Origin of the sequence: Flavobacterium sp. LMO6 (genome assembly GCF_009495795.1) — a bacterium.
Classification (GTDB): domain Bacteria; phylum Bacteroidota; class Bacteroidia; order Flavobacteriales; family Flavobacteriaceae; genus Flavobacterium.
In genome coordinates this window covers 403,701-461,371 of record NZ_WIBH01000001.1, presented here as the reverse complement: position 1 = coordinate 461,371, position 57,671 = coordinate 403,701, and the positions used below count along the sequence as shown (strand labels likewise).

At 31.0% G+C, this 57,671-nt stretch carries 54 protein-coding genes and 1 tRNA gene (1 of these 55 only partly in view); 27 read left to right on the top strand and 28 right to left on the bottom strand.

Going from position 1 to position 57,671, the window contains the following annotated elements:
- Window positions 1-223, top strand: the 3' portion of a protein-coding gene (locus GFJ99_RS02085) for a saccharopine dehydrogenase family protein (protein WP_153207329.1). It extends 1,148 nt beyond the left edge of the window; only the last 223 of its 1,371 coding nucleotides appear in the window; its start codon lies off the left edge, out of view; its stop codon occupies window positions 221-223.
- 100 nt (window positions 224-323) lie between these two features.
- Window positions 324-794 carry an Lrp/AsnC family transcriptional regulator gene (locus GFJ99_RS02080; RefSeq protein WP_040470585.1) on the top strand — a complete coding sequence of 157 codons (471 nt, stop codon included), beginning with the start codon at window positions 324-326 and terminating at the stop codon, window positions 792-794.
- Window positions 795-880: 86 nt separating this feature from the next.
- Here the strand turns inward: GFJ99_RS02080 and GFJ99_RS02075 are convergent, their stop codons facing one another.
- Window positions 881-1,570, bottom strand: a complete 690-nt coding sequence (locus GFJ99_RS02075) for a zinc metallopeptidase (protein ID WP_153207328.1) — start codon at window positions 1,568-1,570, stop codon at window positions 881-883.
- 308 nt (window positions 1,571-1,878) lie between these two features.
- Window positions 1,879-4,866 carry a leucine--tRNA ligase gene (locus GFJ99_RS02070; RefSeq protein ID WP_153207327.1) on the bottom strand — a complete coding sequence of 996 codons (2,988 nt, stop codon included), beginning with the start codon at window positions 4,864-4,866 and terminating at the stop codon, window positions 1,879-1,881.
- A gap of 147 nt (window positions 4,867-5,013) precedes the next feature.
- Here GFJ99_RS02070 and GFJ99_RS02065 point away from each other — a divergent pair, with 147 nt between their 5' ends.
- The 6 genes from GFJ99_RS02065 (at window position 5,014) to GFJ99_RS02040 (ending at window position 8,969) form a co-directional block, all read left to right on the top strand.
- Window positions 5,014-5,889 (top strand): ABC transporter permease, encoded by an 876-nt coding sequence (locus GFJ99_RS02065; RefSeq protein ID WP_153207326.1) that lies wholly within the window; start codon window positions 5,014-5,016, stop codon window positions 5,887-5,889.
- A gap of 47 nt (window positions 5,890-5,936) precedes the next feature.
- Entirely contained in the window at window positions 5,937-6,173 is a 237-nt protein-coding gene (locus GFJ99_RS02060; protein ID WP_008255857.1) for a DUF3098 domain-containing protein, read from the top strand.
- 74 nt (window positions 6,174-6,247) lie between these two features.
- On the top strand, window positions 6,248-7,033 hold the full coding sequence (locus tag GFJ99_RS02055; RefSeq protein ID WP_008255852.1) for an undecaprenyl-diphosphate phosphatase: 786 nt from the start codon (window positions 6,248-6,250) through the stop codon (window positions 7,031-7,033).
- The gene (gene truB / locus GFJ99_RS02050) at window positions 7,033-7,731 is read left to right on the top strand and encodes a tRNA pseudouridine(55) synthase TruB (RefSeq protein ID WP_153207325.1); all 699 of its coding nucleotides are present in this window, start codon (window positions 7,033-7,035) and stop codon (window positions 7,729-7,731) included. Before GFJ99_RS02055 ends, truB begins: the two co-directional genes overlap by 1 nt.
- Window positions 7,721-8,350 (top strand): hypothetical protein, encoded by a 630-nt coding sequence (locus GFJ99_RS02045; protein ID WP_153207324.1) that lies wholly within the window; start codon window positions 7,721-7,723, stop codon window positions 8,348-8,350. Before truB ends, GFJ99_RS02045 begins: the two co-directional genes overlap by 11 nt.
- 1 nt (window position 8,351) lies before the next feature.
- Window positions 8,352-8,969, top strand: a complete 618-nt coding sequence (locus GFJ99_RS02040; protein ID WP_153207323.1) for a YiiX/YebB-like N1pC/P60 family cysteine hydrolase — start codon at window positions 8,352-8,354, stop codon at window positions 8,967-8,969.
- Window positions 8,970-9,046: 77 nt separating this feature from the next.
- Here GFJ99_RS02040 and GFJ99_RS02035 read toward each other — a convergent pair whose 3' ends face one another.
- The gene (locus GFJ99_RS02035) at window positions 9,047-9,652 is read right to left on the bottom strand and encodes a thioredoxin family protein (protein WP_008255843.1); all 606 of its coding nucleotides are present in this window, start codon (window positions 9,650-9,652) and stop codon (window positions 9,047-9,049) included.
- Between the two features lie 55 nt (window positions 9,653-9,707).
- On the opposite strand from GFJ99_RS02035, the gene GFJ99_RS02030 reads away from it, so the two are divergent.
- From GFJ99_RS02030 to GFJ99_RS01995, 8 genes are all read left to right on the top strand, one after another.
- Entirely contained in the window at window positions 9,708-10,496 is a 789-nt protein-coding gene (locus GFJ99_RS02030; RefSeq protein WP_153207322.1) for a patatin-like phospholipase family protein, read from the top strand.
- Between the two features lie 128 nt (window positions 10,497-10,624).
- A complete protein-coding gene (gene pyrH / locus GFJ99_RS02025; protein WP_008255838.1) occupies window positions 10,625-11,332 on the top strand; it encodes a UMP kinase in 708 nt (235 codons plus the stop codon).
- A 45-nt stretch (window positions 11,333-11,377) separates the two neighbouring features.
- Window positions 11,378-11,941, top strand: coding sequence for a ribosome recycling factor (gene frr, locus GFJ99_RS02020; protein WP_153207321.1), 564 nt, complete (start codon window positions 11,378-11,380; stop codon window positions 11,939-11,941).
- A 66-nt stretch (window positions 11,942-12,007) separates the two neighbouring features.
- Complete coding sequence (locus GFJ99_RS02015; RefSeq protein ID WP_153207320.1) at window positions 12,008-14,491, top strand: DUF5686 family protein; 2,484 nt, start codon at window positions 12,008-12,010, stop codon at window positions 14,489-14,491.
- A 75-nt stretch (window positions 14,492-14,566) separates the two neighbouring features.
- A complete protein-coding gene (locus tag GFJ99_RS02010; protein ID WP_203228765.1) occupies window positions 14,567-16,981 on the top strand; it encodes an RND family transporter in 2,415 nt (804 codons plus the stop codon).
- Between the two features lie 120 nt (window positions 16,982-17,101).
- The gene (gene asnS / locus GFJ99_RS02005; protein WP_153207319.1) at window positions 17,102-18,547 is read left to right on the top strand and encodes an asparagine--tRNA ligase; all 1,446 of its coding nucleotides are present in this window, start codon (window positions 17,102-17,104) and stop codon (window positions 18,545-18,547) included.
- Window positions 18,548-18,637: 90 nt separating this feature from the next.
- Window positions 18,638-20,107 carry an RNA polymerase factor sigma-54 gene (gene rpoN, locus GFJ99_RS02000; RefSeq protein ID WP_153207318.1) on the top strand — a complete coding sequence of 490 codons (1,470 nt, stop codon included), beginning with the start codon at window positions 18,638-18,640 and terminating at the stop codon, window positions 20,105-20,107.
- Between the two features lie 10 nt (window positions 20,108-20,117).
- Complete coding sequence (locus GFJ99_RS01995) at window positions 20,118-20,729, top strand: hypothetical protein (RefSeq protein WP_153207317.1); 612 nt, start codon at window positions 20,118-20,120, stop codon at window positions 20,727-20,729.
- A gap of 9 nt (window positions 20,730-20,738) precedes the next feature.
- Here GFJ99_RS01995 and GFJ99_RS01990 read toward each other — a convergent pair whose 3' ends face one another.
- The 10 genes from GFJ99_RS01990 to GFJ99_RS01945 all read right to left on the bottom strand — a co-directional run bounded on the left by GFJ99_RS01990 (window position 20,739) and on the right by GFJ99_RS01945 (window position 27,628).
- Entirely contained in the window at window positions 20,739-21,158 is a 420-nt protein-coding gene (locus GFJ99_RS01990) for a hypothetical protein (protein WP_162524024.1), read from the bottom strand.
- 130 nt (window positions 21,159-21,288) lie between these two features.
- On the bottom strand, window positions 21,289-21,948 hold the full coding sequence (locus GFJ99_RS01985) for a porin family protein (RefSeq protein ID WP_153207315.1): 660 nt from the start codon (window positions 21,946-21,948) through the stop codon (window positions 21,289-21,291).
- Between the two features lie 73 nt (window positions 21,949-22,021).
- A complete protein-coding gene (locus tag GFJ99_RS01980; protein WP_153207314.1) occupies window positions 22,022-22,495 on the bottom strand; it encodes a biopolymer transporter ExbD in 474 nt (157 codons plus the stop codon).
- A 21-nt stretch (window positions 22,496-22,516) separates the two neighbouring features.
- Window positions 22,517-23,131 (bottom strand): biopolymer transporter ExbD, encoded by a 615-nt coding sequence (locus GFJ99_RS01975; protein WP_153207313.1) that lies wholly within the window; start codon window positions 23,129-23,131, stop codon window positions 22,517-22,519.
- A 2-nt stretch (window positions 23,132-23,133) separates the two neighbouring features.
- Entirely contained in the window at window positions 23,134-23,562 is a 429-nt protein-coding gene (locus GFJ99_RS01970) for a hypothetical protein (RefSeq protein ID WP_008255825.1), read from the bottom strand.
- Between the two features lie 20 nt (window positions 23,563-23,582).
- Window positions 23,583-24,392 carry a MotA/TolQ/ExbB proton channel family protein gene (locus GFJ99_RS01965; protein WP_153207312.1) on the bottom strand — a complete coding sequence of 270 codons (810 nt, stop codon included), beginning with the start codon at window positions 24,390-24,392 and terminating at the stop codon, window positions 23,583-23,585.
- 83 nt (window positions 24,393-24,475) lie between these two features.
- Window positions 24,476-24,563: transfer RNA gene (locus tag GFJ99_RS01960), tRNA-Ser, on the bottom strand.
- A 75-nt stretch (window positions 24,564-24,638) separates the two neighbouring features.
- Window positions 24,639-25,670, bottom strand: coding sequence for an asparaginase (locus GFJ99_RS01955; protein WP_153207311.1), 1,032 nt, complete (start codon window positions 25,668-25,670; stop codon window positions 24,639-24,641).
- On the bottom strand, window positions 25,657-26,796 hold the full coding sequence (locus GFJ99_RS01950) for a 1-acyl-sn-glycerol-3-phosphate acyltransferase (protein WP_153207310.1): 1,140 nt from the start codon (window positions 26,794-26,796) through the stop codon (window positions 25,657-25,659). Before GFJ99_RS01950 ends, GFJ99_RS01955 begins: the two co-directional genes overlap by 14 nt.
- Before the next feature lie 61 nt (window positions 26,797-26,857).
- The gene (locus GFJ99_RS01945; RefSeq protein WP_153207309.1) at window positions 26,858-27,628 is read right to left on the bottom strand and encodes a TatD family hydrolase; all 771 of its coding nucleotides are present in this window, start codon (window positions 27,626-27,628) and stop codon (window positions 26,858-26,860) included.
- 99 nt (window positions 27,629-27,727) lie between these two features.
- Between GFJ99_RS01945 and GFJ99_RS01940 the strand changes: the two genes are divergently transcribed.
- Window positions 27,728-28,165, top strand: coding sequence for a retropepsin-like aspartic protease (locus GFJ99_RS01940; protein ID WP_008255817.1), 438 nt, complete (start codon window positions 27,728-27,730; stop codon window positions 28,163-28,165).
- A 187-nt stretch (window positions 28,166-28,352) separates the two neighbouring features.
- Here the strand turns inward: GFJ99_RS01940 and odhB are convergent, their stop codons facing one another.
- Both odhB and GFJ99_RS01925 read right to left on the bottom strand, forming a co-directional pair.
- Entirely contained in the window at window positions 28,353-29,579 is a 1,227-nt protein-coding gene (gene odhB, locus GFJ99_RS01930; RefSeq protein WP_153207308.1) for a 2-oxoglutarate dehydrogenase complex dihydrolipoyllysine-residue succinyltransferase, read from the bottom strand.
- An 84-nt stretch (window positions 29,580-29,663) separates the two neighbouring features.
- Entirely contained in the window at window positions 29,664-32,438 is a 2,775-nt protein-coding gene (locus tag GFJ99_RS01925) for a 2-oxoglutarate dehydrogenase E1 component (protein ID WP_153207307.1), read from the bottom strand.
- A gap of 116 nt (window positions 32,439-32,554) precedes the next feature.
- Here GFJ99_RS01925 and GFJ99_RS01920 point away from each other — a divergent pair, with 116 nt between their 5' ends.
- The 3 genes from GFJ99_RS01920 (at window position 32,555) to GFJ99_RS01910 (ending at window position 35,391) form a co-directional block, all read left to right on the top strand.
- On the top strand, window positions 32,555-33,100 hold the full coding sequence (locus GFJ99_RS01920; protein ID WP_153207306.1) for a hypothetical protein: 546 nt from the start codon (window positions 32,555-32,557) through the stop codon (window positions 33,098-33,100).
- A 79-nt stretch (window positions 33,101-33,179) separates the two neighbouring features.
- On the top strand, window positions 33,180-34,982 hold the full coding sequence (locus GFJ99_RS01915; RefSeq protein WP_153207305.1) for a PAS domain-containing sensor histidine kinase: 1,803 nt from the start codon (window positions 33,180-33,182) through the stop codon (window positions 34,980-34,982).
- 1 nt (window position 34,983) lies between these two features.
- Entirely contained in the window at window positions 34,984-35,391 is a 408-nt protein-coding gene (locus GFJ99_RS01910; RefSeq protein WP_153207304.1) for a response regulator, read from the top strand.
- A 5-nt stretch (window positions 35,392-35,396) separates the two neighbouring features.
- Here GFJ99_RS01910 and GFJ99_RS01905 read toward each other — a convergent pair whose 3' ends face one another.
- Complete coding sequence (locus GFJ99_RS01905; protein ID WP_153207303.1) at window positions 35,397-35,750, bottom strand: hypothetical protein; 354 nt, start codon at window positions 35,748-35,750, stop codon at window positions 35,397-35,399.
- A 48-nt stretch (window positions 35,751-35,798) separates the two neighbouring features.
- Entirely contained in the window at window positions 35,799-36,773 is a 975-nt protein-coding gene (locus GFJ99_RS01900) for a polyprenyl synthetase family protein (RefSeq protein ID WP_153207302.1), read from the bottom strand.
- A 170-nt stretch (window positions 36,774-36,943) separates the two neighbouring features.
- On the opposite strand from GFJ99_RS01900, the gene GFJ99_RS01895 reads away from it, so the two are divergent.
- From GFJ99_RS01895 to GFJ99_RS01880, 4 genes are read left to right on the top strand one after another with little or no spacing between them, the layout of a single operon-like run.
- Window positions 36,944-37,546, top strand: coding sequence for a TetR/AcrR family transcriptional regulator (locus GFJ99_RS01895; RefSeq protein ID WP_153207301.1), 603 nt, complete (start codon window positions 36,944-36,946; stop codon window positions 37,544-37,546).
- Between the two features lie 17 nt (window positions 37,547-37,563).
- Complete coding sequence (locus GFJ99_RS01890; protein WP_153207300.1) at window positions 37,564-38,913, top strand: TolC family protein; 1,350 nt, start codon at window positions 37,564-37,566, stop codon at window positions 38,911-38,913.
- 10 nt (window positions 38,914-38,923) lie between these two features.
- On the top strand, window positions 38,924-40,087 hold the full coding sequence (locus GFJ99_RS01885; RefSeq protein ID WP_153207299.1) for an efflux RND transporter periplasmic adaptor subunit: 1,164 nt from the start codon (window positions 38,924-38,926) through the stop codon (window positions 40,085-40,087).
- Between the two features lie 27 nt (window positions 40,088-40,114).
- Window positions 40,115-43,585, top strand: coding sequence for an efflux RND transporter permease subunit (locus GFJ99_RS01880; RefSeq protein WP_153207298.1), 3,471 nt, complete (start codon window positions 40,115-40,117; stop codon window positions 43,583-43,585).
- Window positions 43,586-43,636: 51 nt separating this feature from the next.
- Here the strand turns inward: GFJ99_RS01880 and GFJ99_RS01875 are convergent, their stop codons facing one another.
- On the bottom strand, window positions 43,637-43,981 hold the full coding sequence (locus GFJ99_RS01875; RefSeq protein WP_153207297.1) for a toxin-antitoxin system YwqK family antitoxin: 345 nt from the start codon (window positions 43,979-43,981) through the stop codon (window positions 43,637-43,639).
- Window positions 43,982-44,137: 156 nt separating this feature from the next.
- On the bottom strand, window positions 44,138-45,142 hold the full coding sequence (locus GFJ99_RS01870) for a TlpA disulfide reductase family protein (RefSeq protein WP_153207296.1): 1,005 nt from the start codon (window positions 45,140-45,142) through the stop codon (window positions 44,138-44,140).
- A gap of 140 nt (window positions 45,143-45,282) precedes the next feature.
- On the opposite strand from GFJ99_RS01870, the gene aspS reads away from it, so the two are divergent.
- The 3 genes from aspS (at window position 45,283) to GFJ99_RS01855 (ending at window position 47,591) form a co-directional block, all read left to right on the top strand.
- Window positions 45,283-47,028: an aspartate--tRNA ligase gene (gene aspS / locus GFJ99_RS01865; protein ID WP_153207295.1), complete on the top strand. Its 1,746-nt coding sequence runs from the start codon at window positions 45,283-45,285 to the stop codon at window positions 47,026-47,028.
- Between the two features lie 45 nt (window positions 47,029-47,073).
- A complete protein-coding gene (locus GFJ99_RS01860; protein WP_008255796.1) occupies window positions 47,074-47,307 on the top strand; it encodes a hypothetical protein in 234 nt (77 codons plus the stop codon).
- Window positions 47,308-47,390: 83 nt separating this feature from the next.
- Complete coding sequence (locus GFJ99_RS01855) at window positions 47,391-47,591, top strand: cold-shock protein (RefSeq protein ID WP_008255794.1); 201 nt, start codon at window positions 47,391-47,393, stop codon at window positions 47,589-47,591.
- 65 nt (window positions 47,592-47,656) lie between these two features.
- Here the strand turns inward: GFJ99_RS01855 and GFJ99_RS01850 are convergent, their stop codons facing one another.
- The 9 genes from GFJ99_RS01850 to glmS all read right to left on the bottom strand — a co-directional run bounded on the left by GFJ99_RS01850 (window position 47,657) and on the right by glmS (window position 57,668).
- The gene (locus tag GFJ99_RS01850; RefSeq protein ID WP_153207294.1) at window positions 47,657-48,139 is read right to left on the bottom strand and encodes a hypothetical protein; all 483 of its coding nucleotides are present in this window, start codon (window positions 48,137-48,139) and stop codon (window positions 47,657-47,659) included.
- 54 nt (window positions 48,140-48,193) lie between these two features.
- Complete coding sequence (gene bioB / locus GFJ99_RS01845) at window positions 48,194-49,279, bottom strand: biotin synthase BioB (RefSeq protein ID WP_153207293.1); 1,086 nt, start codon at window positions 49,277-49,279, stop codon at window positions 48,194-48,196.
- 63 nt (window positions 49,280-49,342) lie between these two features.
- Window positions 49,343-50,515 (bottom strand): beta-ketoacyl synthase N-terminal-like domain-containing protein, encoded by a 1,173-nt coding sequence (locus GFJ99_RS01840; protein ID WP_153207292.1) that lies wholly within the window; start codon window positions 50,513-50,515, stop codon window positions 49,343-49,345.
- 72 nt (window positions 50,516-50,587) lie between these two features.
- Window positions 50,588-51,859, bottom strand: coding sequence for an adenosylmethionine--8-amino-7-oxononanoate transaminase (gene bioA, locus GFJ99_RS01835; protein ID WP_153207291.1), 1,272 nt, complete (start codon window positions 51,857-51,859; stop codon window positions 50,588-50,590).
- 103 nt (window positions 51,860-51,962) lie between these two features.
- Window positions 51,963-52,580 (bottom strand): dethiobiotin synthase, encoded by a 618-nt coding sequence (gene bioD, locus GFJ99_RS01830; protein WP_153207290.1) that lies wholly within the window; start codon window positions 52,578-52,580, stop codon window positions 51,963-51,965.
- 2 nt (window positions 52,581-52,582) lie between these two features.
- Entirely contained in the window at window positions 52,583-53,737 is a 1,155-nt protein-coding gene (locus GFJ99_RS01825; RefSeq protein WP_153207289.1) for a pyridoxal phosphate-dependent aminotransferase family protein, read from the bottom strand.
- A gap of 59 nt (window positions 53,738-53,796) precedes the next feature.
- Window positions 53,797-54,078: a F0F1 ATP synthase subunit epsilon gene (locus GFJ99_RS01820; RefSeq protein WP_026725933.1), complete on the bottom strand. Its 282-nt coding sequence runs from the start codon at window positions 54,076-54,078 to the stop codon at window positions 53,797-53,799.
- Window positions 54,079-54,156: 78 nt separating this feature from the next.
- Window positions 54,157-55,668 carry a F0F1 ATP synthase subunit beta gene (atpD, locus tag GFJ99_RS01815; protein WP_153207288.1) on the bottom strand — a complete coding sequence of 504 codons (1,512 nt, stop codon included), beginning with the start codon at window positions 55,666-55,668 and terminating at the stop codon, window positions 54,157-54,159.
- A gap of 152 nt (window positions 55,669-55,820) precedes the next feature.
- Window positions 55,821-57,668: a glutamine--fructose-6-phosphate transaminase (isomerizing) gene (gene glmS / locus GFJ99_RS01810; RefSeq protein WP_153207287.1), complete on the bottom strand. Its 1,848-nt coding sequence runs from the start codon at window positions 57,666-57,668 to the stop codon at window positions 55,821-55,823.
- Window positions 57,669-57,671 lie beyond the last annotated feature (3 nt).

Sequence of the window (57,671 nt, the reverse complement as noted above, 5' to 3'; positions counted from 1 at the left end):
CGATGACCAAATTTATACTGCCATGGCTAAAACCGTAGGATTACCTGTTGCCATTGCAACCTTAAAAATCCTAAATAAAGAAATTACAACTCCGGGTGTTCAATTACCAATTAGTAAAGAAGTTTATACCCCTATTTTAAAAGAATTAGAAAGTTATGGTGTAATTTTTAAAGAAATGGAAGTTCCTTACTTAGGCTACAATCCTTTAAATGTTAAAAATTAATCTTAAACTATAAAGTTATTAATCCGAAATCGTAATAGGTTTCGGATTTTTTATGCTTTTTGAAATCGATTTTGTATTTTTACTTTCAAATAAATTGAAAATGAAGATAAATCACTTGCAAATTGAAATCGACGGAATCGACAAGGAAATACTTCGCGACTTAATGGAAGACGCTCGAAAACCTATTTTACAGATTGCCAATAAAATTGGGATTTCGGGTGCTGCAATTCATCAACGATTGCGTAAATTAGAACAAGCTGGTGTTATTTCGGGTTCAAAATTTGTAGTTGACACTAAAGTTTTGGGTTATAGCACAATGGCTTTTATTGGAATTTATTTGGAAAAAGCTTCTAGCAATCCAGAAGTCGTAAAAGAATTAAAAAAAATTCCAGAAGTTTTAGAATGTCATTATACAACAGGAAATTGGAGTATTTTAATCAAACTGATTTGTAGAGATAACGAACATTTAATGCAATTACTCAACAAAAAAATCCAACCGATAGATGGCGTTTCAAGAACGGAAACCTATATTTCATTGGAACAACAAATAGAAAGACAAATCCAATTGTAGGTACGAAGTACAAAGTTGGAAGTACAAAATAAAAAATCCGTCAAACCTTTAAATTTGACGGATTTTGTTTTATATAATTTTAGAAATTAATCTCTACTAGCACCTACATAACGCATTACGTAATACAATAAAGTAGCAATAGAACCAATTGCTGCAACTAAATATGTACGAGCTGCCCATTTTAATGAATCTTCGGCACCAGCATATTCTTGTTGGCTTACCATGTTTTTATTTTTTAACCAAGCCAATGCTCTGTTACTTGCATCATACTCAACCGGGAGTGTAACAATTGAAAACAAAGTGGTTACTGCAAATAAAATAATCCCAATTAACAATAAAGATGGAAAGATATTAATCATTAATATTCCACCTATTAACACCCACTGCACTAATGAAGATGAAATTTGCACCATAGGCACCATTTTAGAACGCATTGTTAACCAACTATACGCTTGGGCGTGTTGTACAGCATGGCCACATTCGTGAGCCGCTACTGCAGCTGCGGCTGCATTTCTTTGATTATAAACTGCTTCAGATAAATTTACCGTTTTATCTGCAGGATTGTAATGATCTGTTAATCTTCCTGGAGTAGAAATCACTTTTACATCACGAATACCGTGATCTGAAAGCATTTTTTCAGCAATTTCAGCTCCACTCATTCCATTTCTTAAATGCACTTTTGAATAATAATCAAATTTAGATTGTAAGCGATTTGAAACTAACCAACTTACCAACATCACAATTCCACCAATTATCATAGAACCTAAGTCAAACATATCTATAAATTTTAAAAATTAAATTTATTAAATTATATCAAAATATAAGCCAAATTTACAAAATGACAATTTGACATTTTAGTTTACCTATTATACGTAAAAAATTAAAAATGTTACAAAAAAGAGAATAAAAACCGCAGATTTGCTGATTATAAAAAACTCTTTTTAAAACATTTTGACACTACACGCTTCGGGCACCCCTCTAAAAGAGGAGAAATAATAAACCGCAGACTCATAGATTAAAATCTGCGAATCTGCGGTTATTCAATGATAGATTCTGAAACAAGTTCAGAATGACAAAAAAGTCCTTATCCTACCAAATTAATAATCTTACCAGGAACAATAATCACTTTATTTGGTGTTCTGCCTTGTAATTGATTTTGTGTTCTTTCATCCGCCATTACGATTTCTTCAATTTGGGCTGCCGTTAAATCTAATGGTAACTTAATCGTAAAACGCATTTTCCCATTGAACGAAACTGGGTATTCTTTTTCAGATTCTACCAAATATTTTTCTTCAAATTTTGGAAAAGCAACAGTTGCAACTGAACCTTCGTGACCTAAAGCGCTCCATAATTCCTCAGCAATATGTGGTGCATATGGTGAAACTAAAATAGCTAATGGTTCTAAAATCGCACGGTGATTACATTTTAATTGTTGCAATTCATTTACACAAATCATGAATTGCGAAACTGATGTATTGAAAGAGAAATTCTCAATATCTTCTGTTACTTTTTTGATGGTTTTGTGTAACGATTTGTACATTTCTGCTGTTGGCTCATCGTTTACAATTACTGAACCGTTATCATCAAAATACAAACGCCATAATTTTTTTAAGAAACCAGAAACTCCAGTAATTCCTGCTGTATTCCAAGGTTTAGATTGCTCTAATGGCCCTAAAAACATTTCGTATAAACGTAAGGTATCTGCTCCGTATTCTTCACAAATATCATCTGGCGAAACCACATTGTATTTCGATTTCGACATTTTTTCTACTTCGCGACCCACAATGTATTTTCCATCTTCTAAGATGAATTCAGCATCTTTATAATCAGTATATAAAGGATGTGATTTGAATTTTTCTATATCTAATTCATTTGTAATATCATTAATTACTGATAAATCAACGTGAATTTCCTGAATATTTATATTTTCAACATTTCCTGAATTAAAATCTGAAATGAAATTAGACCAATTCAATTCTGTTGGTTCAAAATAATTTTCATCTTGTAATGATAATTTAACATTGTGAACGATTTCATTTCTAACTTTTTTAGGAACTATAAAGATTTTTCCTTTTTCTCTAAGAACATAAACAAACGCACTCATCCCCAAAATCATTCCCTGATTGATCAGTTTTTTAAATGGTTCTTCTGTTGGTGCATAACCTCTGTCTTTTAAAAATTTATTCCAAAAACGAGAGTACAATAAATGTCCGGTTGCGTGCTCGCTTCCACCAATGTATAAATCGACACTTTCCCAATATTTAAGTGCTTCTTCATTCGCAAACTCTTCGGTGTTGTGTGCGTCCATATAACGCATCCAATACCAAGAAGAACCTGCCCAACCTGGCATGGTGTTCAATTCTAACGGAAAAACTTTCACGTTATCTATCAACTCACAACTCACAACTCCCGACTTTTCAACGTCCCATGCCCAAACCGTTGCATTTCCTAATGGTGGTTGTCCGTCTTCGGTTGGTAAATACTTTTCAACTTCTGGCAACACAATTGGCAAGTGTTTTTTGTCAATCATTTGTGGTAAACCATTCACGTAATAAACTGGAAAAGGTTCGCCCCAATATCTTTGGCGAGAGAAAACCGCATCACGTAAACGGTAATTTACTTTAGCATTTCCTGCGCCTATTTTTTCTAATGCTTCAATTGCTTTTTTCGTTCCCGATTTGTAATCTAATCCGTTTAAGAAATCAGAATTCACTAATTCGAAACCACCTTTTTCTCCGTAAGCGGCTTCTGAAATATCTTGGTTAAAAATGTTTTTAATTGCTGGCATTCCGTTAGTTCCTTTGAAGAAATTTGAGAAAGCATAATCACGCTCATCCCCACATGGAACCGCCATAACCGCACCCGTTCCGTAACCCGCTAACACGTAATCGCCAATCCAAACTGGAATTGGTTCTTTTGTAAAAGGATGTTCAGCATAAGCACCAGTGAAAACACCTGAAATGGTTTTTACATCTGCCATTCTTTCACGTTCTGAACGTTTTGCAGTCGCTTCAACATACGCTTCAACAGCAGCTTTTTGTTCTGGAGTGGTAATTTGAGCAACTAAATCGTGTTCTGGAGCTAAAGTCATGAAGGTAACTCCGAAAATAGTATCAGGTCGAGTAGTGAAAACTTCAATAGATTGCTTTGCTTCACTCGCAATGACTTTAAAAGAAACCATTGCTCCAACTGATTTTCCAATCCAATTTCTTTGCGATTCTTTAATCGATTCACTCCAATCGATTTCGTTTAAACCTTGCAATAAACGTTCCGCGTAAGCAGAAATTCGCATACTCCATTGTGTCATTTTCTTACGAACTACGGGATGTCCACCACGTTCTGAAACGCCGTTTACAATTTCGTCATTCGCTAAAACGGTTCCTAAAGCCGCGCACCAGTTTACTTCGGTTTCGGCCAAATAGGTTAATCTATATTGTAAAAGTATTTTTTGTTGTGCTGACGATGAAAATGATTTCCAATCTTCAGCTGAAAATGGAGCGATGTTATCATCACAAACCGCATTTACATTCGCATTTCCGTTTTTCTCAAATTCTTGCATTAACGTGCAAATGCTTTCTGCTTTATCGGCAGTTTTATTGTACCAAGATTCGAATAATTGAATGAAAATCCACTGTGTATGCTTATAATAATCTGGATTTGATGTACGCACTTCTCTACTCCAATCGAAAGAAAAACCAATTCTGTCTAACTGATTTCTATAGCCTTGAATCGTATTTCCTGATTTATCCACACCACCTTCTATATTCATACGCGTTGTATCTGCAGGATGTTGCCCTGTTTGAATAGCATATTGTTCGGCTGGCAAACCAAATGAATCGTACCCTTGCGGATGCAACACATTAAAACCTTGATGTCTTTTATATCTTGCAATTATATCAGAAGCAATGTAACCCAGCGGATGCCCAACGTGTAACCCAGCTCCAGAAGGATAAGGAAACATATCTAATACGTAGTATTTTGGCTTATCTGAAGTGTTACTTGCAGCAAAAGTTTGGTATTCTGCCCAATATTGTTGCCATTTGGCTTCGATTTTTTCGTGGTGGTATTTCATGATACGATTTATAATTTGTTATTTATTGTTCCAAACAATAAAAATCAGGTGCAAAAATACATTTTATAATACTAAAGTTAAAACTTTGTTGTTATATTCTATGTAAACAAAATTTCTTTACTATTTTTACAGCTTAAATAGAATTTTATGGCATCATCATTTGAAAATTACAACAAGCGACGATTAATTTCGTCTTACTTTTCAGTAGTTTTAAGTATTTTTTTAGTTTTATTCCTATTGGGAACTTTAGGTTTATTCGTTATAAATTCTAAAAAAATATCAAATGATTTTAAAGAAAATATTCCCATGACTGTTTTCTTTAAAAATGAAGCTAACGACAGCGTCTTAAATGCATTTGACGTGGAAATTAAAAATTCTATGTTTATAAAAAACTATGCATTTGTTCATAAAGATAGTGCTGCAAAAAACAATGTCGATATTGTGGGAAAAGACTTTATGGAGTTTTTAGGTTTTAATCCTCTTCAAAATTCTTTCGACATTCATTTAAAAGGAGATTATGTTGTTGCAGATAGTATAAAAAAAATAGAACGAACTATTCGTAAAAACGAAATGGTTTCTGAGATTATCTATGACAAACAATTGGTTGATTTAGTAAACAATAATGTAAAAGAAATTAGTTTTTGGATTTTGATTATTAGTGGCATTTTAACAATTGTTGCCATGCTTTTAATTAATAGTTCTTTACGTTTATCTGTTTATTCACATCGATTTACCATCAAAACCATGCAAATGGTAGGAGCTACTAAGTCTTTCATTAGAAAACCTTTTATTTGGACAAGCATTAAACTAGGATTAGTTGGTTCTGCCTTGGCTATTTTATCTTTGTTGGGATTGGTTTTTTATGTGGATAAAGAATTTCCAAGCTTAGGAATCGCAAAAGATTATGTCGCTATTGGAATTGTAGTTTCGGGCGTTTTTATAGTTGGAATTATAATCACTTCTATTAGTACGTATTTTGCAACACAACGTTTCTTAAATTTAAAAACAGACGATTTATATTAATTTTCAGTATACAATTTATAGTGTTCATTGAATTAAAAAAAATAAAAATGGAAAATAATAACAAGCCCGAATTTCTTTTTGATAAAGTAAATTATAAAATTCTTTTAGTTGGTTTAGCTGTAATTGCTACTGGATTCATTTTAATGAGTGGCGGAGGAAGCGAAGATCCTAATGTTTTTAATGAAGAAATTTTTAATTTTAGAAGAATTCGTTTAGCACCAACTGTTGTGTTAATTGGATTTGGAATTACAATTTATTCGATTTTAAAAAATCCTAAAAAATAGTGTTCGGTATTCAGTTATTAGTAAGCTGGTTTTGCTAATCACTAGTCACTATTTACTAATTACTAATTATTACAATGAATACACTTCAAGCTATTATTCTTGCTATAATTGAAGGAATAACCGAATTTTTACCCGTTTCTTCAACAGGACATATGATTATTGCTTCTTCCTTTTTTGGAATTGCAAGTGATGATTTTACAAAACTTTTTACCATCGTAATACAATTAGGAACCATTCTTTCAGTAATTGTTTTATATTTCAAACGCTTCTTTCAATCGCTTGATTTTTATTTCAAATTATTTGTAGCTTTTATTCCAGCGGTAATATTTGGATTATTACTTAATGATTTTATAGATAGTTTATTAGAAAATCCTATTACTGTTGCTATTTCATTAGTAATTGGGGGAATTTTACTTTTAAAAGTAGATGAATGGTTTGGAAACGAGGAAGGAACCGAAATTTCATACCTAACCGCATTTAAAATTGGATTATTTCAATGTTTAGCAATGATTCCTGGTGTTTCTAGAAGTGGTGCAAGTATTGTAGGCGGTATGTCGCAAAAAATATCCAGAACTACCGCTGCAGAGTTTTCTTTTTTCTTAGCAATACCTACTATGCTTGGCGCTACAGTTAAAAAAATATACGATTATAATAAAGAAGGATTTGTGCTTTCAGACGATCAAATTAATTTATTAATAATTGGTAATGTAGTTGGATTTATTGTTGCCTTAGTTGCTATAAAATCATTCATTGGATTTTTAACAAAATACGGTTTTAAAGTTTTTGGTTATTACCGAATAGTAGCCGGAATTGCGATTCTTCTAATTCATTTCTTTGTTCAAAAATTAACTATTATCTAATGACGACAGAAGAAATTTTAGAAGGCAAAGTTATTCTGATAGACAAACCATTAAAATGGAGTTCATTTCAAGCCGTGAATAAACTAAAGTATGCGCTGATAAATGAATTGAAACTTCCTAAAAAATTCAAAATTGGTCATGCCGGAACATTAGATCCATTAGCAACTGGTTTGTTAATTATTTGTACCGGAAAATTTACAAAAAGAATTACCGAAATTCAGGCACAAACCAAAGAATATACTGGAACAATTGTGCTTGGAGCTACAACTCCATCATATGATTTGGAAACAGAAATTGATGCTACCTTTCCAATAACTCATATTTCCGAAGCATTAATTTTAGAAAATACTAAACAATTTATTGGCGAAATCGACCAAAAACCTCCTGTTTTTTCTGCAATAAAAAAAGACGGAAAGCGATTATATGAATCGGCTCGTGCTGGAATTGAAGTGGAAATTTTAGCAAGAAAAACTACAATTTATGAATTTGAAATTACTAGAATAGAGTTGCCTGAAGTTGATTTTAGAGTTACTTGTAGCAAAGGAACTTATATTCGTTCTTTAGCATTTGATTTTGGTTTAGCATTACAATCTGGTGGGCATTTATCGGCACTTCGTCGTACAAAAATTGGCGATTATGATGTTGAAAATGCAATTTCTCCTGATGCTTTTGAAAAATCGCTTCAAAATGAAAAATAAAATTTTATTTCTATTTTTTGTTTTATTTCAACTTAGTTTTTCACAAACTAAAAAAGACACATTAATTGCTGTTCCAAATCATTTAGCTGCTTCTAATAAATCATTTTCTGAAAAAAAATTTTACGAATCTCCTGAAAGTGAATCTGCCGATGGTGGAAATTACATGCAATTTGATGTTACAATTCCTCTTCGAGGAAACAAAACCTATGGAGAAATTGATGCTAATGGAAACCGAAGTGATTATTGGTTTTTACCCGATGGAATTGGGGCCAAATTTGGATATGGAGTACACTATAATAAATGGTTTGGAATTGCTGTAACTTCTGGTATTGACTGGCTAGGATCAGACAAATTAGTTGCTGTTCCGTTATATGCAAACTTTAGATTAAGTCCTAAAGTTGGAGAAGAAACGCGGATTACTTTACAATATGGAATTGGAAAATCTTTTGCAATTGGTAGAGGTGATTTAATGGGAACCTATCAAAAAATTAGTTTGGGATTAGAAAACACTGATGGTATTAGTTTATTTGTTGAAATTAACAATCATGGTTACAAACTAAGAAATAATATAGACGAAGTATATAGTATAAGTATTGGAATTGCTTTAGTATCTTTTTAAAATGAAAAAAATTATTTTACTTTTAATTTGGTTTTCTTTTTATGGTTTTTCTCAAAATGTAAAACTAAAAACAGGTGATCTTTTATTTCAATCGATGAATTGTGGTCCTCTTTGCGAAGCTATTAACGAAGTTACCGAAGGTCATCAGGGAAAAGATTTTAGTCATATAGGAATGGTGTACATCAAAAACGACTCTATTCTTATTATAGAAGCTTCAGGAAAAAATGTAAAAATTACACCTTACGAAACCTTTAAAACCTACACAACAGAAGAAATGTTCGTTGGAAGATTAAAACGGAAATATCAAAAATATATTCCAGAAGCAATTGTGTTTTCGTTACAACAAGTTGGTGTTCCTTATGATGATGAATATCTATATAATAATGGTAAATATTACTGCTCGGAATTAATTTTTGATGCATTTTTGCATTCGTACAAAAAACCATTATTTGATTTGTATCCGATGACTTTCAAGTCACCAAAATCAAAAGAATATTTTAAAGTTTGGGCAGAGTATTATGAAAAATTAAAAATGGAAATTCCGGAAGGTCAATTAGGTTGTAACCCAGGCGGAATTTCCACTTCTGATAAATTGAATATTATTGGAACAATAAAATAAAATTTCAATATTAGGAACACAGATTGAAGAAATTTTAAAAATTACTTAAATTTCTATAATCTGTGTTCCAAAAAAAATCAACTTAAAACTTGCTCATGCATTTGTACAATTTCATTTTGAGTTGAAATTCCTTTATCGTGTAAATACCATTTTTGCAATTCTATTTTAGCTGTTTCATCAATTACGCCATGTTCTAATTTATAATCAGAAATTAATTGCTTTGCTCCTTTTGGTCTTGGACCCCAATCTGAAATTATTTCTAAATTTTCAGCATCTAACATAATCAATTTAGGAATTGCTTTTCCGCCATTCGTTAAAAAACGCTGCATTAAAGCATCATTATCGTCACGTAAAACAATTTTTAAGTCAATTTTTTCAGACACTTCACTCATTTTATTTATGATTGGTAAAATCTGAGCCGCATCGCCACACCAACCTTCTGCAATAACCAACCAAATATAATTTCTATCTAAATTCTCTAATTTAAATTTAACTTCGTCAATAATCGCAATTGTTTTTTCTAAACGATTCATTCGTGTTTCGTTTAATTCTGAAAAATGTAACAAATTTTCTGATTGAGTATGACCTGTAGATTGCCCAATTGCAATTAATTGAGCTACATGTTTTCTATAATTAGCATAAGAAAAACTATTTTCTAATGCATTTTGTATTGTATTTATCATCTTGTTAACTTTATTATGCAAATTTAGTTTTAATTTTGGCAATTAAATGTAAGCTATGTTACATATCGATTTAACTTCTAAATCAACTGGTTTAGCGCTTTCGGGTGGTGGATCAAAAGGAATTGCACATGCAGGCGCATTACAATTTTTAACAGAACAAGGCTTAAAACCATCTTGCATTGCTGGTTCGAGCGCTGGAGCAATTGTTGGTGCTATGTATTCATTTGGCAAAGAGCCTCAAGAAATTTTAGAATTTTTTAAATCCATTTACTTTTTTCATTGGAAACATTTTACTTTTAAAAAAGCCGGTATTGTAGATTCTGATTCATTTAAAGAATATTTTAGCGAAATATTTGGGGAAGTAAAATTAAACGAATTGAGAATTCCTACATATATTACAGCAACCGATATGATTAAAGGAAAATTAAAAATTTTTAATCAAGAAACCAAAGTGGTTGATGCCGTTTTAGCTTCAACAGCTGTTCCTGGAATGATTTCGCCATACGTAATAAATGGAAAATTATACAGCGATGGTGGAATTTTAAATCATTTTCCTGTAGATGTATTGCAAGGAAAATGCGAATCTATTATTGGGGTTTATGTAAGTCCTTTACAAAATATTGAAGCAAAAAATCTAAATTCTATTAAAGCTGTAACCTACAGAGCGCTTGAATTATTGACTGCATATTCAAATTTGCAAAAATTCAATCATTGCGACTGGATTATTGAACCTAAAAAATTAGCAGATTTTAGTACATTTGAAACCAATATATCTAAAATGGATTTGATATTTGAAATTGGCTATAATGAAGCAAAAAATAGTTTTAAAAATTTAGGCTCATAAATGTTAAAAACATATTTTTTAGAAAAAAGCTATTTAACTATATTTGCATCGGAATATTTTTAAAAAATAGTTCAAAAACAACTATAACAACATATATCTGAATAAAATCAGATTAAACAACACAAAAAATGAAGTACAAAAGAATTCTTCTAAAATTAAGTGGCGAAGCTTTAATGGGTGAAAGACAATATGGTATTGATCCGCAACGTTTAGCTGAGTATGCCTCTGAAATAAAACAAATTCATGATAAAGGTGTAGAAATTGCAATTGTAATTGGCGGTGGAAATATTTTTAGAGGTGTTGCAGGTGCTAGTAATGGTATGGACAGAGTGCAAGGAGATTATATGGGAATGCTTGCCACTATAATTAATGGAATGGCATTACAAGGCGCTTTAGAAGAAGCAGGAATGCAAACCCGTTTACAAACAGCGTTAAAAATTGAAGCAATAGCAGAACCTTATATCAAAAGAAAAGCTACTCGTCATTTAGAAAAAGGAAGAATTGTTATTTTTGGTGCAGGAACAGGAAATCCTTATTTTACAACCGATACTGCCGCTGTTTTAAGAGGTGTTGAAATTGGAGCTGATGTAATTTTAAAAGGAACTCGTGTTGATGGTGTTTATACTTCTGATCCTGAAAAAAATGCAGATGCAGTTAAATTTGATTTTATTTCATTTGAAGATGTACTAGCAAAAGGATTAAATGTTATGGACACAACAGCTTTTACCTTAAGTCAAGAAAATAAATTACCTATTATAGTTTTTGATATGAATAAAGATGGGAATTTATTAAAAGTGTGTAATGGCGAAACCATTGGAACAACGGTTACAATATAATTTAGAATTCAGATTTTAGAATTCGAAAAATAAAAAATTTATACAATGACAGAAGAAATTAACTTTATTTTAGACAGTGCAAAAGAAGCTATGATAGGTTCCGTTGCGCATTTAGAGAAAGAATTTTTAAATATTAGAGCAGGAAAAGCTTCACCTCAAATGTTAGGTGGTGTTTTTGTAGATTATTACGGATCTCAAACTCCGTTATCGCAAGTTGCTAATATTAATGCTGCCGATGCACGAACTTTAACAGTTACACCTTGGGAAAAAAATATGTTACATCCTATTGAAAAAGCAATAATGATTGCTAATTTAGGATTAAACCCAATGAACAATGGAGATAATATCATTATCAATATTCCTGCATTAACAGAAGAAAGAAGACGCGACTTGGTAAAACAAGCAAAATCAGAAGCTGAAGATGCAAAAATTGGAATTAGAAATCACCGAAAAGATGCTAATTCTGATATTAAAAAGGAAGAAAAAGAAGGAACTGCCGAAGATATTTGTAAAAAAGCAGAAGAAGACGTTCAAAAATTAACCGATTCTTTCATCAAGAAAATAGATGAACTTTTAGCCGTTAAAGAAGCTGAAATCATGAAAGTATAAATTTAAGTCCCGATTAACACTCGGGATTTTTTATTTTGAATATATTTGTACAAAATCAATCTCTTCATGAAATATTTTTGGCTTTTCTTGAGCTTAATTATTACCAACAGTTTTGTTGCGCAAACCAAAATTAAAGGACAAGTTATAGACTTTGATACAAAAGTTCCTATTGCATTTGCTTCCGTTACGTACAACAATACAAAATTCAATACCGATTGGGAAGGGAAATTTTTAGTAGAAGTCAACGATTTTAAACTACCTATAAAAGTTAACTTCAAAGGGTATTATGAAAAAATAACGTATCCACAACCAAAAAAATTCAATATTACAATTAAGTTAGTAAATGACTTAAACGAAAAAAAAGCTGAAATTTATACAGAAAACAATGTAAACAACATTGTAAAAAAAGTAATTGAAAACAGAAAATTAAACGATCCCGAAAAAGGATTATCGAGTTTTCAGTATAAAAACTATGAGTATCTTCAAGTAACAGCAAATCCAGATAGTATTGCATCAAAAATTGACACTATATATAAGAAAAGACTATTCAGAAAACCAATAATAAAATTGGATTCAACGAATTACAAATTCAAAAAATTTTCTGAAAAGCAGCATTTATATCAAACAGAAAAAATAAATTTAATTCAGCACAATCAATTTCAAAATAAAGAAACGGTTTTAGCATCAAGAATGGCAGGTTTTAAACAGCCTGTTTATGAATATCTTGGACTTAAACTAATTTCATATTCCGTATATGAAAATCCATTCGAAATTTTAGAAATTCCAGTTCAAAATCCAATTTCTAATTTTGGTCGAAAATTATATAATTACAAATTAATAGACACCGTTACAATTGATGGAAGAATAGCTTATAGAATTTATTTTGAACCTAAAAAACTCAATACAAATCGATTAAGAGGATTGTTATATATAGACACCGTAAACTATGCTATTTGTAAAGCTTATTTCCGTATTTATGGCGTTGTAAATATCAATGCTACTTATACATTTGATTATAAAAAAGATATTGATATTTGGTTTCCAAAAAACAGAAAATTTAAAGTGTCTAAAGGTAACAATCATGAAGACATTAAACTTTTAGGAGGTACTATAAAATTTAGTTCTGATTTAGATTTAACGGAAAGTAAAAACGCAACAGATCAAGCCTATGTTTTAATAGAATCTACTCCTTTTGACATTGAAATAAACAAATCTATTGTCATTTCAAAACCTAGGGTAAAAATTGATGTTCCTAAATCGAGTTTATCACAAGAAGAAGATTACTGGAATATTTTTAAAAATGATTCACTAGATAAAAGAAAACTTAGAACATATACTTCAATAGATAGCTTATCGCTTTCTGAAAAAATAGAACACAAATTATTTTTAGGAAGAAAAATCATTAACGGCTACTTTCCTGTTTCAATATTCGACATCGATTTAAGAAGTATTATAAAATATAATAATTTTGAAGGTTTTAGATTAGGATTAGGCGCCGTTACTAATTCTAAACTATCTGAAAAATACAAAGTCGCTTTTTATGGCGCTTATGGTTTAAAAGATGAAGCATTTAAATTTGGAATTACACCTTCTTACCTATTAGAAACTAAATCTGAAACCTGGATAAGTGCCTCTTATATCGATGACATTAGTGAGATAGCTCAAACCAATTTTGTTACTGATTCTCGAAGATTTAAAATCTATGACCCTAGACCCATAAATATTTCTACTTTTTACAACAACAAAATGAGTTCTGTTTTTGTAGAGAGTAAGTTTTTACCTAAAACATCCAGTTATTTTGGAATTTCTCATAACCAAATTCAACCACTTTTTGATTATACCTTTATAAACGATGATAAATTGTATAGTAATTATACTATTACGGCAGTACAATTGGCTTTTCAATGGAATCCTTTTAGTAATTATATGCAAACACCTATGGGTAAAATTGAATATGAAAAAAAACATCCAAAATTTTCACTTCAACTTACCCAAGCTTTGCCAAACGTATTAGATAATGACTTTACTTTTTCTAAAATAGATTTTAAAACCTATTACGAATTGCCTTATTTGTCAGGACAAAAAAGTTCTATATTATTGCAAACCGGTATTGCTTTTGGAGATGTGCCATTAACACATTTATACAGTATTGTTCCAAATAATTTAAATCGTGATGCCATTTTACAACGTATAACAATTGCAGGTAAAAACAGTTTTGAAACAATGTTCTTTAACGAGTTTTTCTCTGATAAATACGCATCATTACAATTAAAACACACTTTTAATAAAGTGCGCCTTGGTTATAAAATTAATCCCGAATTTACTGTTGTAACCAGAATGGCAATAGGTTCAAACAACAAGAACAATCAACACCTTGGAATTGGTTACAAAACTCTTGAAGATGGTTTTTTTGAAAGCGGTGTTGAATGTAATAAAATTTTTAAAGGATTTGGTTTAGTTGCTTTTTACCGCTATGGACCAAATCAACTAGCCAATTTTGATGACAATATAGCCATTAAAATTTCTTATTATTTAGATTTAGGATTTTAAATTTAACGTAAAAATTACGCTCAGGACCAATATTTTAAGCAATATTCCTTACCTTTGCACCCTAATTTTTGAGAAATGTTAAAGTGGTTAAGCACTAGTTTTTGGGATTATATTGCCAGTAGAATTTTAAGAAATCGAATTTTTTTATTAGTTCTTGTCCTACTTTTTACCGTTTTTATGGCTTTTCAGTGGAAAAACATGCGTTTTACCTTTACTGAAGCTAACTTATTACCTGACGATCACGAAGTAAACATTGAATATAATTCGTTTTTAGATAAGTTTGGTGAAGAAGGCAACTTAGTTGTTCTTGGTTTTAAAGACGAAAAATTCTTCAACGAAAAAAACATAAAAGCTTGGGAAAAATTCATCTCCGAAATTAAAAAAGACAAAGCAGTAGAGCTAACATTGTCTATAGATGACTTAAAAGTATTACGCAAAGACACACTTAATAAAAAATTCAACCTTGTTGCTTTTATTAATAACGATAGTATTTCAGACCCTTACTTAAAGCAGAAAAAAACTGAGTTTTTTAATAATTTACCTTTCTATGAAGGCATGCTTTTTAATAAAGAAAGTGGCGCTGTTCGTTTTGCTATTTACATGGATAAAAAAATAGTAAATACAAAAGCAAGAAAAGAATTTATTGAAAAATATTTAAGTAACGAAAAAATTGCAGCCTTTGAAAAAGAAACGGGCTTAGATCTTCGCGTTTCTGGAATGCCTTATATTAGAACATTAAATGCAAAAAGCATAATTGATGAAATTGGATTGTTTGTTGGTGCTGCTTTAGCCATTACTTCCTTGTTGTTTTTCTTCTTTTTTAGAAGTATGCGCGCTACATTAATTTCAATGACTGTTGTAATTATTGGAGTAATGTGGTCTTTTGGAACACTTGGACTTTTAAATTATGAGATTACAGTGTTAACAGCAATTATTCCTCCATTAATAATTGTAATTGGTATTCCAAACTGTATTTTTCTTATTAATAAATACCAACAAGAAATTAAAAACCATGGTAATAAAGCCAAGTCGTTAAAACGAGTAATCTCTAAAGTTGGAAATGCTACTTTGTTAACCAATTTAACTACAGCAGCTGGTTTTGGTACTTTTATTTTTACTGACAGCAAACTGCTTAAAGAATTTGGTGTAGTAGCTTCATTAAATATCGTTTTTTTATTTTTACTATGTCTATTAATAATTCCTATTGCATACAGTTACATGCCAATGCCAAAAGAGAAACACTTGGCGCACTTAGGAAAAAACTATATGGCATCGTTTATAAATTGGATTGAAAACACAATCAGACATCATAGAATTGCCATTTTTATAGTTTCAATTTGTATTTTAGTTTTGGGGATAATTGGAATTTTCCAAATTAAAATTTCGGGAAGTATTATTGAAGATATGCCTAAAAAAGCACCTTTTTTCAAAGATATCATATTCTACGAAAAAGAATTTAATGGTGTAATGCCATTAGAAATTGTAATTGATACTAAAAAACCAAAAGGAGCTTTAAAAACAGTTACATTAAAACGAATAAACGAACTACAAGAAACTATAGAAGAAATCCCTGAATTATCTAAACCCGTTTCGGTTGTTAATTTAGTAAAATATGCTAATCAGGCTTTTTATAACGGAAATCCCGATTTTTATGATTTACCAAATTCTAAACTTGAAGAAGCTTTAGTGTTAACTTATGTAAAAAACTCAACTCAAAAAGGAAATGAAAACATGCTAAAAAGCTATGTTGACAGCACCGGTCAGTATGCTCGTGTTACCACTTTTATGAGAGATATTGGAACAGATAAAATGAAAAAAATTGAGGAAAGATTACAAGATAAAATAAATCTTATTTTTCCAAAAGAACGTTATACCGTTTCCATTACTGGTAAAGCTTATGTTTTTGAAAAAGGAACGCACTATTTAATTGGTAATTTAGTTCAATCTTTATTATTTGCTATTTTATTAATTTCTTTTTTAATGGCCTTTATGTTCCGATCTTTCAAAATGATAATTGTATCGTTATTGCCAAACATATTACCCTTAATAATGACAGCCGGATTAATGGGGTATTTTGGAATCCCAATTAAGCCATCAACTATATTAGTATTTAGTATTGCATTCGGAATTTCAGTTGATGACACCATTCACTTTTTAGCCAAATATCGCCAAGAATTAAAAGCTAATAATTGGAAAATAAAAAGATCTGTTCATAGCACGGTTAAAGAAGCCGGAATAAGCATGTTTTATACATCGGTAGTCTTGTTTTTTGGATTCTCGGTATTTACACTTTCTAGTTTTGGTGGAACTGTAGCTTTAGGAGGATTAGTAGCCACAACTTTATTATTTGCTATGTTATCAAACCTAATTTTACTACCTGCTTTATTACTATCATTAGAAAAAACAATTGCTAATGAAAAAGAATTTCTTGAACCTACTTTAGATATCTTAGCAGAAGATCTTGAAGAAGATAATTCAAATGAAAAATAATATATTTTTTCTTTAGTGTTATCTTTGCCTAAGGAATGAAAGAACCATATATTAAACCAATAAGTCCTATATAAATATTGAAATTTTATGTAGGTTTGTATTTTAAAATAAATAATTGAAATGAAACACTCAAAAATCATAGACCTTTTAAACAGCACAAAAATAGTACATGAAGTAACTACAAAAGGTTGGGTTAGAACATTTAGAAACAATCAATTTATTGCGTTGAACGATGGTTCAACTATTCATAATATTCAGTGCGTTGTAGATTTTGAAAACACACCAGAAGAAACTCTAAAAAGAATTACTACAGGAGCAGCAATTTGTGTTACCGGAACTTTAGCTGAAAGTCGTGGTGCAGGTCAAAATGTAGAAATCCAAGTTACTAAATTAGAAGTTTTAGGAGATAGTGATGCGGAAAAATTTCCTATGCAACCAAAAAAACACTCTTTAGAATTTTTAAGAGAAAATGCGCATTTACGTGTGCGAACTAATACTTTTGGTGCAATTATGAGAGTGCGATCTGTACTGTCATTTGCTGTACACCAATATTTTCAAGAAAAAGGGTTTGTATATGTAAACACTCCTATTATAACAGGTTCTGATGCTGAAGGAGCAGGAGAAATGTTTAAAGTAACTGCTTTACCATTTGATGCTACTCCAAGAACAGAAGAAGGCAAAGTAAATTATAAAGAAGATTTCTTTGGAAAAGAAACGAATCTTACCGTTTCAGGACAATTAGAAGCAGAAACTTACGCTATGGCATTAGGACAAGTGTATACATTTGGACCTACATTTAGAGCAGAAAATTCGAATACTTCTCGTCACTTAGCCGAATTTTGGATGATTGAACCAGAAGTTGCTTTTAATGATTTAGCGGATAACATGGATTTAGCGGAAGACTTTATTAAATATGTTATCAAATATGCTGTTGAAAAATGTGGCGATGATTTAAAATTCTTAGAAGGAAGATTAATCGACGAAGAAAAATCTAAACCGCAAGCAGATCGTAGCGAAATGAATTTATTAGACAAATTAAATTTTGTTTTAGAAAACAACTTTAAGCGCGTCTCCTATACGGAAGCTATTGATATTTTAAAAGACTCGACTCCAAATAAAAAGAAAAAATTCCAATACATTATTAATGAATGGGGTGCTGATTTACAAAGTGAGCACGAACGTTTCTTAGTTGAAAAACACTTCAAATGTCCGGTAATTTTATTTGATTATCCAGCAAAAATTAAAGCATTTTACATGCGATTAAACGACAATACAGAACCAGGAAAAGAAACAGTTAGAGCCATGGATATTTTATTCCCAGGTATTGGCGAAATTGTTGGAGGTTCTCAAAGAGAAGAGCGTTACGATGTATTAGTTGAAAAAATGAAAGCCTTAGGAATTGACGAAGAAGAATTATGGTGGTATTTAGATACTAGACGATTTGGATCGGCTGTTCACTCAGGATTTGGGTTAGGTTTCGAAAGATTAGTGCTTTTTGTAACAGGAATGACAAATATTAGAGACGTAATTCCTTTTCCTAGAACGCCAATGAATGCTGAATTCTAATAATTAGGTTATAAGTTTAAAAGGTTAAGAGTTTATAAGGTTTGAATCTCTTCTAAACTCTTAAACTATAAACTCTTAAACATAAAAAAAATGCTTAAACACAGTTTACAATTCAAATTATCACAAAAATTATCGCCTCAACAAATTCAGTTGATGAAGTTAATTCAATTGCCTACGCAAGCTTTTGAACAACGTCTTCAAGAGGAATTAGTTGAAAATCCTGCTTTGGAAGAAAGTAGTAAGGAAGATAATTACGAAGCTGATGATTATGAAGTAAATACAAATGATGATGATTACGACGATTACGATAATGAACATATCGACACGCAAGACATCAACATTGATGAATATTTAAGCAACGACGAAACTCCAGATTACAAATATCAAACCAATAATTACAGTGATGACGATGACGATAAGTCACTACCATTTGCTGCTCCGGTTAGTTTTCATCAAGATTTAATAAATCAGCTTAATACTTTTATTTTAAGTGATGACGAACGCGATATTGCCGAATTTTTAGTTGGCAGTATTGATGATATGGGATATATCAGACGTACTATTCAAGATATTGTTGATGACATGGCCTTTACTCAAGGTATTTATACAGATGAACCAACAGTAGAGCGAATATTACATTTAGTACAAGAATTAGAACCTGCTGGTGTGGGAGCAAGAGATTTACAAGAATGTTTATTATTGCAATTAAAACACAAAACACCTTCAGATTCAATTACACTAGCAATCAACGTAATTAATCAACAGTTTGATGCATTTAGCAAAAAACACTACGATAAATTATTACAAAAATTTGATGTTAATCAGCAACAATTAAGAAAAGCTATTGATGAAATTGAAAAACTAAATCCAAAACCAGGAGGCAGTTTTGATGGTAATCAAAAAATGATAGAACACATAGTTCCCGATTTTACGATTCGAATTGTTGATGGCGAATTAGAACTTTTGTTAAACGGAAGAAATGCACCAGAATTGCACGTTTCTAAAGATTATCAGGAAATGTTGCAGAGTTATAAAGACACTTCTGAAAAATCGAGTTCGCAAAAAGATGCCGTTCAATTTATAAAACAAAAATTAGATTCGGCAAAATGGTTTATTGATGCTATAAAACAGCGCCAAGAAACACTATATGTGACTATGAATGCGATTATGTTTTATCAGCAAGAATACTTTTTGGACGGAGAAGAAACCAAACTTCGCCCAATGATTCTAAAAGATATTGCCGACATGGTTGGTTTAGACATTTCAACCGTTTCTCGTGTAGCAAATAGTAAATATGTTGATACACCTTACGGAACAAAATTAATTAAAGAATTCTTTAGCGAATCGATGACTAATGATCAAGGAGAAGAAGTTTCTACTATCGAAATTAAAAACATCTTACAACAAGTAATTTCTGAAGAAGACAAAAAGAAACCTTTACCAGATGATCAATTAGCCGAAATATTAAAAGAGCGAGGTTATCCTATTGCAAGAAGAACCATTGCGAAATACCGAGAGCAATTAGACATTCCTGTTGCCCGTTTGAGAAAGAAAATTTAAGGCCAACAATATGGATTTAAAAAAAATATTACCTGTTTTTTCTTATATTTTTCATCCCATATTTGTTTCAATTTATGGTGCTTTATTTTACTTTTTAATTACCCATTCCTTTTTTTATAATTCTCAAATTATAGTTACACTAGTTCAAGTAACTATATTAACATTGTTGTTACCAATATCAATGTATTTTTTATTTAGATCATTAGGCGTTGTAACTTCTTTTACAGAAGCCAGCATAAGCGAAAGAAAAATGCCAATTGCTGTACAAGCCATTTTATTATTTGTATTAATAAAATTTAGTGTTTCTAAAGATACCGTTACCGAACTGTATTTCTTTTTCTTAGGCGGATTTTTTAGCAGTGTAATTGTGTTAGCAAGCGTTATTTTAAAATTTAAAGCTAGTTTACACATGATTGGAATTAGTGCTTTAACGTGCTTTATTTATGGCTTAAGTATGTATTACCAAATGCCATTTGTAAATCTTATTTCTTTTTTTATTGTTTGTATGGGATTAGTGGCTTCATCACGTTTGTATATGAAAGCTCATACCTATATAGAACTTATAGCAGGAATTATTATTGGAGCTGTACCACAGGTGTTTTTGTATCAGTATTGGTTATAGGAGTACTAATCAGCACTTCACAAAAACAAACTTCTTAGTATCTAAAGTAATATAAATAGTAAAACTTTCTATATTGAAGAAAGAATACACCTCATCATCTGAATAATGATTGATTAAACTAAAATAAGGAGAAAGTGCTTTTAATTCATATTCATTATTTTTAACTTTGGTTATTTCAAACACCTTAGTTTTAAAGGATTTATTTTCATCAATAACAACTTCTACAAGTCCATACTTTTCTTTATTATTTTCAAAAGCAATATCATTGCTTGAAATTTTAAAGGTAATCAAGTCAGGGCCAGGGCTTTCATTCTCTCTTTGAAATTTCATATCTAAAAGACAATTTTCAAAAGATTTAGCATTATAAAAGTAATTAATAGACAAAATAATTGTTATAATAAATAAAAAACTAAATATGTAATTATACATACTATTTCTTTTTAAGAAATTTGAAAATGACTCTTTACGACCAAAATATAACCACCTAAATAAAGCTCCGGGGATTTCAAGCATAATTTCAATTAAAAAGCCAAAAATTAATTCGATTATAATCATTTAACTACAAAATATAAAACATCAAACCAATTTTCAAAGTCGTCATATTATTTTCAGCAGCAGTTTTACTTTTATCAAAAAAAGGATTTAAACCGTAATGAATGTATGCATTCCAAGTATTAAAACCAAAAGTTAAATACGACGCATATTGAAACTTGTTTAAGATGTCATTTATATTCTCTGTTCCTGAACCTAAATCACCATCATATTGAAACCTGCCATCAACAAGATAACTTGCCATAAAACCTCCATAAATTCTCCAAAATTTATGACTTTCAGGAGTTGCATTACGCCAACGAATTTCTAATGGCAAATCGATATAATGGAGTAAAATTCTACTTTTAACAAGTTGAAAATTAGGATCATCAGAAATGGAAGATAAATCAATAGTCTGCTTTAAATCATTAAACGAATAACCAATACCTGGCGCTATAGACCAATGTCTGTTTTTTGAAATTGGAAAATCTCTTAAAAAACCAGCTGATAAACCTGTTGAAAATGAATATTGATTAAAATTATCAGGTTTTTTTTGAAGTAAATTATACGAAATAGATACATAAAACTGATCTTCTCTGAAAAGAGAATCTACAACGGGTTTAGTTTCTTGTTGAGAAAAACCAATTAGAGTATAAAACACAAAAAAAAGAGATACAAATAGACGCATTATTTTTTTTTATAAAAATAATAAAAAAAAGGCACGCTATTGCGTGCCTTTTTAATTTTATAAATAAAAAATACTATTCAACAGGGTTTCCTTGTGCTGTTGTATAATTTACTTTTAATTGATTTATTTTACGTAGCTCTAATTTGATTGCGCTTACTAATCCCATTTTAACATGTTTGTCAATTTTTAATGACGCAGTAAGGTATTTTTCATCTTCAGAGTTACGCTGTGCTCTTTCTGAAATAATAAAATTTCTGATATCAGCTGGTGAAGCCATTTTATCTGCTAATTGAATACGATCAGAAGATCCTAAAGTAGCACGATATCTTTCACTTGGTTTTCCAGCATATACATACATTACATATTGCTTTTTATGCAATTTAGCGGTTTGATTCGCTTTAGGTAATGTATTATCAATTTTTAAATCGCTATCTTTCATTGTAGTAGCCGTCATGAAGAAGAACAAAAGCATAAATACAATATCAGGTAAAGATGCAGTTGAAATAGCAGGAAGATCACCCGATTTTTTCTTTTTAAATTTAGACATACTTTCTTTCTATTATATTAATTATTTTTTTGGTTCTGCTTCTGAAAGTCTCATTGGATATAATTCTTGAATTTTTTCCACTTTCGGTTTCAAATCTTCTACTAAACCTTCGGTTGCTTTAGAAGCTGGATCATTGTAAATATATTCCATTTCTGTAAAAGTCATACCGTAACGCTTCTTACATTCTTTATCTCTTAAAAAATTATATGCTGCAACTAATTCATTTTGAACAGCAATATATGTTTCATAAGATGTTTGCCCATCATTGTTTAATGAAATAACCGCATCTCCAGGGCTATCTGAAGAAAGTGGATCTTTTCTTCCATTACAATAAGCACAAGTTCCGTTTCCATTATTTTCAAGAAAATCAATTGCAGTTTGTCTTAAATCTTCAAGTTCAACTAGTTTCTCTTCAACAAGTAACTGATTGTCTTTATTTACTAAAACTGTTAAAATATTTCTATCATTAATTGGCGGAACAGGCGGGTTTTCTTCCCAACGAGGCAACAAACGATTAATACCTTGATCTACTCCAATAGTAGTAGTAACCAAGAAAAAAATCAAAAGCAAGAAAGCAATATCTGCCATAGAACCGGCATTTACTTCAGGTGGTAAACCTCTTCCTTTTCTAGCCATAATTATTTTTTAATTTTATTAAATCCTGTCCAAAACATAGTACCTATTGCAGCAACAGCTAACAAATAGAACGTATTTAAACCTGTACTAACCCATTTTGAAGTGCTTTCTGAAGCTAGTATTTCATTACTTGATGGAGATTTAACTTCTGTACCATCTGCCAAAATAAATGAAATTAAAACTACTCCTAAAAATACTCCAATTGAGATTAACGTTTTTTTCAAATTCTCTTTATTAGAGAATAAATTCTTAAATATATAAATCAATACTACTACTATACAAGCAAGTAGAATAACATATGATAAATATATAAGAGGTGAAATCCAACTATTGTCTTCGCTATCACTTGTAGCCATTAAGCCTCCTAAGGCAACTAAACTTAATATTGAAATTACAATAGCTGCTATTTTTGTTACTTTGTGTAAATTCATAACAGTTATATATTTATTAATTATTTTTTGCTGTAATCAGATAACATATCTACTAAAGAGATAGATGCATCTTCCATATCATTAACGATTGAATCAATCTTAGCTGTGATATAGTTATAAAAAATTTGTAAAATAATAGCAACAATAAGACCGAATACGGTTGTTAATAACGCTACTTTAATACCTCCTGCAACTAAAGATGGCTCCATAGATCCAGCAGATTGAATTTGGTCAAACGCTTCAATCATACCAATTACAGTTCCCATGAAACCTAACATCGGTGCTAAAGCGATAAATAATGAAATCCAAGAAACGTTTTTCTCTAATTGACCCATTTGAACACCACCGTAAGCAACGATAGATTTTTCAGCTGAATCTAAACCGTGAGAATAACGATCTAAACCTTGATAGAAAATAGAAGCTACTGGACCAGCAGTATTTCTTGCTACTTCTTTAGCAGCATTAACACCACCAGAATTTAAAGCGCTTTCTACTTCACTAATTAATTTTTTAGAATTTGTAGAAGATAAGTTTAAGTAGATAATTCTCTCAATAGCAATTGCTAAACCTAAAATTAAACAGATTAATACAATTCCCATGAAAGCAGGACCACCTTCAATAAAACGTTTTTTCATTCCTTGAGTAAAAGTAACTTCTTCAGCTGCAGCTTCGTCAGTTGTTGCTGTTGCTTCGTCAGTTGTTACTTCTGTAGCAGTTGAATCAGCTACTTGTTCTGTAGCAGTTGCTGCCGTTTGAGTTGAATCTTGAGCCTGAACATTTCCAAAAGTCATAAGCCCCGTGATTGCTAAAATAGAAAATAATCTTTTCATCGCTTTTGTTCTTAAATTTAATTAGTTAATTGGGTTTAAAGATATAAAAATATTTATAAATTTTTAAAATTAATATCTTTCTGCAGAGAGGAAGGGATTCGAACCCTCGATACCCTTGTGGAGTATACACACTTTCCAGGCGTGCGCCTTCGACCACTCGGCCACCTCTCTATTGAAACAATACTCGATTTTAAAGGTGCTAAATAACGCAAAAAATCTCATGTATAAAAATTTTAAGTGTTATTTTTAAATCATTTCTCCTCTGATTTCACTTTCAAATAAGGTCTTAAAGATATTATGTGGCACATTTTGACCTAACAAATACATTAATTTTGTAATAGCAGCCTCTGTTGTTATGTCTTTTCCAGAGATTACTCCTATGCTTTTCAATTGTGTACTGGTTTCATAATTTCCCATAGAAACACTACCTCCACTACATTGAGTAACGTTAATTACATGAATATTATTGTTAATAGCCTTTTCTAAAATTTGTACAAACCAATCTTCTGTTGGTGCGTTACCTGAACCATATGTTTCTAAAACAATCCCTTTTAAATTAGGAATGGAAAAGAAAGTAGATAAAACATTTTTATTAATACCAGGAAAAATCTTTAAAATTGCCACATTGTCATCAAAATTAGTATGCACTTTTAGTTTTTGGGCCGATTTTTTCTTAAGAATAATATCGTTATTTACTTTTAAATGCACTCCAGATTCTGCTAATTCAGGAAAATTAGGCGACGTAAACGCATTAAAATGTTCGGCGCTTATTTTTGTAGTTCGATTACCTCTATATAATTTATATTCAAAATACAAACACACTTCTTGTATAACCGGTTTGTTCTTGTTTTGAAGTGAAGCAACTTGAATAGCCGTAATTAAATTTTCTTTTGCATCGGTCCTTAAATCGCCAATTGGTAATTGAGAACCTGTAAAAATGACTGGTTTTAACAAGTTTTCTAACATAAAACTCAAAGCAGATGCGCTATACGACATTGTATCGGAGCCATGTAAAACTACAAACCCATCAAATTTAGAATAGTTTTCCTCTATAACTTTAGCCATTTTTTGCCAGTTGGAAATATTCATATTAGAAGAATCTATAGGAATATCAAAAGAATAAGTTTCAATTTGGCAATCTAATAAATGTAGTTCGGGTATTCTGCTTAACAACTCATTAAAATCAAAAGCCTTCAGAGCTCCAGTTTTAAAATCTTTTACCATTCCGATGGTTCCACCGGTGTAGATTAAGAGTATTGTAGGTTTATGAGATGTCATTTGTATATTTCAATTTATTCACAACAGGATTAGCATACATTGCCAAGAAACCTTCTCTCATAGTTTCATTATTGGTGTCTATTCGCATTTCTAATCTTCTTTCAAATAATTGACGTTCTTTTTCGTCATATAAGTGCGCAAATTTATTTGTTGTATACAAAATATCATATGCAATAAAGTTAGTAGGCCATAACTTATACGTTTGTAAAATAGAATCGTCTATTACATGGGCTAAGGCCTGAATTTGCTTATTATTATTGTCGTTTTCAGCTTTTATTTTTTCAAACTCGTTTTCTAAAACGTCGCCTACATGTATATGAATACGTTTCTTTTGCCCAATAATACCACTTAATAAAGTAATAAAATCTTCGTTTTTTTCTTTTATATAAACCTCATCTTTAGAAAGCGCTAATAATTGAGGCATTTTCAAAGCATCTGTTGGATCGTATTCATAAGAAATAGAAACAGGAACAATTTTTAACTTCTTTAAAAAGTCCATACAACTTGATTCATCAGACGCCATGGCAATCATTTTTAAAACACCTTGATGGGTGGCATCATTGCCATCTTTAGTTCTACCTTCTCTTTGAGCAATCCAAACAGAACGATTTTCTTTAGATAACAAATGATACATGTATTCTGACATTAACTTAGAACTTTGCAATAATTCTCTTGGTGACAAACCTCTTTGCACTAAAAAGTTTCTGTTTAATTTTGATAATTTAAGTAGAAAATCTTTTTGAACTAAGTTATCTCCAATTGCTGAAGCTGTCATTACCAATCCATGATCAAATAATGAAACATTTAGCAAAGAAGTATCTAAAATAATATCTCTATGATTTGAAATAAATAAATAAGAGGTATTAGGTTCTAATTTTTCAAATCCGGAAGTTGTTAAGCCTTCTGAACTTCTTTCTAAAACACGTTGTATTGACTGATAAACAAAATTAATTTGAAAATCTCTTATAGAATGTGTTTTACTTAATTGTTCTTTCCAAACATTTTCATCAACATCTGGAAATGTAAAATCCATCATGGCCTTCATCATAGGATGATGTAATGAAGATTTTAAAACTTCATTTACTTCTGAATCATAATAAGGACGAATAGAATCGAATTTTGACATATTTATTTTTAAACAATGCACAAAAGAACAAAATTTTTATGAATTGTACTTTGTTTTTAGGTTAAATTCCAAAAATGTGTTTTGAATTTTCGGTGGTAATTCTTGCAATTTCTTCTATTGGCATTTGATAAATTTCGGCTAATTTTTGTGCAACTAATACTGTATAACTACTTTCATTACGTTTTCCTCTATGAGGAACAGGCGCTAAATAAGGCGAATCTGTTTCTAAAACGATATATTTTAAATCGATTTGATTTAAAAATTGATCTATTTTTCCGTTTTTAAAAGTAGCAACACCTCCAATTCCTAGTTTTAATCCCAGTGAAATTGCTTGTTGGGCTTGTTCTAAATTCCCAGAAAAACAATGAAATATTCCAAATAACTTATCGTCTCTTTCGCTTTCTAGCACTTCAAAAACTTCATCAAAAGCATCACGACAATGGATATTTATGCCTAATCCGTGTTTTTTAGCTAACTGGATTTGATATTTGAATGCTTGTTTTTGAATCTCTAAAGTTGTTTTATCCCAAAACAAATCAATTCCGATTTCGCCTACTGCATAAAATTTTCTTTTAGTTAATTCTGTTGCAACAAAATTTAATTCAGCTTCATACGTTTCTGGTTTTACATAACAAGGATGCAATCCCATCATTAAAAAAACATGTTCTGGAAATTGGCTTTCCACTTCATACATTCTTTCAGCATAACTCGAATCTATTGAAGGCACAAACAAGCGTGACACTCCAGCGTCAAAACTTCGTTGCATCATTTCTGCTCTATCTTCACTAAACTGAGACGAGTATAAGTGTGTATGCGTATCGGTTAATATCATTCGTATAAAATTCAAAGTGCAAAGTTAGAATAAAAGAATTAAGATTAAAGAAATAAGTATTAAGACTGAAATAATGCAACTATTTTCTATTTTTGAATTATGGAAGATTTACAGGATTTTTTAAAAGGAAAAAAATATAAAAAAATAAAATTTACGGTGTTAAAAACACAGCATTTATTAATCAAAGGAAAAGTAAACGGAGTTAAAGGCAACTTTATTTTAGACACTGGAGCTAGCAATAGTTGTGTTGGGTTTGATAGTATTGAACAATTCAAATTAGATGCTCAATTTTCTGAAACCAAAGCGGCTGGTGCTGGTGCTACTGGGATAGAAACACAACTAGCAAAAAACAATGAAATTAAATTAGGAAGATGGAAAAACAACAACCTTCATTTAATTATTTTTGACATGAGTCATGTAAATGAAGCTTTGATACATTACAAAACCAAACCTGTAGATGGCATAATTGGTGCTGATATTCTACTGAAAGGAAAAGCAATAATTGATTATAGTAATCATTGTTTGTATTTGAAGTGAGTAAGATCAAAAATCAAGCTCAATTACAATTTCAATCTCAATAATTTGGGACAAAATCAAAAACTTCTTTTCTCTTTTTTAAAACACAAATAGAAGAAATTGGAGAAATTTTAAAAGAAAAAATCCCAAACTCTTTTAGGAATTTAGGATTCTATATTTAGATTCTGAACCAAGTTCAGAATGACAATTAAAGTTCTAATGCTTTTTTCACATTTCCACCCATTAATAATTCTGCTGGGTTTTCTAATGCTTCTTTAACAGCTACTAAGAATCCTACAGACTCACGACCATCAATAATTCTGTGATCGTAAGATAAAGCTACATACATCATAGGATGAATTTCAACTTTTCCATTTACTGCAATAGGGCGCTCAATAATATTATGCATTCCTAAAATTCCTGATTGAGGAGGATTGATAATTGGAGTTGATAACATACTTCCAAAAACACCACCATTTGTAATAGTAAATGTTCCGCCTGTCATATCATCAACAGTAATTTGACCATCACGAGCACGTAATGCTAATCTTTTAATTTCAGCTTCAATTCCTCTAAAAGTTAAGTTTTCTGCATTACGAACAACAGGCACCATTAACCCTTTTGGTCCTGAAACTGCGATTGAAATATCTGCAAAATCATACGCCACTTTGTAATCACCATCCATCATTGAATTCACATCTGGATATAATTCTAAAGCTCTAGTAACTGCTTTTGTAAAGAAAGACATATATCCTAAACCTAAACCATTGTGTTTAGCTTTAAATTCGTCTTTATATTGATTTCTAATAATATTAATTGGTGTCATATTAACTTCATTAAATGTAGTTAACATAGCCGTTTCGTTTTTAGCTGCTACTAAACGTTCAGCCACTTTTCTACGAAGCATAGAAAGTTTAATTCTTTCAGATGCACGATTCCCTCCAGTAGGAGTTCCCATTGACGGAACTGCATTAACAGCATCATCTTTAGTAATTCTTCCACCTTTACCAGTTCCTACAATGTCAGAAGGCTCGATGTTTTTTTCGTCTAATATTTTTCTTGCTGCTGGAGAAGGCGCTTGAGTTGCATACGTTTTTTCTGCCACTGGAGCTGCTTTAACTTCAGCTTTAGGTCCAGAAGCTTCGGGATTAACTACTTTTGCTTCTTCTTTTGCTGGAGCACCACCATCTGGTTTTGCTGCACTTGTATCAATTAAACAAACTACTGCGCCAACAGCTACAGCATCACCTTCTTCTGCTTTTAATGTAATTATTCCACTTACTTCGGCCGGCAATTCTAATGTTGCTTTGTCAGAATCAACCTCAGCAATTGCTTGGTCTTTTTCTACATAATCACCATCTTTTACTAACCATGTAGCAATTTCTACTTCTTTAATTGATTCCCCTGGAGAAGGGACTTTCATTTCTAAAATCATGTTTTTTAGTTTAAAAGTTTAAAATAAGTTTAGAAGTTTAAAAGTTGTGTTAGTTTTAAACCTAAACTATTATCTGTTTTGTTTTTATTGAAATAATGTTTTATCAAAAACCATTGCAATAGCATTTTTTTGACGTTTTTTAGAACGCTCATAACTACCTGCAGCTGGTGCACTATATGCTTTTGGCGATGCCAATCTTAATTTTACTAAATCGAAATTCATTAACATAAAAGAATAAGCTCCCATGTTTTTAGGCTCTTCTTGTGCCCAAACATAATCATCTGCATTTGGATAACTGTCGATAATTGCTTTGATTTGATCAGTTGCAAGTGGGAATAATTGTTCTAAACGAACTACTGCCACATCATTTCTGTTTAATTCTTCTCTTTGTGCAATAATATCATAATATACTTTACCTGTACAGAATACTAACGTTTTAATTGCTTTTTTATCTGACACATTAGGATCGTCTATTATTTCTTGGAAATGTCCAGTAGCTAATTCTTCTTTTGAAGAAACGGCTAATGGATGACGTAATAAACTTTTTGGTGTGAAAACAATTAATGGTTTTCTGAATTTTGTTTTCATTTGTCTTCTTAACAAGTGAAAAAAGTTAGCTGGCGTTGTACAATCTGCAATATACATATTGTGTTTTGCACACATTTGTAAATAACGTTCCATGCGGGCAGATGAATGTTCAGCTCCTTGATTTTCATATCCATGAGGCAATAACATTACCAATCCGTTTTGATTGTTCCATTTGTCTTCACCTGCAGAAATATATTGGTCAATCATAATTTGGGCTCCGTTTGAGAAATCTCCAAATTGTGCTTCCCAAATTGTTAATGTGTTTGGAGATGCTAATGCGTAACCATACTCAAAACCAACAACACCATATTCTGAAAGGTGTGAATTATAGATATAAAAGTTTCCTTTTTTATCGTTTATTTTATCTAAAAGGATAACTTCTTCTTCTGAATCTTCAACTTTAACAACTGCATGTCTGTGAGAAAATGTTCCTCTTTCAACATCTTGACCAGAAATACGAACATTGTATCCTTCTTTTATTAATGAACCATAAGCTAATAATTCACCCATAGCCCAATCTAAATTATTATTCTCGAAATACATATCGTTTCGATCTTTAATAATTTTAGTTATTTTACTAATGAATTTTTTATCAGATGGTAATTCGCAAATTGTTTTTGCAATAGCTGTTAATTGATTTTGATCAAATGTTGTATCGTATTTTTTCAACATTCCTTCATCTGAAACTTGTTCAAAACCAACCCATTCATTTTGCATGAAAGGTGTAATTATAGTTAAATCTTTTTTACGAGATTCTTCTAAATTTTCGTCTAATTTTGCTTTGTATTTTGCTTCTAATTCTTTTACATAATTAGCATCAATAATACCTTCTTGTTTTAATTTCTCTGCATAAATATCTCTTGGATTTTTGTGCTTAGAAATAGCTTTATATAAAATTGGCTGTGTAAATTTAGGCTCATCACCTTCATTATGACCATATTTTCTGTATCCTAATAAATCGATAAATACATCTGTACCAAATTCCATTCTATAATCTAATGCAAACAACATCGCATGTACAACAGCTTCAGCATCATCTGCATTTACGTGTAAAACAGGCGACAACGTAACTTTTGCAATATCCGTACAATAAGTTGATGAACGAGCATCTAAGTAATTAGTAGTAAATCCGACTTGGTTATTAATTACTAAGTGAATAGTTCCACCCGTCTTATAACCGTCTAATTTTGCCATTTGTATAATTTCATACACAATACCTTGACCCGCTACAGCAGCGTCGCCATGAACAGCAATAGGTAAAACTTTAGAAACATCTTCTTTATAGAAAACGTCTTGTTTTGCGCGAGTTATTCCTTCAATTACAGCTCCTACTGTTTCTAAATGAGACGGATTTGGTGCTAAATTTAAATTGATTTTTTTACCTGAATCTGTTAATCTATCAGATGTTAAACCTAAATGGTATTTAACATCACCATCAAAATACATATCATCATCATAATCTTTACCATCAAATTCTGAGAAAATATTTTGAGTGTTTTTACCAAAGATATTGGCCAAAACATTTAAACGGCCTCTATGCGCCATTCCCATTACAAATTGTTCTACTCCTCTATCTGCTGCTGCTTCAATAAGCGCATCTAAAGCAGGAATTGTAGATTCACAACCTTCTAAAGAAAAACGTTTTTGTCCTACATATTTAGCGTGTAAAAATGTTTCAAAAGATACCGCTTCATTTAATTTCTTTAAAATATTTTTCTTTTGATCGGAAGAAAAATTAGGTTGATTATCGTTTACATCTAATCTATTTTTAATCCATTCTTGAATTCTTGGCTCACGAATATACATGAATTCAACACCAATTGACTGACAGTATACATTTTCTAAATGTTTAATAATATCTGCCAAAGTACTTGGTTGCATATTAACCATTCTTGCAGCATCAAAAACAAGAGATAAATCAGCTTGCGATAATCCAAAATTTTCAATTGCTAATGAAGGTCCGTGAACTCTTCTGTCTCTTACTGGATTTGTTTTCGTAAATAAATGACCACGTGTTCTATAGCCTTCAATTAATTTAAGAACATTAAACTCTTTTTGCATTTTTTCAGAACCTTCTCCAGCGTTTGAAGAAGCCGCTCTAACTACTCTATCAGTAAAATCTTCTGAAGTATACCCTTCTTGAGCAAAATCAAATCCTTGAAAAAAACTTCTCCAGCTTGCTTCTACGCTGTCTGGATTTTGTAAATATTGATCATATAAATCTGCAAAAAATGCAGTATGTGCAGCGTTTAAAAAGGAAAACCTATCCATAGTGAGTTGTCTTAAAGACCTATTAATTAAAAATATTACGCAAAAGTAAAACATTTTGCAATAATTTATCAAGGAAATTAATACTTTTATAACATTAATTTTTTTAAAAACGAATTATGAAAAAGAATTTCGTAATAAATTTAACATTGTTGTTAACTATTGTGTTTTTATTTGGATTTAAATCTGAAATTTACGCCCAACAAAACACTGAAATTAAAACAAAAAGTGATTTTTGGAACCATGTACAATTTGGTGGCGGATTAGGACTAGGAATTGGAAATGGATATACCGATATAATGGTGGCTCCAAGTGCTATTTATAATTTTAATTCCTATGTGTCTGCTGGAATTAGCACACAATATAGCTATGTTAAGCAACGTGATTTTTATAGTGCGAATATGTATGGAGGAAGTCTGATTGCTTTATTTAATCCTATTGAGGAATTACAAATTTCAACAGAATTAGAGCAATTAAGAGTCAACCGAACTTTTAACGACACATTTGGAAATAATTCTCAAGATTTTTGGAATACTTCTTTATTTTTAGGAGCTGGATTTAGAAATGAAAATGTGACTTTTGGAGTTAGATATAATGTTTTACATCGTGATAGAGACAATATTTATGCCGAAGCTTTTATGCCATTTGTGAGAATATTTTTTTAATACTCTACAAAAAGAAACTATTATTTGATTTTTACTATACTTTTAAAAAAATATAGTAATTTTATATAAAAAGAGATTCATGCAAAACATCTGCTATAATTTAATAGACACTTTTCCGTTGGCATCTTTTTTTATTGATAACGAATTAAATATTCTTTATGCAAATTCTCTTGGTTTAGAAAAAATTAATATTTCACTTGAAAAAATTAAAACAACCACGGCTATTTCTCATTTTCCAGAAATTAGTTTATGTATTAAGCAAGAAGGGAATAATGTTAGTTCTGAATTTGTTAACATTACAGGGCAAAAAACTAAAGCAACACTAAAATTCGCCTCTTTTGATAAAAAATCTTCTATTGGAATTTTATATATAATTGATGAGCATACTTCAAATCAAAAAACTATTGATGAACAAAAACTTAATGAAATTTTATTAGATAATATTCCAGCTGATATTGCTGTTTTTGACAAAAATTATAATTATTTGTACATCAATCCTAATGGGATTAAAAATGATGAAATCAGAAATTGGCTTATTGGAAAAAATGATTTTGATTACTGTGAACACAAAGGATTAGATAACTCTATTGCCGAAAAGAGATGGGAAATTTTCAACCATGTTTTGCAAACAAAAAAACAGGCTGAATGGATTGATGAATATCATAAAGACGGAAAAGAGATTTATGTAATGCGTAAATTATTTCCTTTATTCATTAATAATGAATTTTATTGCATGATTGGATATGGGATAGATATTTCTGAACTAAAAAGAGTTCAAAATGTTGTAATATCTAATGAAGACAGGAATCAAATGATTCTTAATTCGGCTTTAGATGCCGTAATTATTATTGATACAAATGGAAAAATTACCTTTTGGAATGCACAAGCTGAAAAAATATTTGGATGGAAATCTGAAGAGGTTTTAGGGAAATTATTGTCTGATATAATTGTTCCTGATCGATATAGAAAAATACATACAGAAGGTATAAAAAATCATTTTAACGGTAAAGGAGGAAAAACAATAAATGGAATAATTGAATTTCCTGCTTTAAACAAAAAAGGAGAAGAATTTTCAATTGAATTTTCAATATTACCAATTTATGACAATGGTATAATTGTTAATTATTGTTCTTTTTTAAGAGATATAACAGCTAGAAAAGAAAAAGAAAATCAAGTTGAATTACAAAACAAAACCCTTAGAAACAAGAATTCAGAGTTAGAACAATTTACGTATATAACATCTCATGACCTTCAAGAACCTCTCTTAACTTTAATCAGTTTTAGTGATTTACTTTTAGAAGAATATTCAGAAGTTTTAGATGATGAAGGTAAATTATATATTGAATTTATAAATAAGTCAGCCTACAGAATGAGGGCATTAGTTACGGGTTTAATGGAATATGCCAGAATAGGAAAAAGAGATGATATTAAAGAAATTAATTGTAATGAAGTTGTTAAAGATGTTTTAAAAGATTTATCTGTTAAAATAAACAATACAAAATCAGTTTTTAATGTCAAACATTTACCAATTATTAGAGGTCACGAAACATATATTAGATTATTATTTCAAAATTTAATAAGTAATGCTATTAAATTTAACAAAGAAAATATAGATCCTTTAGTCAAAATTAAATGTTCTGAAAATGAACATGAATGGAAATTTTCTGTAAAAGATAACGGAATTGGGATTGAAAAAGAGAATTTAGATCAAGTTTTTATAATTTTTAAACGATTAAATAAAGATTCGCTTTATCAAGGTTATGGCATTGGATTAGCGCATTGTAAAAAAATTATTGATATTCATAACGGAGAAATTTATGTAAAATCAAAATTGGGAAAAGGAAGCACCTTTTATTTCACAATTTCAAAAAAATTAGAATAATATGAATAAATTATTTAGAATTTTATTAATAGATGATGATTTTTCAACTAATTATTTGCACAAAAAAATTATTTCAAAAATTATTTCAGACACACCAATAGAATCTGTAGATAGTGGAAAAGATGGTCTTGAAAAATTATTAGATTTAAATGAAAAAAATAAAGATAAAAATGTTTCAATATTAATTTTTTTAGATTTAAATATGCCTGTAATGGATGGATGGGGATTTTTAAAAAAATTTGACGAAATACAAAACAAACTTAATTTTACTGTTAATTTATATGTCTTAAGTTCTTCAATTAATCCAGATGACGAAGTAAAAGTAAAAAAACACAAGTTTGTTAATGGTTATTATTCTAAAATTCTTAGTTCAGAAACAATATTAAAAATCAAAGAAACTTATTGTTAAAAAAACTAATACTTATTTCTAAACCACACCTTTTGCCATTCGCGTTTTAAGACCAAAAAAGCAACTTGTTCCGATAATTCTACCAAATCAGAACCATCTAATTTTTTAATTTGTTCTTCCGGAACATCAATAATGTAGAGTAAATTCAAATATTCAGCAAATTTGTACTGAATGAGTTTGTATATTTTTTCTTGAACCAAATTCTTAAATTCAAACGGAAAAATACTTGTTGGAACATCAATAGATTCATTTGCCAAAGCAAAATCTTTGTTTACCTGTTCAATCAATTTGAAGTACAAATGCTCTTCTTCGGCTTGCGAAATTAATGTGTCAACATCTACAGGATTTATAAAATTCATTTTTACAGTATTATTGACACATTGTCGAATTGATAAATTGGCACATTATTAAACGTTTCTTCCCATTAAATTCTCTCCAAAAGCTTTTAATATAGCTTTCTTTTCATTCTCGATATCCATTTTTTCTAAAGTTTCAAATGCTTTAAAAGTGAAATCTTGAATCGCTTTTTTTGTAGCCTCACTTGCTCCTGATGCATTAAAAATTGTCTTTACCGATTCTATTTTATCTTTATTTTCTGAAGGTTGAATCGAAAATAAATGCAACAATTGTTGTTTATCTTCTTCATTAGCAAACTCCATTGCTTTTAAATATAAATAGGTTTTCTTGTTTTCGATAATGTCTCCACCAACTTGTTTTCCAAAGGTTTCCGGATTTCCAAATGCGTCTAAATAATCATCTTGCAATTGAAAGGCAATTCCTAAATTTAATCCAAAATCATAAATTAAATCGGCATTTTCATCAGAAGTTTCAGCAACTATTGCTCCCATTTTCATGGCAGCACCAACCAAAACCGCGGTTTTATATTCAATCATTTTTAGATATTCGGGAATAGTAACATCGTCTCGAGTTTCAAAATCCACATCATATTGTTGTCCTTCACAAACTTCTAAAGCCGTTTTGCTAAATAATTTGGCTAATTTTTGAAAAGTTTTTGGTTCATAATTCTCAAAAAACTGATACGCTAAAATCAGCATCGCATCACCAGATAAAATTCCGGTATTCAAATCCCATTTTTCATGAACCGTTTGATTGCCTCTTCTTAAAGGAGCATCATCCATAATATCATCATGAATTAATGAAAAATTATGAAAAACTTCAATTGCTGTTGCTGCCGGAACTGCTTTTTCACAATCAACATTAAAAACTTCAGATGCCATTAATGTTAACACTGGTCGCATTCTTTTTCCACCAAGAGACAAAATATATTCTATTGGTTCGTATAAGTTTTTTGGCTCTTTATTAGCAACAATCTGAGAAAAATGATTGGCAATTTTGTCTTGATAATAGGAAACTGAATGCATTGTTCTAATTTTTTTGCTAAAATACTCCAAATAATGTCGAATGCCAAAATTAAGCAAATGTTAAATTTTCTTAAAAACTTAGGAAACTATTTTTGTGTTAAAAGTTTCCGTCATACATTTGCATCGAAATTTAAAACAAAAAATGTTTTGAATTTGAAAACAACAATAAAATGAAAGACCAAATTTTAATAAAAGCAACCGACATGTTTTTAACACTTGGATACAAAAGTGTTACTATGGATGATATTGCTGCTGAAATGGGAATTTCTAAAAAAACCATTTATCAACACTTTAGTAATAAAGACGCACTGGTAAAAGAGTCAACCTTGCATTTATTTGAAACAATATCTTGCGGAATTGATGATATTTGCGCCTTAGGCAAAAACCCAATTGAAGAACTATTTGTTATAAAAGAATTTGTAATGAAGAATTTAAAAAACGAAAGTACTTCGCCAATTTATCAGTTACAAAAGTATTACCCTAAAATTCACAAAACTTTAATGATAAGACAATTTGATAAAATGGGAGATTGTGTAATTGTAAATTTAGAAAAAGGAATAGAACAAGGTTTGTTTAGAAAAGAAATTAATTCTCCTTTAATTGCTCGAATTTATTTTGCAGGAATGACAAGTTTAAAAGACACTGAAATTTTTAATCCAGAACAATTTACTTCAAAAGAGGTACAAGTTTGTTATTTAGAATATCATTTAAGAGGAATTTGCACAGAAAAAGGAATACAAAAATTAGAACAACTATTAAAAATTGACCAATAAAATAAATATTTAAACAAATGAAACAAAAATTAACTGTACTCTGCTTAGTTATTGCTTCGGTACTATTTGCTCAAGAAAGCGAAAAAAAATCGTATTCTTTTACATTGCAGCAAGCAATTGAGCATGCTATTCAAAATAACTATTCGGCTATAAATGCTAATAGAGATATTGAAGCTGCTAAACAAAAGAAATGGGAAACAACAGCTTCGGGGCTTCCACAAATCAACAGCAACTTGCAATATTTAAACAATTTAGATTTCCAGGTTCAAGGGGTTTCAGGAAATGCATTTAATCCTGGTGGCGATCCAAATGCCATTTCAACAATTGCTTTTGGAACTAAACATAGTATGAATGCATCTGCAACTTTAAGTCAATTAATTTTTGATGGTTCATATATTGTTGGCTTACAATCGGCTAAAGTATATTTACAAATTTCTCAAAACGCTAAAGAAAAAACAGATTTAGAAGTTAGAGAAATGGTAACCAATGCATATGGAAATGTATTACTTGCAAGAGAAAGTGTTGCCATTTTTGAAAAAAATAAATCTACTTTAGAAAAAACTCTTCACGAAACTAAAGAAACATTTAAAAACGGATTAATTGAAGAAGAAAATGTAGAGCAGCTACAAATTACTCTAACACAATTAAATAGCTCGTTATCTAATGCTAATAAAAGAGCTGAGATTGCTTTAAATCTTTTAAAAATTTCTTTAGGAATTGATATTAATGAAGAAGTTCTTTTAAGCGAAAAACTAGATGATTTAGCAGTTTCAAATGTTGATTTAACTCTTTTTAGTGAAGATTTTGATGTAAATAATTCTACTGATTATAAAATTCAACAAAACAACGAAGAATCTAAAAGATTGCTTTTAAAATTAGAACGTTTTAGAGGATTACCTACAATTGGAGCGCAATTAAATTATGGAGCAAATACATTTTCTAATAATTTTGATTTAATCAGCACAAGTCAAAAATGGTATAATTATTCCAACTTTGGAGTAAACTTAAGCTTACCTATTTTTAGTAGCTTTAGAGATAGAGCAAGAACACAACAAGCAAAAATTGCTTATGAACAAGCAAAAACGCAACTTTCAGAAACAGAACAAAGATTAAAATTACAATACCAACAAGCAAAAAGCGATTACGAATTTAGTATTGAGCAATACAGTGCTGTAAAAAGTAATTTAAATTTAGCTGAACGAATTGAAAAAAAGCAACAAATTAAATTTAAAGAAGGTATTTCTACAAGTTTTGATTATACCGAAGCACAGCGTCAATTATATAGTGCACAACAAAATTATTTACAATCAATGATTGATTTAATTAACAAAAAAGCAACTTTAGACAAACTAACTAATAAAAAATAATTCTACACAAATGAAAAAAATAGTATACATCAGTTTATTAGGCTTAATCATTACTTCTTGTGGTGGTGATGCTAAAACAGCTTCAGTTGACAAAGCAATTGAATCTAAAGATTTATCAAAAATAAAAGCAACAAGAACTGAAATTCAAAAACAATACGATGTTATTGGTGCTGAATTAGCAAAATTAGATCTTGCATTAGCAGAATTAGATACATTAAAGAAAATGGCTTTAGTAACAACTGCTACAGTTAAAGACACAATGTTTACACACTATATAGATATTCAAGGAAATATAGATACAAAACAAAATCTTATTATATATCCAGAGTTTGCTGGAATACTAAATCAAGTATATGTTAAAGCCGGACAAAATGTTACAAAAGGGCAAATATTAGCTCGTATTGACGATGGTGGCTTAAGCAATCAACTGGCTCAAATGGAAACTCAAGCTACTTTGGCTAAAACAACATTTGAAAGACAAAAAAATCTTTGGGATCAAAAAATTGGTTCTGAAATTCAATTTTTACAAGCAAAAACGAACTATGAAGCTCAAATGAAAGCAGTAGCTCAAATGAAAGCTCAAGTGGCAAAAACAACTGTAAAAGCTCCTTTTTCAGGTGTTATAGACGAAGTAATTATAGACAAAGGGCAAGTTGTTGCTCCAGGACAGCCTTTAATGAGAATTGTTAATTTGGCTGATATGTATGTAACTTCTAATATTCCAGAGAGTTTCATTGGAAAAATTAAAGTTGGTGCATTTGTAGATGTGTATGTAAAATCTATTGGAAAAACATACAAAGGAAAAGTAAGACAAGTAGGAAACTACATTAATCCTAATAACAGAAACTTTAGTATAGAAGTAGCCGTTCCTAATACAGACAAATTATTACGTCCTAATCAAGTTGCTGTTTTAAAAATTGAAGATTACAAAAAACCTAATGCTATTTTAGTTCCTGAAAGTATTGTTACAGAAAATGCTGCTGGTGAAAAAATTATTTACACCATTGATTCTTCTTCAAAAGAACCAAAAGCAGTTAAAAAAACCATTCAAGTTGGTTTAATTTCAGGTGCCAATATTGAAGTTAAGTCTGGTTTAAACAAAGGAGAAATTATCATTATTGATGGTGCAAGAAGTGTACAAAATGGTGACATTGTAGAAATCATCAAAAAATAAGAATTAGAAAACTCTAAATACAATAGTATGAGCAATAAAATAACTAAAAGCTTTGGAATCTCTACATGGGCCATCAACAATAAGATGACGGTTTATGTGATTACAGCTATTATTTTACTTGGCGGTTTAATTTCATATTACTCTATGCCTCGTGAAGATTTTCCTGAAATTATTGAAACTAAAATTTATGTTAGTTCTGTAAATCCAGGAAATGCCGCTGAAGATGTTGAAAAACTAATTACTAAACCTTTAGAAGAAGAGTTTAATAATATTTCTGGTGTTACAAAAATTACATCAAACACACTTCAAGATTATTCTATGATATTAATAGAATTTGATGAAGATATTTCGGTTGATGCCGCTAAACAAAAAGTAAAAGACAAAGTAGATTTAGTAAAATCGGAAACCGATTGGCCTACAATGCCTGGAGGAGAAAAAGTAGAACCTAATGTTTTCGACTTAAACATAGCGGAAGAACAACCAATCTTAAACATCAATTTATCTGGAGATTTACCTTTAGATAAATTAAAAGATTACGCTGAATATTTAGAAGATAAAATAGAGAGACTTCCACAAATTAAAGAAGCTGCTATTCGTGGCGCTCAGGAAAAAGAAGTTGAAATTGCAGTTGACATTTATAAAATGACAGCAGCTCAAGTAAGTTTCGACGATATTATTGGAGCTGTTTCTAGAGAAAACACAACCATTTCAGGTGGAAATATTGTTAATAACGGAATTAAGAAAAATATTCGTGTTGTAGGTGAAATTGAAAACCCAGCTGAACTTGAAAATGTAGTCGTTAAAAAACAAGACGGAGTAGTGTATTTAAAAGATATTGCTACTATTAAATTTCAACCTAAAGAAGCTACAACTTTTGCAAGAGAATATGGCAATGCTGTAGTAATGCTTGATGTTAAAAAACGTAGTGGCAAAAACATGATTGAAGCTACTGAAAGCATTAAAAAAATTGTAAAAGAAGCACAAGACAATTATTTTCCATCGAATTTAAAAATTACAATGGCTAATGATCAGTCTTCTAGAACTATAAACCAAGTAGACGATTTAGTAAACAATATCATTTTTGGAGTATTACTTGTTGTAGGTGTTTTGATGTTTTTCTTAGGCTTTAGAAGTGCTTTATTCGTAGGATTTGCCATTCCGCTTTCTATGTTTATGTCCTACATTATTTTGGCTTCATTTGGAGTTACCTTAAATACTATGGTTCTTTTTGCCTTAGTAATGGCACTTGGAATGCTTGTAGATAATGGAATTGTGGTTGTAGAAAACGTACATTCGTTAATGAGCGAAGGGTTAAGCAGAAAACAAGCTGCTATTGAAGGTGTAGGAGAAATTGCATGGCCTATTATTGCCTCTACAGCTACTACTTTAGCTGCCTTTTTCCCATTAGGATTATGGCCTGGAACTATGGGTAAATTCATGATTTATTTCCCAATGACATTATCTGTTGTTTTATTTTCTTCCTTATTTGTTGCTTTAGTTATCAATGCTTTAATTACTGCAGAATTCATGAAATTGGAAGAAGAAGAAATGTCTCAAAAATCGCTAATCAGAATTAGTGGAATATTAGGTGTTTTAGGAATAATTTTAGTCATTTTCGGATTTACTACAAATACTGGTGGCCTAAGAGGTATAGGAAACTTAATGGTTTTCTTTGCAATTATGTTATGGGTTTATAAATATTATTTGTCAAGAGCACAAAAATATTTCATGGAAGTTACATTAGTAAAATTAGAAAACTTCTATAAAAAAGCGTTAACATTTGCTTTAAGCGGAAAAAAACCAATTTTCTTTTTACTAGGAACAATTGGATTGTTATTCTTTTCTTTTGTTTTAGTTGGAATTGCACAACCAAAAGTATTGTTTTTCCCTGAAAATCAGCCAAATCAAATTATGACTTATATCGAATTTCCTGAAGGAACAGACATTGCAAAAACCAATGCCTTTACTAAAGAAATAGAGAAAAAAGTATATGCAGTTGCTAACAAATATACCGATGAAGAGAATTTTAATTTCATGGTAGAATCTGGCGTGGCGCAGGTTGGTGAAGGTGCTGGTAATCCGCAAACAGATGGCGCTTCGCAAAACGAAATGCCACACAGAGGAAAAATTACACTTTCAATGCGTGAATATAAATTTAGAAAAGGAGTTCAAAGTAGCGATTTAATGAATGAAATTCGTGCAGCAGTTAAAGGTTATCCAGGTGTTTCAATTATTGTTGAGAAAGATCAAAATGGTCCGCCTTCAGGATATCCAGTAAATATTGAAATTTCAGGCGAAAACTATAACGACATGTTATTAGAAGCTGAAAATGTAAAAGATTTTATTAACTCTAAAAATATTGCTGGTATTGAAGAGTTAAAATTAGATGTTAATAAATCTAAACCAGGATTAGAGGTTGTTGTAGATAGAAAAGTTGCTGGTCAATTAGGTGTTTCAACAGCACAAGTGGGTCAAACATTAAGACGATCTGTTTATGGAGAAAAAGTTTCTACTTATAAAAACGATAAAGATGATTATGAAATTAATGTTCGTTTTAATGAAGATTTAAAAAATGACAACAGTGCTATTTTTAATCAACCTGTTACGTTTAGAGACCAAGCATCTGGAAGATTACAACAAGTGCCTATTGCAGCATTAATAGACAAAACCAATACCTCTTCATTTAATACTATTAAGAGAAAAAACTTAAAAAGAGTTATTACAATATATTCAAATGTATTAGAAGGTTATAACGCAAATGAAATTGTTACTTCATTGAAAAAAGAAATGACTTCTTATAAAATGCCAAAAGACACCAATTTCGCTTTTACAGGAGAACAAGAAGAACAAGAAAAAAACTCTTCTTTCTTATTGAAAGCCTTATTAATTGCAATGGGAGGAATTGTTTTAGTTATGGTGGCTCAATTTAACTCTATATCAAAACCAGCAATAATTATGTTTACGGTTTTATTAAGTTTTATTGGAGTATTTCTTGGTCTAGTAATTTTTAGAAATGATTTCGTAATTATTATGACTATGATGGGAATTATCTCATTGGCTGGAATTGTAGTTAATAATGGAATTGTACTAATTGATTACACACAACTCTTGTTAGACAGAAAAGCTGCTGAAATAGGATTAGAAAAAGGAGAAATATTAACGAAACAAGATTATTTTGAAGCCATTGTAGAAGGTGGTCGTTCAAGATTGCGTCCGGTTTTATTAACAGCAATCACAACTGTTTTAGGATTAATTCCTTTAGCAATTGGATTAAATATTGACTTCTTTGGATTATTTATTGATTACAACCCAAATATTTATATGGGAGGAGATAACGTTATTTTCTGGGGACCTTTAGCAAAAACTGTAATTTACGGATTAATATTTGCTACGTTCTTAACGTTAATAATTGTTCCTGTAATGTTCTATTTATTAAACAGAATGAAAATTAGATTTAAAAATAGAGGTAAGAATAAAGAAATATTACCTACTGTATAAAACAAAAATGTCCCGATTTTCATCGGGACATTTTTGTTATTGTAAACTAAATTAGTTTTTTACTAAAACATCTTTAGACCATTTTTTTACTTCTGCAATACGACTATCAGAAAAATCTACTTCATTTAAAGATGATTCAGACCAAAAAAACCATTTTCCAGTTTTAACTCCATTGTTGTATTCACCAATAGCTTGTTTAGAACCGTCTTCATTAAATGAAACCCATTTTCCGTTTGGTTTTCCATTTAAGTAGTTACCTTCTTGTTTTATTTGTCCATTATCATAAAAAAAAGTTGCTTTAACTTCTTGTCCTATAATTTCATATTTTGGTTTTACTTCTTGTGCGAATGTTAGACTTGTCACTAACATAATTCCGGCAATCAATACATTTTTCATAGTCTTTTCTTTTAATTGGTTAACATTACTGTAACAAATATAAAAACTTTTTTACAATAAAAAAACTTTTTGGTAACAATTTGGTAACATTGGAAAAAATTTAACATAAAAAAAGCCAATACATAGAGTATTGGCTTACAATTAAGTATGTGTTTTTTATTTCAATAAACTATCTAAAAGCTCAATTAATTGAGATGAAGAAGGTCTTGCAGCATCAGCTTTTACAACCTTACCATCAGGACCTATTAACAAAAATCTAGGAATTGAATTAATTCCAAAAGCTTTAATAAAATCTGAATTCCAATTTTTATCAGCAAATAATTGAATTCCACCTAACTCTTTATCAACAACAAATTTTTGCCATTTTTCATGATCTTTATCGGTATCAACAGAAATACTAACAAATTCAATATTTTTACCATGGTATTTTTCTTCTACCTTTTTTAAATGAGGAATTTCAGCTCTACAAGGGCCGCACCATGTTGCCCAAACATCAATATATACATATTTACCTCTTAAATCTTCTAACTTAGTTTTTCCTCCTTTATGATTTTCATAATCAAAACTTGCAGAAAGTGTTCCTTCAATTTTTTTAGCAGCTGCTTTTTGATTGTAATACTGAGTAAGCATCATACCTTCTTGAGCAATTCTAGGCTTAATTTGTGCAACTAATCTTTCATCTAAGTTTGAACTTTCTAGTTTAGCTAAATCTTCTTTTTGTTTTTTATCTAAAGCTGCTTTAAAAACATCACCTTCTTGTTCAAACAAACCCTCTAACTCCATTTCAAATTTTTCGTCAGTAAGTGCTTTTTGTGCTAAATAATTACATTCCTTTGATCCTTTTCCGGTATATAAAATAGTTTCATCAAACTCTTTTGTATCTAAAGTTAAATATAAATCATCTCCAGCTTTTAAATACATCATAGACGATTCTGCGCCATCAGTAAATTGGTGTAAACCGTCAGTAACTTCAAAAGTTGTTTCAAAAACTCCTTTTTTATTAACTGGAATTTCTTGTTTAAATTTATTGGGACCATAAATGGTTAAAGTGTCGCTGTTTCTGTTTTCAATTTTAGCCGAAAACTTAACTTTTCCTTTCACATCAGTCTGTGCAAAAGAAAAACTAACCGACAATACTAATAAGTAAACTAGTTTTTTCATAAAAATAAGTAAATAAGGTTTGTGTAAAATTATACTATTATTTTATAAAACGATAAAAACGAATTAAAATTCTATTATAATTAACAATTGAAACTAAAAATTTTCTTTTTTGTTCTTACTTTTGCATAAAATTTTTTAAAATGTACAGAAGTCATAATTGCGGCGAACTTAACGCTTTGCATATTAATACAGAAGTTACCCTAGCTGGTTGGGTTCAAAAATCGAGAGACAAAGGTTTTATGATTTGGGTTGATTTACGTGATAGATACGGAATTACTCAATTAATTTTTGATGAACAAAGAACAGATAAAGCTGTTTTTGAACGTGCTAAATCATTAGGTAGAGAATTTGTAATACAAATAAAAGGAACTGTTATTGAGCGTGAATCTAAAAACGCAAATATGGCAACTGGTGATATTGAAATTTTAGTTACCGAATTAACCGTTTTAAATGAAGCACAATTGCCTCCATTTACAATAGAAGATGAAACTGATGGTGGTGAAGATATTCGTATGAAATACCGTTATTTAGACATCAGAAGAAATCCGGTTAAAAACAACTTATTATTCCGTCACAAAGTATCAATGGAAGTAAGAAAATATCTTTCTGACCAAGGTTTTTGTGATGTGGAAACACCTTATTTAATTAAATCTACCCCAGAAGGTGCACGTGATTTCGTAGTACCAAGTAGAATGAATGAAGGCCAATTTTACGCTTTACCACAATCGCCTCAAACTTTTAAACAGTTATTGATGGTAGGCGGAATGGATAAATATTTCCAAATTGTAAAATGTTTCCGTGATGAAGATTTACGTGCAGACCGTCAGCCAGAATTTACACAAATAGACTGCGAAATGGCATTTGTTGAGCAAGAAGACATTTTAAATATGTTTGAAGGGTTAACACGTCATTTACTAAAAGAAATTAAAGGTGTTGAAGTAGAGAAATTTCCAAGAATAACATACGATTACGCTATGAAAACCTACGGGAACGACAAACCAGACATTCGTTTTGAAATGAAATTTGGTGAGTTAAATGCTGTAGCCCAACATAAAGATTTTCCAGTATTTAATTCAGCTGAATTAGTAGTAGGAATTGCTGCTCCAGGCTGTGCTTCATACACAAGAAAAGAAATTGATGCTTTAATTGATTGGGTAAAACGCCCACAAGTTGGAGCTTCAGGAATGGTATATGTAAAATGCGAAGAAGATGGAACTTTCAAATCATCAGTAGATAAATTCTACGATCAAGAAGATTTGAAACAATGGGCCGAAATTACCAATGCAAAACCTGGTGATTTGATCTTAATTTTATCAGGAAACGCAAATAAAGTAAGAACTCAATTATCGGCACTTCGTATGGAAGTTGCTACAAGATTAGGATTACGTAAATCAGACGAATTTGCGCCATTATGGGTAGTTGATTTCCCATTATTAGAATGGGACGAAGAAAGCGGAAGATACCATGCAATGCACCATCCATTTACTTCACCAAAACCAGAAGATATGGCATTAATTGAAACTGAACCTGGAAAAGTTCGTGCAAATGCATATGATATGGTTTTAAACGGAAACGAAATTGGCGGAGGTTCTATTCGTATTCATGATAGAGATTTACAATCTAGAATGTTTGATTTATTAGGATTCAGCAAAGAAGAAGCACAAGCACAATTTGGATTTTTAATGAGTGCATTTGAATTTGGAGCGCCACCTCATGGAGGTTTGGCTTTTGGATTAGACCGTTTGGTTTCAATTTTAGGCGGACAAGAAACGATTCGCGATTTTATTGCTTTCCCTAAAAATAATTCAGGAAGAGATGTAATGATTGATGCTCCTTCAAAAATTGATGAAACTCAATTACAAGAATTACATATTAAATTAAGATAATAACAAAAGGTTCTTCAATAGAAGGACCTTTAATTTTTTTACCAAATGAAATGGATTATTAGAATTTTACTTATAGTAGTAATTAGTCTTGTAGGATATGGTTATTCTATAAAAAGCTACGAAAGCCCAGAAGGTGATAAATGGATTGGCGTAGGAATTTTAATTTTAGCCTTAGTCTTAATGCCTCTTTTTATTTATCATAGATATAAGAATAAAAACATTAATGATTATGTGTTTGATTTGAACAAATTTAAAAACAAAGACACTGATAATCAATAATTTTCAAATATTTACAACTTTTTCTTTTTTGTTTCGTAAATAAGTATATCTTTGACTATTATTAATTTTTTTATATTACACAAATGCGCACAGGCAAAGTTAAATTCTTCAATGAATCAAAAGGTTACGGTTTTATCACAGATGATGAAACAGGAAAAGACATTTTCGTACACGCAAGCGGAATGAGAGTTGAATCTCTTAATGAAGGTGATGCAGTTAGCTACGAAGAAGAAGAAGGAAGAAAAGGTAAAGTAGCTGCTCAAGTAGTAGTTATCGAAGACTAATATATATTATTTTTTGATTACCTAGAAAGAACAAAGTCCCGATTAAATCGGGACTTTTTTTTTGTTTATAACCATTTCTTTTCGTTTTCTGTAGCATCTAAAACATCTATATTAAGCGCTAACTTGAAATGATTAGCTACTTCAAAAGCATCTTCTTTGTTTACTGTTTTATAAAACGTTATGTGCTTATTACGATTGTAAAACAAGTTTACATGTATAATTTCATATTTTTGAGTAGTCTCCGCAGTAATAACTCTAACCGTTTGACTTTCATTGGTCTTAAAAACTGATACATATTCAAAATTTGGTATTGGCAACCACTTTCCAACTTTAATACCAAATAACGTATGAAAGGTTCTAAACTGTTTAGAAAACAAATTGATTTCGGAACCTTCTGCAGTATTTAATCCCAAACCTATAGCAATAAAAATAAGCGTCATTAAACTACCAGTTAAAAGAAGCATTAAAACACCTAAAATTGTAAATGCAATTCCAAAAAAACGCTTAACAAAAGAAATTTCTTTTTGATAACTTATAATATTATTCATAAAAATGTATAAAAAAGTCTGTATTAATACAGACTTTCAAAATTGTTTATTTACTTATTTTTTTGAAGCCGATGCTTCAATATTTCTTTCAATCTTATGCTCTGGTCTTGTCCATTTTGGTTTTTCACCTAATGCTTGGTAAGCAGAATCTTCCGCTTCAACCGTTTCAGGTTGCATTTTCTTAATGAATGGTTTTTGAGGATTCAATCCTAATAAGTCGAACATTTTCATATCTTCATTTACATCTGGATTTGGAGTCGTTAATAATTTATCTCCTGCAAAAATAGAATTAGCTCCTGCAAAGAAACACATTGCTTGTCCTTCTCTTGTCATTTGTGTTCTACCTGCCGATAAACGAACTTGTGTGTCTGGCATAACGATACGTGTAGTAGCAACCATACGAATCATATCCCAAATTTCAACTGGTTTTTCATCTTCTAAAGGCGTGCCTTCTACAGCAACTAAAGCATTAATTGGCACTGATTCTGGTTGTGGATTCAACGAAGCTAAAGCAACTAACATTCCTGCTCTATCTTCTACTGATTCTCCCATTCCAATAATTCCACCACTACAAACGGTTACATTTGTTTTTCTAACATTTGCAATCGTTTCCAAACGGTCTTCGTAACCTCTTGTAGAAATTACTTCTTTATAGTATTCTTCTGACGAATCTAAATTGTGATTGTAAGCATACAAACCAGCTTCAGCTAAACGTTTTGCTTGATTTTCAGTAATCATACCTAAAGTACAACATACTTCCATATCTAATTTGTTGATGGTTCTTACCATTTCCAAAACTTGTTCAAACTCTGGTCCGTCTTTAACATTACGCCAAGCCGCACCCATACAAACTCTTGAAGAACCTGATGATTTAGCGCGTAAAGCTTGAGCTTTTACTTGTTGTACCGACATTAAATCGTTTGTTTCAATATCGGTGTGGTATCTTGCTGCTTGTGGACAATAGCCACAATCTTCTGGACATCCTCCTGTTTTAATAGATAATAAGGTAGAAACTTGTACCACATTAGGATCGTGGTTTATTCTGTGAATTGTTGCTGCTTCGTACAATAAATCCATCATCGGTTTGTTGTATAAAGCAATAATTTCTTCTTTGGTCCAGTTATGTCTAGTCGTATTCATCATGTTCAAATTATTTTTCAAATGTAAGGATTTTGGATAAAATTAACACCATTAAATGTTTATTTAGCATTCTTTTGAAAGCAAAACACTCACAGCATTTCCTCCAAATCCAACAGCATTTATCAATACTTTTTTAATTTCTTTTTTTACATTTTGTTTTTCAGCAAACGGCACTTGAATAAAATGATTGTGTTGCATCATTAAAATAGCCATTTCAAAATTCAACATGCCCGAAGCTCCAAATGTGTGCCCAACTTGCCATTTGTTTGTCGTAAGCATTGGTAATTCATTTCCAAATAGCTTCTGAATGGCTTTGTATTCTGAAGTATCTCCTTTTAATGTTCCTGGCATGTGCATAACAATAGCATCTACTGCTTCTAGATTGGTGTTTTTCAATGCCATTTTCATCGACTTTTGAAAACAATTCGCTTCATCCGAAATCGAAATATTATGTTCAATATCATCTGTAGCATAACCGATGCCTTCAATATATGCCAATGCCTTTTCTTGTGTTCCAATTTCCAAACATGCAACAGCAGCTCCTTCCCCTAAAACCATCGAATTCTTAGTTTTAGAAAAATCAAAAGCTCTACAAGGAAACTCATTATTTTCGATGGTGTTTTGTTTTGAATAAATTTTTAAAGCATGCATTTGAGCAATAGTAAAAGCGGTTAACGGCGCTTCACTTCCACCTACCAAAAACTTATTTGCCATACCTGATTGCAACCAAGCTACCGCATTTAAAACTGCATGTAAAGCGGTGGAACAAGTAATAGAATGCGAAATTTCGGGACCATTATTTTTTAAATCATGGGCTAACCAAGACGAAATATTTCCTAATGTAGTAGTTGGAGAAGCTAATGTTCCTGCTTTACCCGTTTCAATAAATTCTTTGTGATGTTTTTCAAATAATTGCGTAGCGCCACGAGACGAACCTACATTAATTCCGAAATCGTCACCTGCTTTCCACCCTGCGTTTTTAATAGCCTGTCGCGAGACCAAAATAGCCATTAAAACCGTTTCGTCTAATGCTTTATATTTAATGTCTGATTTTCTTAATTCTTCAATATCAGCTTTAAACTCACTTGGAATTTGTGCTACAAATTGGGGTTCGTCGTAAAAATCTTTAATTCCAATCAATGACTTTCCAGAAAGATAATTTTGCCAAATGACTTTGGGAGTATTTCCTAATGGTGAAAGTGAGGCTAAAGATGTTATTGCGATTTTGATTTGCATGATTTTTGGGCTTGAATAAACGAATTACCAACAATTATTTTGCTGATAATCTATTAAAACAATAGTGCAAAACTAAACTATTTCTAAAGCTTTTTCTATTGTTTGATATACTTTTTTCAATTCCTTTTGTGAAATAACATATGGTGGCAAGATGTAAACTATATTTCCTACTGGTCGCAAAATAATTCCATTTTCGATGAAAAAATCATATAACTTATTTCGAAGTGTACCGTAGTAACTTTCCCGATTTTCAGTTACAACTTCCAATGCAAAAATGACCCCTAAAACTCGAGTGGTTTTTACTTTTGGATGATTTTTGATGGTGTTTTCAAATTTTAAATGACTTTGATGAATTCGTTCAATATTTAACTGCATTTTTTCTGTTTGCAACAATTGAATACTTGCTAAAGCCGCAGCACAACCCGTAGGATTTGCAGTAAATGTATGTCCGTGAAACAATGCTTTATTTGTATCATCATCATAAAAACCATCAAAAATTTCTTGCGTAAATGTCGTAATCGCCATCGGAATTGTTCCGCCAGTAAGCGCTTTTGACAAACACATCATATCGGGTTTTTCAATCAAATAATCTGAAGCAAATGTTTTTCCTGTTTTTCCAAAACCTGTCATTACTTCATCGGCAATGGTAAAAACATTATTTTGTTTACAAATTGCAATTAATTTATCTAAAACTTCATATGAATACATTACCATTCCAGCCGCACCTTGCACTAAAGGTTCAAAAATAAAAGCGGCAAATTCATTCGTTTTAACTAATTCTTCAAGTATTTGAATCGATTTCTCTTCGTTACCAACTGTTGGAACTGGAATTCGAACCACTTCTAAAAGCGAACCTTGAAATGCTTCGGTGAAAATTGAAATTCCACTCGCCGCCATTGCAGCAAAAGTATCGCCGTGAAAAGCATCTTCAAAAGCAATGATTTTGGTTTTCTTTATATTTTGATTGTAGCAATACTGCATCGCAACTTTAATAGCGACTTCAACCGCGGTTGAACCATTATCAGAATAGAAGAGTTTCTTTTGATTAGAAGGTAAAATTTCCATCAGTTTTTCAGCAAGAAGTACCGCAGATTCATGTGTAAAACCTCCAAACAAAACATGTTCTAATGTCGTTAATTGCTTGTAAATAGCATCAGCAATTATTTTATTTGAATGTCCAAATGGATTCACCCACCAAGAAGCAATGGCATCAATATATTCTTTATTATTTTCATCCCACAACAACGCCCCTTCGCCTTTTACAATAGCAGGAAAATGCTTTGCCGTTTTGTGTTGGGTGTATGGATGCCAATTGTATAATTTATCTCTTTCGGAAAGATTCATTTTTTAGAAAATAGAAGAAAGAGCAAAGAGAAAAGACTCAAGCTATTTCTATAATTAGTTTGCAAATATAATCAATCAAAATTTTTATCTTCGTTACATCTGTCTATAAACTTAAAAGATTTCCTCGAAACTTATCCGCGTAATATTGAATAACATTTTGATCGAAATAGGGTTCGTTATCAATTCGACCTATGACTTTGGCTGTTGTTTTTGATAAAATAATTTCTTCGGTAGCTTTATTTTCATCTCCTGAGAAAATGATTCCTGCCACTGAAATATTTCGATTATTTAAAGCTTGAATCGTTAACAAAGTATGATTAATACTTCCTAAATAATGACGCGACACTAAAATTACCTTATAATCTTTCTGAATTAAATCGATAATAGAATCCGTATTATTTAATGGAACCAAAACACCTCCCGCGCCTTCAATTACTAGGTTATTTTTTGTTTTTGGTTCTTTGATTTGTTTTAAATCTATGATAACTCCATCTATTTCTGCTGCAAAATGTGGACTTGCTGGTGTATTTAGTTTATAACTATTCTCGTGGATTTTAGTTGTAGAATTAGCAATATAGCGTTGGATTTTATGGCTATCGGAATTATCTAAATCACCCGCTTGAACAGGTTTCCAATAATCTGCTTCTAACGCTTCTACTACTATTGATGAAGCAATTGTTTTTCCAACATCTGTTCCGATTCCTGTAATGAATATTTTCATGTTTATTGTGTTTTAAAAACCGAAGTAGCCAATTCTTGCATGACTTCATTAATTTCTTTTTCCGAATTATAACTATGCAAACAAAATCGCAATCTTTCTTGACCTTCCGGAACGGTTGGCGACAAGATTGCTTTTACATCAAACCCTTTTTCTTGCAATTGAGAAGCTATGTTTTTTACTTTTTCATTTCCTGGAATAACCGCACATTGAATTGCCGATTTACTATAAACAAATAAAGGTTTTAGACCAAAATGGACTTTTTGTTGGTTAAAATATTGAATATTTTCTTTTAAATTAACCAGAGCATTTTTCTCTATTTTTAAATGATAATAAGCAGTTAAAATGGTTGCAACATTATGAGGAGAAAGCCCGGTGGTATAGATAAAACTTCTAGAAAAATTAACCAAAAAACTTTTTAATTCTTGACTCCCTAAAATGGCTGCTCCATGACAACCTAATCCTTTTCCAAAGGTCATAATTCGGGCAAAAACAGCATTATGAAACCCTAAAGACTGGCAAATCCCTTCACCATTTTCGCCAAAAACACCCAAGGCGTGAGCCTCATCTACCACCAGATATACTTTATATTTTTCACAAAGTAAAACGAGTTGTTCTATATTTGGAGTATCACCATCCATTGAAAAAACGGATTCAGTAACAATATAAATCTCGTTTGTTTCCGATTGAAATTTCAAAAGTAAGCTTTCTAGATCTTCAGTGTCATTGTGTTGAAATTTATAGGCTTTTGCATGACTCATTTGAATACCATCACGAATGGAAGCATGGCATAATTCATCATACAGAATAATATCATTACGTTGTGGAACGGCACTAAAAAACCCAACATTCGCATCATAACCTGAATTAAAAATTAAAGCGGATTCCGATTGATGAAAATTGGCTATAAAGTCTTCTGTGGTTTGATATACATCATGATTTCCCGAAATTAACCGAGAACCTGTTGCTCCATTGATTTTAAAATTATTATCTAAAAGATACTGATGTGCTTGATTGAAAATAATTTCGTTTCTAGCAAATCCAAGATAATCATTAGAAGAAAAATCTATTCTATTTTTAGAAGGAATAGTTAATTGACGTAAAGCATTATCGGCTATACGTTTGTTTAATTTTTCTTGTAATGATTTAGGAAACTTCATACATCAAAAATAAAAAAAGTCCCGCAATTTGCAGGACTTTTTACTATAAATCTATTGTCTTAGTCGGCTAAAACAATAATCTTGTTTTCATTCATTTCGATGGTGCCTGAATTAATAGGTAACCAATACGTTTGCTCATTTACTTTATTGAATTTAGAAACAAATTCTTTTTCAATTTTAATGTTTTGAGCGTTGATTTTCACATTCCCTTTTGCTAATAAAGAAACAATAGGTGCGTGATTATTTAGCATTTGAAACTCACCGTTAATTCCAGGAACTGCTACCGAAGTAACTTCTCCTTTAAACAATGTCGCTTCTGGTGATACTATTTCTAAAATCATATTACTTAGTGATTAGTGAATAGTGATTAGTGATTAGCTCAAGTAACTGAATACTGAAACTGAACACTGAACACTAAATTATGCTTCTGCTAACATTTTTTGTCCAGCTTCAATAGCTTCTTCGATAGTACCTTTAAGGTTGAACGCTGCTTCTGGTAAGTGATCTAATTCACCATCCATAATCATGTTAAATCCTTTAATTGTTTCTTTAATATCAACTAATACACCTGGAATACCAGTAAATTGTTCAGCAACGTGGAACGGTTGAGATAAGAAACGTTGTACACGACGAGCTCTTGACACAGCTAATTTATCATCTTCTGATAATTCCTCCATACCTAAGATAGCAATAATATCTTGTAATTGTTTGTATTTTTGAAGAATCTCTTTTACTCTTTGAGCACAGTCATAATGTTCAGCACCTAAGATTTCTGGAGTTAAGATACGAGAAGTAGAATCTAATGGATCTACCGCTGGATAAATACCTAGCTCAGCAATTTTACGAGACAATACAGTTGTTGCATCTAAGTGAGCAAACGTTGTTGCTGGTGCAGGGTCAGTTAAGTCATCCGCAGGTACATAAACCGCTTGTACAGATGTAATAGATCCTTTTTTAGTTGACGTAATACGCTCTTGCATTGCACCCATTTCTGTTGCTAATGTAGGTTGGTAACCTACCGCAGATGGCATACGACCTAAAAGTGCAGATACTTCAGAACCTGCTTGAGTAAAACGGAAGATATTATCAACGAAGAATAATACATCTTTACCTTGGTCAGATCCAGCTCCATCACGGAAATATTCAGCAATAGATAATCCTGAAAGTGCAACACGTGCACGAGCTCCAGGTGGCTCATTCATTTGTCCGAAAACGAAAGTAGCTTTAGACTCTCTCATTCCTGGCATATCTACTTTAGATAAATCCCATCCTCCATTTTCCATAGAGTGCATGAATTCATCACCATATTTTATAATTCCAGACTCTAACATCTCACGAAGTAAGTCATTTCCTTCACGAGTTCTTTCTCCTACTCCTGCGAATACAGAAAGACCACCGTGACCTTTTGCAATGTTATTAATTAACTCCTGAATTAATACCGTTTTACCTACTCCGGCACCACCAAATAATCCAATTTTTCCTCCTTTTGCATAAGGCTCAATAAGGTCGATTACTTTAATACCTGTAAATAAAACTTCAGAAGAAGTTGATAAGTCTTCAAATTTAGGCGCTGGTCTGTGAATTGACAAACCATTATCACCTGCTTTAGGTAAATTTCCTAAACCATCAATTGCATCACCAATTACATTAAATAAACGACCAAAAACGTCTTTTCCAATTGGCATTTGAATTGGCGCACCAGTAGCAACTACTTCAACACCTCTTGCTAAACCATCTGTAGAGTCCATAGAAATGGTTCTAACCGTGTTTTCTCCAATATGAGATTGAACTTCAAGTACTAATAAAGTACCATCTTTTTTAGTGATTTCTAATGAATCATAAATTTTAGGTAATTCGTTATTTGAGTCATTAAAAACGACGTCAACAACTGGCCCGATAATTTGTGCAACTTTTCCTGTGATTCTAGACATTGCTTATGTATTTATTTAATAGCTAATTAATGTTGAAAAAATGATGTATTTTTCCGAGTGCAAAGATAGTTTTTTCTAAAACAATTTTGCAATATATTTTTTGAATTTTTTGCAATAAAAAAGCGAAATTTCACAATTTCGCTTCTAAAATGTTATTCTACCGTTACGGATTTTGCTAAATTCCTAGGCTGATCGACATTACAACCTCTTAAAACTGCAATATGATACGATAATAATTGTAACGGAATTGTAGTTAATAATGGCGTAAATGGTTCATTTGTTTCAGGAATTTCAATTACGTGATCTGCTAAAGCTTTTACTTGTGTATCTCCTTTAGTAACTACCGCAATAATTTTTCCACTTCTCGACTTTATTTCTTGAATATTACTTACCACTTTATCATAATGCCCTTTATTTGGAGCAATTACAATTACTGGCATATGCTCATCAATTAAAGCAATAGGTCCGTGTTTCATTTCTGCTGCCGGATACCCTTCTGCATGTATATAAGAAATTTCTTTTAATTTTAAAGCTCCTTCTAAAGCAACTGGAAAATTATACCCTCTTCCTAAGTACAAACAATTAGTCGCGTCTTTATATATTTCCGCAATTTGTTTTGCAACTTCATTTGTTTGAAGCGCTTCTTCTACTTTTTCAGGAATTAATTCTAACTCCAACAAATAACGTTGATACTCTGAATTAGGCATTGTTCCTTTTGCTTTTGCTAAGCGAAGTGCTAACAATGTTAAGATAGTAATTTGTGTTGTGAAAGCCTTAGTAGATGCAACACCAATTTCTGGTCCCGCATGTGTATAAGCACCTGCATGAGTTTCTCTAGAAATAGAAGAACCTACTACATTACAAACTCCAAAAACAAAAGCTCCGTTTTCTTTCGCTAATTTAATAGCTGCTAAAGTATCTGCCGTTTCTCCTGACTGAGATATAGCAATAACAACATCATCTTTATTGATAATTGGATTTCTATATCTGAATTCAGATGCGTATTCTACCTCAACTGGAATTCTTGAAAATTCTTCAATAATATATTCCGCAACTAATCCTGCATGCCAAGATGTTCCACAAGCCACAATTAATATACGTTTGGCGTTTAAAAATTTTTCTAAATTATCTTCAACACCAGACATATGTACAATACCTTTGTTAGCTAAAAGTCTTCCTCTATAAGTATCTTTAATTACACTTGGTTGTTCGTAGATTTCTTTCATCATAAAATGATCGTAACCTCCTTTTTCAATTTGCTCTAAATTCAATTGAAGCTCTTGAATGTATGGATCAACCAAAGAATCATCTTTAATTTTTCTAACTTTTAGTGGTTTGTGCAAACGTACAATTGCCATTTCTTCATCTTCTAAATAAATAGCATTTGAAGTATATTCGATAAAAGGAGTTGCATCTGATGCAATGAAAAACTCATCTTCACCTATTCCAATTGCTAATGGACTTCCTAAACGAGCCACTATAATTTCATTTGGTTTTTCCACATCAATAACCGCAATTGCATAAGCACCAATTACCTGATTTAAGGCAATTTGAACCGCATGACCTAGCTTACAATTTTCTTTTTTCTTTACTTCTTCTATCAAATTAATTAATACTTCTGTATCCGTATCTGATTTAAAAGTATAACCTCTTTTTATTAATTCTTGTTTTAATGGTTCATAGTTTTCGATGATTCCATTATGTATAATTACTAATTTTCCAGAGTTTGAAAAATGTGGATGAGAGTTTACATCATTAGGCACTCCATGAGTAGCCCAACGCGTATGACCCATACCTATTTTACCAAATGTATTTTTCTCCGCTTCCGCTTTTAATTCTAAATCAGAAACTTTACCTTTAGTCTTAGATAGTTTTAAATCTTGCCCATCGTACAAAACAATTCCGGCACTATCATAACCTCTATATTCTAAACGATGTAATCCTTTAATAATTACCGGATAAGCATCTCTATGTCCTATATAACCAACAATTCCACACATATA

Bases quoted from the DNA above. Each gene is read 5' to 3' on its own strand.
- GFJ99_RS01905 (WP_153207303.1), bottom strand. From the start codon at position 35,750: ATGAATTTTATAAATCCTGTAGATGTTGACACATTAATTTCGCAAGCC.
- GFJ99_RS02070 (WP_153207327.1), bottom strand. From the start codon at position 4,866: ATGAAATACCACCACGAAAAAATCGAAGCCAAATGGCAACAATATTGG.
- GFJ99_RS01895 (WP_153207301.1), top strand. From the start codon at position 36,944: ATGAAAGACCAAATTTTAATAAAAGCAACCGACATGTTTTTAACACTT.
- bioD (WP_153207290.1), bottom strand. From the start codon at position 52,580: ATGAAAATATTCATTACAGGAATCGGAACAGATGTTGGAAAAACAATT.
- GFJ99_RS01910 (WP_153207304.1), top strand. From the start codon at position 34,984: ATGAATAAATTATTTAGAATTTTATTAATAGATGATGATTTTTCAACT.
- GFJ99_RS01890 (WP_153207300.1), top strand. From the start codon at position 37,564: ATGAAACAAAAATTAACTGTACTCTGCTTAGTTATTGCTTCGGTACTA.
- glmS (WP_153207287.1), bottom strand. From the start codon at position 57,668: ATGTGTGGAATTGTTGGTTATATAGGACATAGAGATGCTTATCCGGTA.
- GFJ99_RS01975 (WP_153207313.1), bottom strand. From the start codon at position 23,131: ATGGCTAGAAAAGGAAGAGGTTTACCACCTGAAGTAAATGCCGGTTCT.
- bioB (WP_153207293.1), bottom strand. From the start codon at position 49,279: ATGAATACGACTAGACATAACTGGACCAAAGAAGAAATTATTGCTTTA.
- rpoN (WP_153207318.1), top strand. From the start codon at position 18,638: ATGCTTAAACACAGTTTACAATTCAAATTATCACAAAAATTATCGCCT.
- asnS (WP_153207319.1), top strand. From the start codon at position 17,102: ATGAAACACTCAAAAATCATAGACCTTTTAAACAGCACAAAAATAGTA.
- GFJ99_RS02010 (WP_203228765.1), top strand. From the start codon at position 14,567: ATGTTAAAGTGGTTAAGCACTAGTTTTTGGGATTATATTGCCAGTAGA.
- GFJ99_RS01915 (WP_153207305.1), top strand. From the start codon at position 33,180: ATGCAAAACATCTGCTATAATTTAATAGACACTTTTCCGTTGGCATCT.
- GFJ99_RS02060 (WP_008255857.1), top strand. From the start codon at position 5,937: ATGGAAAATAATAACAAGCCCGAATTTCTTTTTGATAAAGTAAATTAT.
- GFJ99_RS01955 (WP_153207311.1), bottom strand. From the start codon at position 25,670: ATGACATCTCATAAACCTACAATACTCTTAATCTACACCGGTGGAACC.
- odhB (WP_153207308.1), bottom strand. From the start codon at position 29,579: ATGATTTTAGAAATGAAAGTCCCTTCTCCAGGGGAATCAATTAAAGAA.
- GFJ99_RS02030 (WP_153207322.1), top strand. From the start codon at position 9,708: ATGTTACATATCGATTTAACTTCTAAATCAACTGGTTTAGCGCTTTCG.
- GFJ99_RS02045 (WP_153207324.1), top strand. From the start codon at position 7,721: ATGAAAAATAAAATTTTATTTCTATTTTTTGTTTTATTTCAACTTAGT.
- GFJ99_RS01995 (WP_153207317.1), top strand. From the start codon at position 20,118: ATGGATTTAAAAAAAATATTACCTGTTTTTTCTTATATTTTTCATCCC.
- GFJ99_RS02015 (WP_153207320.1), top strand. From the start codon at position 12,008: ATGAAATATTTTTGGCTTTTCTTGAGCTTAATTATTACCAACAGTTTT.
- GFJ99_RS02035 (WP_008255843.1), bottom strand. From the start codon at position 9,652: ATGATAAATACAATACAAAATGCATTAGAAAATAGTTTTTCTTATGCT.
- GFJ99_RS01940 (WP_008255817.1), top strand. From the start codon at position 27,728: ATGGAAGATTTACAGGATTTTTTAAAAGGAAAAAAATATAAAAAAATA.
- GFJ99_RS01950 (WP_153207310.1), bottom strand. From the start codon at position 26,796: ATGTCAAAATTCGATTCTATTCGTCCTTATTATGATTCAGAAGTAAAT.
- atpD (WP_153207288.1), bottom strand. From the start codon at position 55,668: ATGTCTAGAATCACAGGAAAAGTTGCACAAATTATCGGGCCAGTTGTT.
- GFJ99_RS02075 (WP_153207328.1), bottom strand. From the start codon at position 1,570: ATGTTTGACTTAGGTTCTATGATAATTGGTGGAATTGTGATGTTGGTA.
- GFJ99_RS01850 (WP_153207294.1), bottom strand. From the start codon at position 48,139: ATGAATAATATTATAAGTTATCAAAAAGAAATTTCTTTTGTTAAGCGT.
- GFJ99_RS01875 (WP_153207297.1), bottom strand. From the start codon at position 43,981: ATGAAAAATGTATTGATTGCCGGAATTATGTTAGTGACAAGTCTAACA.
- bioA (WP_153207291.1), bottom strand. From the start codon at position 51,859: ATGAATCTTTCCGAAAGAGATAAATTATACAATTGGCATCCATACACC.
- GFJ99_RS02065 (WP_153207326.1), top strand. From the start codon at position 5,014: ATGGCATCATCATTTGAAAATTACAACAAGCGACGATTAATTTCGTCT.
- GFJ99_RS01900 (WP_153207302.1), bottom strand. From the start codon at position 36,773: ATGCATTCAGTTTCCTATTATCAAGACAAAATTGCCAATCATTTTTCT.
- GFJ99_RS01970 (WP_008255825.1), bottom strand. From the start codon at position 23,562: ATGAATTTACACAAAGTAACAAAAATAGCAGCTATTGTAATTTCAATA.
- frr (WP_153207321.1), top strand. From the start codon at position 11,378: ATGACAGAAGAAATTAACTTTATTTTAGACAGTGCAAAAGAAGCTATG.
- GFJ99_RS01885 (WP_153207299.1), top strand. From the start codon at position 38,924: ATGAAAAAAATAGTATACATCAGTTTATTAGGCTTAATCATTACTTCT.
- GFJ99_RS01985 (WP_153207315.1), bottom strand. From the start codon at position 21,948: ATGCGTCTATTTGTATCTCTTTTTTTTGTGTTTTATACTCTAATTGGT.
- GFJ99_RS01870 (WP_153207296.1), bottom strand. From the start codon at position 45,142: ATGAAAAAACTAGTTTACTTATTAGTATTGTCGGTTAGTTTTTCTTTT.
- GFJ99_RS01840 (WP_153207292.1), bottom strand. From the start codon at position 50,515: ATGCAAATCAAAATCGCAATAACATCTTTAGCCTCACTTTCACCATTA.
- GFJ99_RS01825 (WP_153207289.1), bottom strand. From the start codon at position 53,737: ATGAAGTTTCCTAAATCATTACAAGAAAAATTAAACAAACGTATAGCC.
- truB (WP_153207325.1), top strand. From the start codon at position 7,033: ATGACGACAGAAGAAATTTTAGAAGGCAAAGTTATTCTGATAGACAAA.
- pyrH (WP_008255838.1), top strand. From the start codon at position 10,625: ATGAAGTACAAAAGAATTCTTCTAAAATTAAGTGGCGAAGCTTTAATG.
- GFJ99_RS01965 (WP_153207312.1), bottom strand. From the start codon at position 24,392: ATGAAAAGATTATTTTCTATTTTAGCAATCACGGGGCTTATGACTTTT.
- GFJ99_RS02055 (WP_008255852.1), top strand. From the start codon at position 6,248: ATGAATACACTTCAAGCTATTATTCTTGCTATAATTGAAGGAATAACC.
- GFJ99_RS01820 (WP_026725933.1), bottom strand. From the start codon at position 54,078: ATGATTTTAGAAATAGTATCACCAGAAGCGACATTGTTTAAAGGAGAA.
- GFJ99_RS02080 (WP_040470585.1), top strand. From the start codon at position 324: ATGAAGATAAATCACTTGCAAATTGAAATCGACGGAATCGACAAGGAA.
- GFJ99_RS01980 (WP_153207314.1), bottom strand. From the start codon at position 22,495: ATGTCTAAATTTAAAAAGAAAAAATCGGGTGATCTTCCTGCTATTTCA.
- GFJ99_RS01855 (WP_008255794.1), top strand. From the start codon at position 47,391: ATGCGCACAGGCAAAGTTAAATTCTTCAATGAATCAAAAGGTTACGGT.
- aspS (WP_153207295.1), top strand. From the start codon at position 45,283: ATGTACAGAAGTCATAATTGCGGCGAACTTAACGCTTTGCATATTAAT.
- GFJ99_RS02040 (WP_153207323.1), top strand. From the start codon at position 8,352: ATGAAAAAAATTATTTTACTTTTAATTTGGTTTTCTTTTTATGGTTTT.
- GFJ99_RS01920 (WP_153207306.1), top strand. From the start codon at position 32,555: ATGAAAAAGAATTTCGTAATAAATTTAACATTGTTGTTAACTATTGTG.
- GFJ99_RS01990 (WP_162524024.1), bottom strand. From the start codon at position 21,158: ATGTATAATTACATATTTAGTTTTTTATTTATTATAACAATTATTTTG.
- GFJ99_RS01860 (WP_008255796.1), top strand. From the start codon at position 47,074: ATGAAATGGATTATTAGAATTTTACTTATAGTAGTAATTAGTCTTGTA.
- GFJ99_RS01945 (WP_153207309.1), bottom strand. From the start codon at position 27,628: ATGATATTAACCGATACGCATACACACTTATACTCGTCTCAGTTTAGT.
- GFJ99_RS01880 (WP_153207298.1), top strand. From the start codon at position 40,115: ATGAGCAATAAAATAACTAAAAGCTTTGGAATCTCTACATGGGCCATC.
- GFJ99_RS01925 (WP_153207307.1), bottom strand. From the start codon at position 32,438: ATGGATAGGTTTTCCTTTTTAAACGCTGCACATACTGCATTTTTTGCA.